This is a genomic window from Streptomyces sp. NPDC052496, from assembly GCF_040679095.1.
Taxonomy (GTDB): Bacteria; Actinomycetota; Actinomycetes; order Streptomycetales; family Streptomycetaceae; genus Streptomyces.
Map to the genome: position 1 here is coordinate 1 of NZ_JBFAUH010000048.1, position 42,223 is coordinate 42,223.

Here is a 42,223-nt window from a genome sequence, read left to right on the forward strand (position 1 = left end):
CCGGCCGTACGAGTCGTCTGCTGTCATCGAACCTCTCTCATGGAACGCGTCGAGGGGCCCGGATGCCGTACCGGCACCCGGGCCCCGAAGGAACTACTACACCATCTGCCGACCGTGACACTGCGTCGGCCTGCTGTATCCGCCGCCCCGGCCCAAAGGCTGCCGGGACCGCGGGGATCGCGGTTGCTTGACCGGAGACCACCTCACTGTCGATGTCCTGCGGTACCCGGACTCAGACAGCCGCCCGGGCGATCCTGATGGCGCTCGCTCCTCCGTTCTTCCCTCAGTGATCAACTGCTGTACTGCTGGTCATGCGAACTACTGGTCACGCAAACAGCTCAGCGGCCTGTGACAGCACCGCTTTCCGGCAGCCGGCCCCGTCACCCATCCTGCGGCGTGAGGCTCACTGCCCTACACCCCGGTGCGCGCGCCTGCAGCCGACGCCTTCACCGGGGTACTGCTCGTGGCGGCCCCTGATCACTGCGGGCCACCCGGTGCGGCCGTCAGCCCCGTCGCCGTCCTGCACCAGCCATGGCTTCGAAACTCCACCGCCGCACCGTCCTGCGTGCTGCATGTGCGGGTCCTGCTGCCCGGCAGTTCGTCTCTGCCGGGCCCTACGGTCTCTCTGGGTTACGAGAGAAACCATAACCACACCACCACCCGATGTCTACTCCGGCCGACATAGATTTTTGCGTGTTGGACGGGGAGGTAATCGGCTTCGTGCAGTGACGGGGCAGGCGCGCCGCCTCTGCGTCGCCGCCGCCCGCTCCGGGAACTCCGCCGCCGACGCCCGCCGGGACACTGGCACCTTCCTGGACCGGTAGCCCTACCTCGGGCCCCCGGGACAAGTAACCCGTCGGTAGGTGCCGCGTCGTACGGCCTGGCTCGCGTCGAGCGTTGCCCGCTCGTTGTCGGCCCGCTCGTCGTCGGCCGGCTCGGCGGTGCGGAGGGGCGGTGACGGACCGGCGGTCGCCGCCCGTTGTCGGCGACGGATGGCGACCGCCGGCGGGTGCGAGGAGCGCGGCTCCCCTCCACGTACTCCTCGCGCCCGGGCCCGGCGGGGTCTGAGCAGGAACGGACAGAGAAGTCGCCGGTACTGGCGCCCGGGGCCTGGGCTACGAGGAAGCGGGCGTGGCCGCGACCGGCGCGACCCAGCAGCGCCGGGGGAAACCGGCCGAAGCCGGCGATGGGAGGCCGCGCCCTTGGGACCGGGTCCGGCAGGTGCGGGTGCGCGGCAGGTGTGGGTGCGCTCATGGACACTGCGTCCGTTGCTGAGGTGCGTCGGTGTCGTTCGACGCCACAGAGGCCGCCGGACGTTCATCAACATTCTTCAGGGAGGGAATCAGTATGCTCGCTACCGTTATTGGGTATTCCTATACCCCACGCCAGCGGTCGTGACAATCTGCGGGGAAAACGGCTTCTCGTCAAGATCAGGTGCCCCCGTTCACCTGTTCCGACCGTATTCCGCCTGGCCCTCTGCAGGGAGCAGGCAGAGGAGAAGGATTAGGCCCCCTCCGGTCAGCAGTAGACCTCTACTCCGCTGGCCCTGTCCCCGCCTTGGCCGATGGGGCGCTCCCTCCCCGGCTCCACGTAGTCCCACTGATTCAGGTTGTCGTTGTAGTAGACGCGGAACGCGTTCCCATGCGCCTTGGCATAGGTGAAATAGTCGTTGAGAGGGGTGTAGCCGCAGTGCTCGATGTTCCACCAACTGCGTCCTTCGGGGCCATGCGTCTTGTAGACGCAGGCTCTGCCGTAGTTGCACTTGGTGTCCCAGAACTTCACGCTGGCGTCCGCTGCGGCCGGAGCAGATGCAGTAGCCACCGCCGCCGACCCGAGAGCAGCCGCCATAGCTGCGGTTTTGAACCAGTTGTTGATACGCATACACCAGTCCCTTTCTGGAGAAGGCAGTAGACACTGACACATCCTGGTCACACTCAGAAGGGGGCGGTCACAAGTTGGCCAGTTATTACCCCTGACCGATTCCATTGGGCCGCCATGCTGATGTGATCTCGGCGGGGCTGCTGTTCGCGAGGAACGTGGTGACGTCAGCAGGCGTGCGGAACCTGGCGAACCTGACGGCCTTGCGGTGAGAGGTGACCGTACCCGCCCCCCGCCTCGATATTTCCACCCAGTTGGCCTGAACGAACAGACCAATGAGGGGGTGGCCTGTCCGGTGGGAACGGCCCTCCCGTCGCGGGAATCATCTGTGGATGCTTCGCTACGAGGGAACGACGTACTCGCCGGACTCCGGACTCGTAAGGAGAGTCATGCGTACCCGAATCTCTGCCACAGCCGCGGCACTCGCCACCCTGATCACGTTGGGAACCGCGGGGGTAGCGGTTGCCGCAGGCGATGCCGCGACGCCCGATAGCCACGTCTCCCGAAACCTTCGCATGGACGATGACCCGGCTTCCCCGGACGAATCCGAGTGGAAGGAAGGTTCGTACAGCACCAGATACGCTTGCGTGAAGCGTGGGGACTGGGGCGTGCAGAACGGGAAATGGAAGAAGTACAAGTGCGTGAACCATCCCCACTGGGCGTACACCGAACTGTGGGTTCGGGTGTAGCGGCCTCGGGGCGCCTTTGCATTGCGTCCTTCCGCCGTAGCTGCGCTTCCTCTGCCTGCTGGCAGCGGGCAGCAGGCCTGTCACTGGCTTTGGGCGGACCGGCCGTAACCGGATCGCGGGTGTTTCGGGGGCTTTCCCGGTGGCTCGCGGCGCGGTTACGGCTCTGGCTGAAGGCCGTTCGCCGTGTTCAGGCGCTGTCGGCGGTGCGGGGTTCGCGTCGCATGGACCACAGCAGCGGTCCGCCGCCCGGGAGTTGCAGCTCCTCGCGCACGGCGAAGCCGAAGTGCTCGTAGACGGGGAGGTTGGCCGACTTGGACGACTCCAAGTAGACGGGCAGGCCTGCCGCGTCAGCCTTGGCCAGCCCCGAGCGCAGGAGCGCGGCGCCGTGTCCCTGGCCCTGGGCCGCCGGGTCGGCGCCGATCACCGCGAGGTACCAGTGCGGTTCTTGGGGGGCGTGCTCGGCCGCCGCCATGACGGTGTCGCGGAACAGCGGTGCCCGGTCGCCGAGGATGTCCTGGAGCTCCTGGACGGTCTCGGCGTCGGGGACGGCCTTCTCCTGTCCCTCCGGCGGTACCCAGAAGGCGGCCGCCGCTTCGGTGCGTTCGCACACGCCGTGGTGGGCGTACTGCCGGGTGAACAGGGTGGTGAAGTAACGGGCCAGCCCGGATTCACGGGTGGATTCGTCGGGGAAGAACCAGCGCATCATCGGGTCGTCGTCGAATGCGCGGGCCAGCGTACTGCTGACCGGACGGGCGTCGTCGACCGTCGCCCTCTGCGGGGTGTTGGATATCAGCACATCGGTCATTCTGCACCCTTGGTGATCTTCCCCGGTCGGCGGGTGGCGTACTTACGATCTTGCCCGGTCGGCGGGTGGCGTGCTTATGAGGGCGGCGTTGCCGGAACGGCCGCGGGCCGGTACGTCCGGGCCGGAACGGCCGGGCCGGCGTGCGCCGCCGGCGAGTTTCGCCGGGAAAGCTTCCTGCGCCGGCAGCCCCCTGGCGGCGTTCGGCCCGTACTCACCCGGCGCCCAGGGTGGCCCGGATCGTCTTGCCGCCGAACGGGCCGTCGAGGACGTCGAGGGTGTGCGTGAGGGCGTACACGATCAGCAGGCCACGGCCGCACTCGTCGCCGTCGCCGGCCGGGCGCAGTTGCGGCCGGGCCGGGCTGTCGTCGCTCACCTCGACCGTCAGGGTGCCGTCCTGGACGTACAGGCGCAGCCGGCAGCTGCTGCGGGTGTGGCGGGTGACGTTGGCGACCAGTTCGGTGACGACCAGGAAGGCGTCCGCCGGGTCGGCGGGGCAGGCTCCGGGGCCGGTGGTGCCGTCGCGGGACAGGAAGGCGGCGGTCAGCCGGCGGGCCCAGAAGACGGTTTCGTGGGCGTGGGGTAAGAGGTATTCGGCCCGCGTCGTCCGGACGCGGGCGCGATGGGTTCGCAACGTTCGGCTCACTCCCCCCAAGGGCCTGCCGGCTCCCTCGGGTTACACCTCGGTGGCCGGATCGCGGTGGCTGGTCTGTACCACCCATGCCCCGTTCGAGTGACGGCCACGCACGGTCCCGCCGTAGTACGGGTCGTACGGCCGCGTGAACGCCGTCCACGGGCACCGTCCGCCGCCCCGCGCCACCGCTCCCACGGATCCGGCCGGTGGCCTGCCTCGCACAGTGACGGAGCGGCCGTTCAGGTGTCCGGGTGCCGCGTGCCTCCGGTGGGACTCTGCGGTGACGCGTGCTTGTCCGTACGGAATCGGGGGCATCACACCGGATGAGGCCGACGGGCGGGTCGGCGAACGCCCTGGAAACAGCATCGGACCGCCCCCACACTCGGCCACGAATGCCCGGCCACCTCCCTGCGGGCCGGGACTCGTCCACCGACGGAGGAGACGCCTGTGTCCGGACTCTCCCGCTGCTTCCGCGGCCGCGGCGCCACCCGTCGCGCCGTCCGTGCCGGCGCCCGCTGGTGGCGGCCGGACGGCGCGCCCCGCAGGCGGCCGGCCAGCTCGTACCGCGAGAGCGACGGACCGTGCTGGCGTGCCCGGCGCGACGGGGAGACGCTGCTGCTGTCGGTCCGCGGCGACCTGGACCTGGAGCTCTCCCGGCGTCTGCGCCCGGCCCTGACCCAGGTGTCCTCGCCGTCGGTACGCACGGTGGTGCTGGACCTGAGCCAGGTCACGTTCTTCGACTGCAGCGGATTGCAGTGGCTGTGCGAGGTGCGGTCCCGAGTGGCCGCGCACGGCGGGCAGACCTATCTGTGCCAGCCGCCGCGCTGTGTGTACCGCGTACTGCAACTCGTTCCGCTGGCCCGGCCGTTCGCCTTACTGCCGGCCGCCGGCGCCGGCTTCACCCGCCCGATGGAAACGGTGGGAAGCAGCCGTCCGCCGGGCAGCGGTTCCCGTCGCCTCGCCGTGCGCCGCCGGAGGACCGCGTACGGGTCCACGCGGCCGCACGGCAGCTGACGGGCCCCGCTCGGGAACCGGCCGGGCGGGCGACGGACTGCCCGCGCCCGGCAGCCGGGCCGGAGCCGGGCCGCAGGCCCTTCTCAGGGGTGGCGCAAGACGCCGCCTCCGGGCCGGACACGCCTGGTCCCCGTGCCCGCCTACGGATAGCGTGGTGCGCCCGGCCCATGGGTGTTGTGCGAACGCGCTCGGAGGTGCGACATGCCGCACGCTGACGGGTTGCTGGTCAACATGGTCGCCGACTGTGACGCGTGTGCGGTGGTACGCGTCAGCGGAGCTCTCGACCACACCGGGGAACAGTTCTTCCGTACGACGATGGGCGGCCATGTCGACGCCGGTTACCGCTACGTGGTCCTGGACTGCTCGGCGCTGGTCTACTGCAACTCCCGCGGCCTGAACTGCCTGCTGGGGCTGCACTGGCTGCTCAGCCGGCGGCGCGGCCGTCTCCTGCTCGCCGGTGTGGGGCGCCGCGTGCTGTGGATGCTGGAGAACACCGGCAGCAAGGAGGTACTGGCCGTCTTCCCCACCGTGACCCGGGCGCTCGCCAGCCTGCCCGTGCACCACCGCCCCGCCTGGCCGCCCCCGCACCCGCTGAGCGCCGATCCCGGCGCCTGAGAGCCGGTGTCGTGACCCCGGCCGGTCGAGGGGCGTACGGCCGTCGGCCCGCCTGTCACGCGTCGGCCCGTCTCAGGGAACCGCCGGGTGACCGCGCCGGGCGTCCTCGACGTCGGCGTAGCGGGGGAACTGGTCCGCGTAGCCGGTCAGCCGGAACAGCAGGGCGATGGCCTCGTGGGCGTAGACCAGCCGTACCCAGCCGCCCATCGCCTCGCACCGCGCCTGGGCCCTCATCAGCTCCTGGAGTCCGCTGCTGTCGATGAAGGTCACCTGGCGCAGATCGACCACCACGCAGGCCGGGAGTGCAGCATCGTTCCAGCTGAGCTGGTCCCGGAACGCCTGCGCCGTCGCCAGGTCGATCTCGCCCACCGGGCAGACCACCCGACAGCCCTCCCTCAGCTCGGGGCACCGGGTGTTCATGGCGGCCAACTCCTCGGGGACTGCACGGCGCGGCCCGCACCACCGGGTGTGCGGCGGGGCTGTCCGGCAGCTTACGGACAGCACACGCACAGACGAAGCCGAAGGTTCAGGAATCAATGAAACTTTCGCGAAAGACTTGTATTGATCGCCCAGGGATCGCTTTCGCTCGTCCAGCTCCGCGAATCGACCGTATACCGTGCACCGATCATCCAATAATCCGTGCAGCGGTTCGAGAGGCGATATGGGGGACGGCGGCGCAGAACGCATACGGCCGTCGATCCGGCGGTCACCCGCGGACGGTTTCGACGACCGCGGTCCCGCCCGGTGGCACCCGTACGTTCACACAGGTGTGCACGTTTCCGTGGAGGGTCTGCCGTCGGGACTCGTACGGCCTGCCGTCGGTCGCGACGGCGTGGTGCACGCCCGGGAACCGGGCCTGCCATGCGTACGTCTTCGAGGTGCCGTTGGTGAGCTCGGACCTGTGGGTGCCGTCGTGCCGCAGGTCGAAGAAGCCGTCGCCGACGGGGACGCGGTCGACGCGTACCCAGTCGACGTCCCGGGGCAGGTGCGAGCGGGTGGCCACCCTCGCGCGGGGTGCGTCCGGCCGGAATCCCATCAGCCCCTCGACGGTCTGCGAGACGAGGGTGAATGCGACTTCCGGATAATCGCCGTTCAGTCCTTGCGCCGTGACGGGATGGCGGTCGTCGCGGTGGTCGTAGACATAGCGCATCCACGTCCACGCCTGCCGGTCGCGGTCATTGGCGAAAAAGGTGTCGGGCAGATAGGTGATGGCCTCGATGTTCACCGGTTTTCCCGCTCCCCCGGCCATGTCGTCGATGAAGTCGAGATAGGCGTCGTTGCGCGGTCCGGGCAGCAGGAGGCGCTTCATGGGCATGAACCAGCTGTTCTCCCTGCCCCATCCGGACAGCGGAGCGCCGGAGAGGGCGTAGGCGCGGGTCATCGCGGCGCCCTGGTGCGCGACCCAGCCGTGATGGAAATACCTGCGCAGTTCCGCGGCACGGGCGGCATACCGGGCCGCCTGGCTCTCCTCGCGCCGGGCCGACGCCAGCGCCGCGGCGGCCAGACAGGCCCGGTACTGGGAAGCGATCCCGTCACCCGCCTCGATCAGCTGCTCGCCGCTGTTCTCGTTGTAGCTGGCCGATCCCTGGAAAATGCCCTGCCCCGTGCCCTCGGCGACGCCGTTGGGTTTGCGCCGGTCGTGTTCCTCGATGAATTCCGTGGTGGCATGGCGGCAGAAGTCCCACATCGTGTCGCCGAGGTAGAAGGCGTCACCGCTCCACCGGTGGGCCTGTTCCGTCTTCTCCACCAGTTCGAAGGGCGCGGGCACCTCGCGCACGAACGAGTCGGCACCGCGGTAATCGATGCTCAGATACGTGCGGGCGTCGAAGTTGTACGACCACACGGGGTAATACACGTGGGCGGCGGTCGCCGAGACGGCGAAGGAGCCCAGCATGGTCTTGTTCTCTTCGGTCAGTCCCAGGATCTGGGCTCCGGCGACCTGATGCGCGGTGTCGCGCGCGTAGTAGCCGCTCCGGTGTGCGTAACCGGCCCAGTACGAGGGGGCGTAGGCGGCGGTGCCGGTCCCGCTGGGGTTTCTCTCGTCCACGTTGAGGGGCCCGACGGTGCCGGGCAGCTGGACCCAGCTGTTGGCCTTGCGCTTGGCCCACTCGAACATCTCCGCCGGCGCGGGGTCCGAGGAGGTGACCCGTGGGTCGGCCGGGGCCGCGGGTGACAGCATGACGTCGTCGACGTCGATCCAGGCGTCACCGGACGCGAAGACGATCTCCATCCGGTCCCCTCTTCCCAGGGTGACCCGTGAGACGGTGTGGCGCGTGAAGAAGGGGCGGTTCGCCACGGCGGTGTCGCCGGCCGGCGCGCCGTTGACCCGTACCAGGAAGACGCCGCGCGGACCGCCCGCGGCGATCCACGCGGACACGTCGTACGAGCCCGCCCCGGTCGCCGTCACCACCTGCCTCACCTGCCGTCCCCTTCCGGCGTCGAGGTAGGCGTTGCAGCGGCCGGTGTGCGGGTTACGGGTGGTGATGCCGGTGCCGGCGTCCCAGGTCCATCCCTCCTCGCCCAGCTCGAACCCGGGGTTGGTCACCGCCAGGAACGACGGGCCGGTGCAGGAACCATGCGCTGGTGTCACGAGTGGGCCGTCCTCTCGTTCAACTGGCGTGCAGCGGGCCGTCGCACCAGGGTCGTGGCTGCGTGGGGCGCGGGCAAGACGTGGCATGGCGGTTGCCCCTTCACCCGCCCGGGTTCTTCCGTCGCGCTCATCCCGTACTCACCTACGTGCCGCCTGTGGCCGGGCGTTGGCCCCGCCCCTCGCCGCGCACCCGCCCCCGCGCCGCTGAACTGTGCGACCGCCGACGAACGTTGACCAGCACCAAGGGGGCGCACATCAGAGGCCGCGCGCCCCTCATTGCCAACTCCCGAGTGTTTACGCCTCCCGAACGCGAAGGCGCCCCCCTTCGCGCCGTACCGGCGGCACACTTCCGCCTGTTTCGCTTATTGCTGCACACGGCCCTCTTGCTCATCAACGGCCGTTCGCCTCACTCCTGTTCACCTCTGGGAGGAAATGTGCCCGTACCGGACCGCGCTCCCGGACGTGTTCCCGGTTCCGCCGTCGAAGCGAGCGCGCTCGACCCGCCTGCGGGCGGTGCACTCACCAGCCTCGGCACCCGGGCGGCCCGCCAGCTCGCGACCACCACCAAGACCCCGCCCCAGATGCAGGCCATCACCTCCCGGTGGCTGCTGAAAGCACTGCCGTGGGTGGACGTCAAGGGCGGCACCTACCGGGTCAACCGGCGCCTCCAGCTCCGTGTCGGGCAGGACCGTGTCCAGTTCGAGCACAACGGCGCGGACGACATCAGGGGGATCCCGCAGACGCTCACCGAGCTGCCCGCCGCCCCGCGCGGGTACGCCGACAGCGAGGTCCTGAAGGAGCTCGCCGGGCGCTTCCGGGTCCGCGAGGTCCGGGCCGGCCAGATCCGCTGCGAGGCGGGGCAGCCCGCCACCGACGCGTACCTCGTCGTGCACGGCCGGTTCGCCCGCTACGCGCCCGGCAAGTACGGCGGGGAGGAGGCCGTCGGCGTCGTCACGGACGGCGACCAGGTGGGGGACGAGGCGATCGGCCGGCCCGACCCGCGGTGGCGGACGTCGGTCCGGGCCGAGGCCGCGGGTGTCCTGCTGACGCTGCCCTGGGACGTGCTCAGGGAGTTCACCGACCGTGTGCCCTCTCTGGCCGCGCACCTGAGCGCGTACGCGGAGCGGCGGCGGCGTCCGATGAACCGCCGGGGCGAGGCGGACGTACCGGTGCGGGCGGGACACGTAGGCGAACCGATACTGCCCGGCGGCTACGTCGATGACGACCTCAGCCCGCGCGCGTACGCACTCTCCCTGACCCAGGCCGTACTGCGCGTCCACTCCCGGGTCGCCGGCCTCCACAACGACCCGATGGACCAGACACAGCAGCAACTCCGGCTCACGGTCGAGGAGATCCGTGAGCGCCAGGAGGCGGACGTCGCCGGGCATCAGGTCCCCGCCTGGCGCGGCGTCCCGATCTTCCCGTGCGGCAAGAACCCGGTCAGCGACACGTACACCAGCAGCATCATCGCGCTGCGGACCGGCGAGGACGACCAAGGAGTCGTCGGCCTGTACCGGACCGGCCTGCCCGAGGAGCACCAACCCGGCCTGAACGTCCGGTTCATGGGCATCGACCGGACCGCCGTCATCAACTACCTCGTCACCGCCTACTACTCGCTGGCCGTCCTCGTACCGGACGCAGCCGGTGTCCTGGAGCACGTCCAGCTCGGCCGGACCGCCGAATGACCAGTGGAGTAACGACCATGAGCACACCACCCGCCACCGCCACCGCCCCGTTCCGGCTGCCCGGGCCGCCGAGCCTCGCCCGCGCCCGGCCGGCCCCGCGCGGCGGCGCCGTACCCGGGCTGCGGTACCGGCCCGTCGCCCCGGCCGACCCGGAGAAGGCCGCGGAGATCGACCGCCGGCTGGAGGACTGGGCCCGGCAGCTGGCCCTGTTCCCCGCGACGTGGTCCGGCGACTTCACCGGCTTCCAGTTCGGCCGGGCCGTCGTCCTGCAGCATCCCGCCGCGTCCGACCTCGAACGCCTCACGGCCGCCGGCAAGTTGCTGCTGGCCGAGAACATCGTCGACACCTGCTACTGCGAGGAGGACGAGGGCAAGGGCGGCGCCCGCCGCGGCCTGGGCGGGCGCCTGATCGTCGCCCAGTCGGCCCTCGACCCGTTCCACGGCCCCCCGGGGGCGGAGCAGGAGTGGCGCCAAGGGGTGCAGGCCGACGGACCGCTGCGCTCGTACTACTGGGCCTTGAAGGACTACGCGGCGCTGGCGACGCCCAGCCAGACCGGCCGGTTCGTCCATGACATGGCCCGGCTGCACCTCGGCTATCTCGCCGAGGCCTCCTGGGCGGAGACCCGGCATGTGCCGCGCGTGTGGGAGTACCTGGTCATGCGGCAGTTCAACAACTTCCGTCCCTGCCTTTCGATCGTCGACGCCGTGGACGGTTACGAGCTGCCCGAGGCGGTGTACGCCCGTCCGGAGATCCAGCGGATCACCGCCCTGGCCTGCAACGCCACGACCATCGTCAACGACCTGTACTCCTTCACCAAGGAGCTGGCGAGCGACCCGGACCACCTGAACCTGCCCCAGGTGGTCGCCGCCAACGACCGGCGTGGTCTGAAGGCCGCCTACCTCAAGAGCGTCGACATCCACAACCAGATCATGGCGGCGTACGAGACGGAGGCGGCCGAGCTGGCCGCGACCTCCCCCCTCGTGGAGCGGTACACCCGGAGCCTGTCCGACTGGGTGGCCGGCAACCACGAGTGGCACGCCACCAATTCCGACCGCTACCACCTGCCCAACTACTGGTAGACCGACCCGCGCACCACAGCAAGGAGCCACCGTTGACCACTGCGCACGTCCCCACCGCGCGTCCCGTCATGCCGACCCAGTCCACGTACCAGGACCGCGTCGCGGAGTACTGGAACACCGAGGAAAACCCGGTCAATCTGGAACTCGGCAAGATCGACGATCTCTATCACCACCACTACGGCATCGGGGCCGCCGACCGGTCCGTGCTGGACGAGCCGGACCCCGTCCGGCGCCGTGAACGCATCACCGGCGAACTGCACCGCCTCGAACACGCCCAGGCCGAACTCCTCGCCTCGCACCTCGGCACGCTGTCGCCCACCGACCGCGTCTTCGACGCCGGGTGCGGACGCGGCGGCGGCAGCGTGGTCGCGCACCTGCGTCACGGCTGCCACGCCGACGGGGCCACCATCTCCGCCAAGCAGGCCGACTTCGCCAACGAGCAGGCCCGCAAGCGCGGCATCGACGGCAAGGTGCGCTACCACCACCGCAACATGCTCGACACCGGCTTCGCCACCGGCGCGTACGCGGCGTCCTGGAACAACGAGTCGACCATGTACGTCGAGCTGGACCTGCTCTTCGCCGAGCACGCCCGGCTGCTGCGGCGCGGCGGGCGCTATGTGGTGATCACCGGCTGCTACAACGACTCCTACGGGCGCGCCTCCCGCGAGGTGTCCCTGATCAACGCCCACTACATCTGCGACATCCACCCGCGGTCGGCGTACTTCCGCGCGATGGCCCGCCACCGGCTGGTCCCGGTGCACGTGGAGGACCTCACCGCGGCCACGCTGCCGTACTGGGAACTGCGCAGCCAGGCCGACCACCTGGTCACGGGCATTGAGGAAACCTTTCTGACCGCGTACCGCAACGGCAGCTTCCAGTACCTGCTGATCGCCGCCGACCGGGTCTGACCGTGCGGCCGGGCCTGCGGATCCCACCGGATCCGGGGGCCCGGCCGCCCCGCGGGGACCAGACCAGGCACACTCAGGCGCGGGCCCGTGGTGGCGGTGGGCCCGCGCCTGAGGTCGTGCGGGTGATGCGGGTGATGCGTCAGATCAGCACTTGTTGTCCGGGTGCACGGAACCGCCGTCGTCGAGGTTCTTGTTGTAGACCCAGCCGTCGACGTTGAGGCCGTCGATCCGTACGTGCGTCCACTTGTTGCCGGCGGAGTTCTTCACCCAGCAGTGGTAGAACAGCACACGGGCGGTGCCGACCGTGGCGACCACTCCGCACTCCTTGTTGGGGCCGGTGCGGACCTTGACGGAGTCGCCCTTCGCGGTGCCCTTGCCGGAGGACTTGTTCGACCAGCCGGGGTGGGTACACGCGTCCGCACCGGAGGGCGCGGCGCTGGCGGCCGGCGCCACGACGGTGAGGGTGGCACCTGACAGGAGAAGCGGCGCGGCGAGAGCGGCGACGAATCTCGCGCGCTTCTTCAGTGTGCTCATGGACTTTCCCCCTTGCTCGGCGGGCGCCCCGTACGGTCGGCCCGGTTGGTGCTGAGCATGGCGCGCCGGAGCGTGATGCGCGGGACGCATGAGTCCTTTGTCCAAAAACCGCACTGGAGGGGCTAGTTCCTGAATGCTCCCGGTCTCCTGGTCTTCCGGTCTTCCGGTCTCCCGGCGCATCGGACGCTCGCCTTCCGGCGAGCCGGCGAGGCGGCCCCGCCCCTCTCTGGAGCAGGACCGCCTCTCTCCGAAGCGGGGCCGCCACTGTCCGAAGCGGGGCCGTCTCTGCCCGCCGGCCGCTACGGCGCCATCTCGTACGCCCCCGACAGGGCCTCGACGCGCTCCCAGACGCGCGCGGAGCGGGCCTCGTCGACGACCGGGCGGCGGACCGCCGACAGGGCCCAGTCCTGCTGGGCTCCGGTGGCCGAGTCCTTGCCGTGCAGTTCGACGGCGTGCGCGGAGAAGTCCCGGACGAGGACGGCGAAGAGTTCGTCCAGGACGTCCGTGTCGAGGTCCGTCAGGCGGGCCTGTTCCAGGATCAGCTGGCCGTGGACGACCAGCGCGAACAGCTGGCCGACGGCGAGCAGCAGATCGAGGTCGCGGCTCTGCTCCTCGTCGGGTGCCGCGGTGGTGACGAACTCGCACAGGGCGTCCGCCTGCTCCCGGAACCGGGCGACGTTGGACACCTCGGCGTACGCGTCGTAGGCCGCGCGCCAGTCGTGGAACCGTACGGCGCCCAGGCCGCGGGCCGGGCCCTGACGGAAGAGGAAGGCGTCGTCGGCCGCGTCGAGGCGGGTGGGCACGGGCGCGTACTCGGCCGGGTTCAGCAGGTGGTTGCCCATGAACTTCAGGATCAGCGCGAGGTTGACGTGGACGGTGCCCTCCAGCTTCGGCAGGCCGCGGATCTCGGTGGCGGCCTGCGCGAAGTAGGTGTCCTTCTCGAAGCCCTTGGCGGCGATGACGTCCCACATCAGGTCGATGACCTTCTCGCCCTCGGTGGTGACCTTCATCTTCGTCATCGGGTTGAAGAGCAGGTAGCGGCGGTCGTCCGGCCCGGCGGAGCGGAAGTAGTCCACGGCGCGATCGCTGAACAGCTTCATGCCGACCAGGCGTACGTAGGCATCGGTCAGCTCGCGGCGCACGTGCGGGAAGGCGGTGACGGGCCGGCCGTACAGGATGCGGTGGTGCGCGTGGGTGACGGCCTCGTACATCGCGTGCTCGCAGATGCCGATCGAGGCGGTGCAGAGGTTGAACTTGCCGACGTTGACGGTGTTGAGCGCGGCGTCGAAGGCGGCGCGGCCGGTGTGCAGGATGTCGTCCAGCCCGACCGGGTAGTTCTCCAGGCGGAACTCGCTGACGTACTTCGAGGAGTCGACGACGTTCTTGACCAGGTGGTACGCCGGGTGGCGGCTGTCGGCGGCGAAGAAGACGTAGCCGTCGGGGCCCTCGATGTCGGTGCGGCGGCCGAAGACGGAGACGAGTCCGGCGGCGTTGCCGTTGCCGATGTAGTACTTGGCGCCGCTCGCGAGGAAGCCGCCGTTGCCGTCGGGCTCCAGCAGCATGTCGGTGTTGTAGATGTCCGCGCCGTGCGTCTTCTCCGAGAGGCCGAAGGCGAACACCTCGCCGTCCGCGAGGAGCTGGGCCGCGCGGGCGCGGGCGGTGGCGTTGTCGCTCTGCCAGACGGGGCCGAGGCCGAGGATGGTGACCTGCCACGCGTACCAGTAGTCGAGCCCGTAGAAGCCGAAGATCTCGTTGAGGGCGGCGATCCGGGCGGTGTCCCAGCGCTTGTCCGGCACGCCGTCCGACGGCCCGTCCGCCTGCTCACCGGCGGCGGAGGCCGGGGTGAGGAAGGTGGCGAACAGTCCCTCCTTGGCCGCGAAGGCGAGGAAGTCGGCCAGCCAGGCGCGGGAGCGGTAATCCTCGATCAGCCGGCGCTTGCCGCGGTCCTCGAACCAGTCGACGGTGGCGCGCAGCAGCCGGCGGGTCTCCGGGTCGAAGTGCGCCGGGTCGTAGGTGCGCGGGTTGAAGAGCAGCGGGTCGGCCATGGGGTCCGCCTTTCGGGGGTCGGGTGGGGTCGGGGATCGGGGTACGGGTGGGGGCGTGCGGGGCCGCTCCCGCTCAGCTCTCGGCTCGTACGAGGCCGTGGAGCGTGGCGAGCACGTCCTCCAGCCAGGCGATCGTCATCCGCTCGTACGCGATGCCGCCGCGCAGGACGACGTGCTGGAGCTGCTGCCCGGCGTCCAGGGCGGCGGGCGCTTCGGGGCCGGTGAAGTCGCGCCGCTCCCCCGCCAGGTAGTGCGCGAGCCGGTCGGTGTGCGCCTGGTGGTGCCGTTCGACCTCGCGGATCAGCGCGGACGGGTCGTCGAAGGCCGCGCCGCGGATCTTGACGGCGAGGTCGTGCCGTACGCTCTCGGGCTCGATCGGCTCGTGCAGCCATGAGGAGAGGGCGGTGCGCCCGAGGGCGGCGACGGAGTACTCCTTCTTGTCCGGCCGCCCCTGCTGCGGCACCTCGCGGACGTCGACCCAGCCGTCGGTCTCCATGCGTTTGAGGACGCGGTAGATCTGCTGGTGGGTGGCGGTCCAGAAGTAGCCGATGGACCGCTCGAACCGGCGGGCCAGCTCATAGCCGGAGCCCGGCTTCTCCAGCAGGGAGACGAGGATCGCGTGGTCGAGCGCCATGCCCCGATCCTGCTATGCAACGAGTTGCATAGACAAGCGGCTCCGTGCAGGTGAGACGCGGGTCACCCGCCCGGCGCCACGCCCCGCCGCTCCTTGCGGTACGGACGGAGGGGGTCGTACGAGACCCGGCCGGCCGGGACGGCCCGCCCCCGCGCCCCGGACGCGCCCCGGCCGTCCTGCGCGGGCGCCGCCGGGCAGGACTCGACCAGGATGAACGCCACGTCGTCGGCGAGGTCGCCGTCCGTGTGACGGAGCAGGGCCTCCTGGACCGCGTCGGCGGCCTCGTCGAGCGCCGCCCGTGAGCAGGCGGACCGCAGGCCGGCGAGGTCGACCATGTCGCCCTGCGGGCTGCGGGCCTCGGCCAGACCGTCGGTGTAGAAGAGCAGGCGGTCGCCGGGGCCGAGCACGGCGTTCTGGACGACCGGCGTGGGGTGCAGCCCCAGCGGGGTGGTCGGCTCGGCCGGGGCGAGCAGGCGGGGCGGGGCGCCGGCGGGCAGGAGCAAGGGCGGGTGGTGGCCGCAGTTGGCCAGGCCGACCCAGGTGGCGGCGGGCCGGCCGGTGGTACGGAACTCGGCGGCCAGGGCGGTGACGAAATCCTCCGCGCCGAGCAGGGGCGCCAGGCGCCGGTCGGTGGCGTCCAGGACGGCGGGCAGATCGGGGTGCGTATAGGCACTGTCCCGGAAGAAGCCGATCGCGGCGGCCGACAGCCGCACCGCCTCCAGACCGCTGCCGCGCACGTCACCGATGAGCAGGCGCAGACCGGCGGCGGTGTGCGCGAAGGCGTACAGGTCTCCGCCGAGCAGGGCCTGCGGCGAAGCGGAATGGTAACGCGCGCACACGGCCACGCCACCGAGCCGGAAGGAGGTGGGCTGGAGAATGGCACGCTGGGCCACTGACGACGCCTCGACCAACTGCCGCTCTCGCGCGCTCCGTCGGCCGGCGCTCCAGGTGGCATACGCGCCCCCCAGCACCAGCACGGTCAGCCGCACCAGCACGTCCCGCTCACCAAGAGCGCCCTCCCACACCGCGACCCCGGCGGCCAGCAGCACCACATACAGGGCGACGGAGCCGGTACGGGGACCGTCGAGCCGCGTGGCGGCCAACAGCGTACAAACCAGGAGCAACCCCACCAGACTGCGCCCCGCACCCAGAACAAGATCACCGACCGCGATGGGCACGCCCACAACCAGCGCGAACAACAGCCACCTGCGCTCGCGGTCCAGCCGCATCCACCCGCCTCCTGCCCAACGGTGCGAAGGGAGATATGCCCGTTGGCCAGTCCGCTTGCACATGCCGTGGGAGGCGCGTCGGCGGGCTGCGGGGCACGGCTTCACCCCCTCCCCCGCGGAGGGTGAGAAGCCGTGCGGTGAGCGGGAGGAGAGGGGGTGGTTCCGCTCGTAGGGGACCGATCTTGCGCGGGTCTGGGGGGTGTGTCAACCAATAGGCGGAGGCTGTTCGGAATGGGCTGGTCAGCGGGGGGATTATTCTTGGGGCGGCTTCTACTGGCGTTTACTGCACGGGAGTTGGAGGGGTACTGGTGTCCGGATGTGCGGGCTAGGATGCCGCCATGTCATGTACTCCCGAGCCGGCCGCGGAGCTGTTCGCCCGGCGTCTGCGGCGTCTGATCGAGGTGAGTTTCCCGGCTGCCCAGGGGCGGCCGTACACGGACATCGAGATCGGCAGGCACACCGGCCTGTCCAACCAGTACGTGGGCAAGCTCCGCAAGGGGCAGTCCGTGCCGAGCCTGGTCAACGCCGGGCGGCTGGCCCGGCTGTTCGGGGTGTCCACGGACTACTTCCTCAGTCCGCCCGACCACCCCGCCGTGCGGTCCGTCGAGCGCGATCTGCGGATGGTGGAGGCGCGCCGGGCCGCCGGGGGCGCGGTGGACGCCCGGAACGCCGGGCTGCTCGACGACGAGGAGGTGCGGCGGATCGCCGAGGGGGCCGCGGAGTTGCCGCCGGCGATGCGGGGGCCGGTGCGGGTCGTCATCGAGCAGTTGCGTAAGGCTGTCGGGCTGGGCGGCGGTGACGAGAGCGTACGTGGCTGAGTGGGGCGGGTGTGGGGGTGGGGGTGCCGGCTGACTTCGGGTGCGGCGGACGTCCGGTAGGAGCCGATGGTGAGCCCGGGGTGGAGGTCCTCGCTGAAATCGTGTCGGTCAGCCGGGCGGTAGATGCTTTCCGCGGTGCTGAACTCGTGGTCTCCATCGGCAAGATGGCCTGGAAGGGTGGAGGTCCGCGCCAGGGTTACTGGGGTGATGTTGCACCCACTGTTCGCGGGCGGGGTGGGCAGTGTGCGGGATGGACAGTGCGCGGGGTGTCGAGGTCGTGGTCGCCCTCAATCGTCTGCTTTTCCGCCGGCGGATCAGTGACGACACCTTCCGGTGTGTGCTTTCCTGTTTCGGTGTCGCGCCTATGCGCTGGTGCGACGCCTATACGTGGTGTGCCACGACCGCGGCGGAGAAAGCCGCTACCCATACGTGCTGATCCAGCGTTTCTTCCCGGCCCCGCTCGGCCCGTTCGTCGGGGCCGCGGCCGACGCGTTCCTGGACGAGGCGCTGCGCCGGGCCGTCGGCGCGCCCACGCCGCCCCCCGGATACCGGCCGGGCCTGCCGGCTGTCGTGCGCGATCTCGCCTGAGCCGGTCCGCGTTGTCCAACGCGGGCAAGAAGCCGGTTGGACACCTTCCTTCCTCGCGGGTCCGTCCAACTGGGTGCGGTTGACCGGCCACTCGGGTGACCGCAAAGTGAAGGCCATCGGTTGTCGAATTCGCAGGCACTTGTCACTTGCGGGCGGGTGCGGATGTTCGCGGTGCACGTCGCATTTCGAGGGGCAGGTGGAATGCGGCTGGTTACGGCGGAATACGGCACGGGCATGCGCGGAGCAGCGTGATACGGACGCGGCATGGGCGCGGAGCGGACGCGGAATGGGCGGACAGGAGGGCCGGACCCGGCGCCGGTCACCGGCCACCCCTCTTCGGGGGCCGGCGCCGACTTCATGGTGAGCGATCGAATTTCTCTTCTTGGCTCGCCTTCATTCATCGGCTCGCCGTCACGTCTTTCCTCGCGCCGTCACGTCTTTTCTCTCTCCGTCGCGCCTTTTCTCTCTCCGCCCGTCTCAGCTCCTCCGCCGTCCGTGTGCTCCGCGGCCACGATCCGCGCCGCCCGACGGAGAAGGGACGTCAGGATGACCCAGCCGCACGAGGTACCCGTACACCTTCGCCGGCACCGTTTCGACCCGGACCCCGAGCTGCGCCGGCAGGTGAAGGAGGCGCCGCTGGTGGAGGCCGACATCGAGTTCGGGGCTTTCGGCCGGGTGAAGTGGCTCGCCACCGGCGAGGCCGAGATACGGGAGGTGCTGGGTGATCCCCAGCGGTTCAGCTCCGCGCTGCCCGACGCCGGCGAGGACGGCACGGGCACGCCGGCCCTGCCGGGCAACCTGCTGACGTGCGACCCGCCCGACCACACCCGCCTGCGCAAGCTGGTGGCCCCGGAGTTCACGGCGCGGCGGACCCGCAGGCTCGCGCCGCGGATCCACGAGGTCGTGGCGGAGTGTCTGGGCACCATGGAACGCGTCGGGCAGCCGGCCGACTTCATGCGGCAGTTCGCGTGGCCCATGGCCGGTCTGCTCACCTGCGAGCTGCTGGGCATCCCCCGGGACGACCGGGCCGAGCTGGCGCGTTACCTGGGCCTCTCCCAGAACGACACGGTGCCCCGGGAGCAGCAGACGGCCGTCGGGAAGGCGTACTGGGCGTACATGGTGAAGCTCGCGCACCGGCAGCGGCGGACGCCGGGCGACGGTCTGTTCGGCGCGGTGGTGCGCGAGCACGGCGACGACATCAGCGACGAGGAGCTGGCGGGTATCGGGGCGACCTTCGTCTCCGACGGGTTCCTGCAGGTCTCCAGCATGCTGGGGCTGGGCCTGCTGGCGCTGCTGGACCATCCGGACCAGCTCGCGCTGCTGCGGGAGCGGCCGGAGCTGATCGACCGGGCGGTGGAGGAACTGCTGCGCTACGTCACCGTCATCCACACCGTGACGCCCCGGACCGCCGTGGCGGACGTGACCGTCGGAGGGCAGGTGATCAAGGCCGGTGAGAGGGTGGCCTGCTCCGTGTTCGCCGTCAACCGCGCGCAGGGCGGGGAGGTGCCGGACGGGTTCGACATCACCCGGGAGTCGGGGCCGCACATGGCCTTCGGGTACGGCCTCCATCACTGCGTCGCCGCGCCGCTGGTCAAGATGGAGATGGCTGCCACCTACCCGGCGCTGCTGGACCGGTTTCCCGGCCTGCGGCTCGCGGTGCCGCCGGACGAGATCCGCTTCCGGTCCGCGCAGACCCGGCAGTTCAGCCTGGAGTCGCTGCCCGTCACCTGGTGAAGGTCAGCCGTCCCCCGCCCCGCCCGTCAGCGCCCCACGTACTCCCGCAGGTGCCGGGCCGTCAGCGTGTCCCCGCGGGCGACCAGCTCGGCGGGCGTGCCCGTGAAGACCACCTGGCCGCCGTCGTGCCCGCCGCCCGGGCCGAGGTCCACGATCCAGTCGGCGTGGGCCATCACCGCCTGGTGGTGTTCGATGACGATCACCGAGTTGCCGTCGTCCACCAGCCGGTCGAGCAGGGCGAGGAGCTGGTCGACGTCGGCCATGTGCAGTCCGGTGGTGGGTTCGTCCAGGACGTACGTCGTGGCCTTCTCGGTCATGTGGATGGCCAGTTTGAGGCGCTGCCGCTCGCCGCCGGAGAGGGTGTTGAGCGGCTGGCCCAGCCGGAGGTAGCCCAGCCCCACGTCGGCGAGCCGCCCGAGGAGGGCGTGGGCCTGGCCGGACGGGAAGAAGTCGTACGCCTGTGCCACGGACATCGCCAGCACCTGACTGATGTCCTTGCCGCGCAGCGTGTACGTGAGCACCTTCGGCGTGAACCGCTTGCCCTCGCACTCCTCGCACACCGACGCCACCCCCGCCATCATCGCGAGGTCGGTGTAGACCAGCCCGATGCCGTTGCAGTGCGGGCAGGCACCCTCGGAGTTGGCGCTGAACAGGGCCGCCTTGACGCCGTTGGCCTTGGCGAAGGCGGTACGGATCGGGTGCAGCAGGCCGGTGTAGGTGGCCGGGTTGGAGCGGCGGGAGCCGCGGATCGGCGACTGGTCGGCGACGGCGACGCCTTCGCGCCCGGCGACGTACCCGTGGATCAGTGAGCTCTTGCCGGAGCCCGCGACACCGGTGACGACGGTCAGCACGCCCAGCGGTATCTCCACGCTGACGTTGCGCAGGTTGTGCCGGTCCGCGCCTTCCACCAGCAGGGCGCCGCGCGGCGTGCGCACCGTCTCGCGCAGCCGGGCCCGGTGCTCCAGGTACCGCCCGGTCAGCGTCCCGGAGGCGCGCAGCCCTGGCACGTCCCCGGCGTAGCAGAGCCGCCCGCCCTCCGTGCCGGCGCCCGGGCCGAGGTCCACGACGTGGTCGGCGATGGTGATGACCTCCGGTTTGTGCTCGACGACGAGCACCGTGTTGCCCTTGTCCCGCAGGCGCAGCAGCAGATCGTTCATGCGCTGGATGTCGTGCGGATGGAGGCCGACGGTGGGTTCGTCGAAGACGTACGTGACGTCGCTGAGGCTGGAGCCGAGGTGCCGCACCATCTTCACGCGCTGCGCCTCGCCGCCGGAGAGGGTGCCGGCGGGCCGGTCCAGGCTCAGGTAGCCGAGGCCGATCTCCACGAGGGAGTCGAGCAGGTGCCGCAGGTTGGCGAGGAGCGGCGCCACGGAGGGGTCGTCGACCGTGCGCAGGAACGCGGCGAGGTCGCTGATCTGCATGGCCGAGCACTGGGCGATGGTGACGCCGTCGATGGTGGAGGAGAGCGCGGCGGGGCTCAGCCGGGTGCCCTCGCAGGCGGGGCAGTCGGCGAAGGCGACGGCCCGGTCCACGAAGGCGCGGATGTGCGGTTGCAGCGCGTCGCGGTCCTTGGCCAGGAACAGCCGCCGGACCTTGGTGACGAGCCCTTCGTACGTCGTGTTGACGGTGGCGGCCTTCACCTTGGTCGCGGGCTTGTGGAGGAAGTCCTGCCACTCCCGCTCGGTGTAGTCCTTGAGCTTCTTGTCCGGCGGGAAGAGTCCGGAGCCCGCCATGACCTGCCAGTACCAGGAGCCCACGGTGAAGTTGGGCACCGTGATCGCGCCCTCGTCGAGGGAGAGTTCGCGGTCCACGAGCTGGTCGAGGTCGATCGTCGACACCTGGCCGATGCCCTCGCACTCGGGGCACATGCCGTCGGCGCTGTTGAAGCTGAAGGCGCTGGAGGTGCCGATGTGCGGGGTGCCGAGGCGGCTGAAGACGATCCGCAGCATGGTGTACGCGTCGGTCGCGGTGCCCACCGTGGAGCGGGAGTTGGCGCCCATCCGCTCCTGGTCGACGATGATCGCGGCGCTCAGGTTGCGCAGCGCGTCCACGTCCGGGCGCCCCAGGCTCGGCATGAACGACTGGATGAACGCGGTGTACGTCTCGTTGATCAGCCGCTGTGCCTCGGCGGCGATGGTCCCGAAGACGAGCGAGGACTTGCCCGACCCGGAGACGCCGGTGAAGACGGTGAGCCGCCGTTTGGGCAGGTCCAGGGAGAGGTCGGCCAGGTTGTTCTCGCGTGCTCCGCGCACCTCGATGACGTGGTGCAGGTCCGCGGCGGCCGGCCGGGGGCTGGAGGGGGCAGCGGGCATGTCGGTTCCTTCTCCTCGGTACGGCGGTACGGCGGTACGGCGGCCGGGCGGTGGCGCCTTGGGCGGCCGGGCAGCAGCGGGCGGGCGCCCGGGCCGCCGGTCCCGTCGGGGTACTGGCCACCGGTCCCGTCGGGGTACCAGGTACTCTCGCACACTTTCCGCGTACGGTGTACGGAGTTTTTGCGCGCGGGCCGCCGCACCGCAGCCCGAGCAACCGCAGCCCGGTCACTGTGGTCGGTCTACGGTCCGGCCGTAGAGACGTGCGTCGCGGGCGGTGATGACACTCGGGGGCGATCCGCCGACCCCGAGGACAGACGATGCGACCGAAACTCAAGCCCGACGTGCTGTACGTGCCCACCGCGGACGGGGTGCACCTGTTCGGCGCCGGCGCCAACCTCGAACTGCGGGGCGGCGCCATCTACCAGTGGGTGGACCGGCTGGCGCCGCACCTGAACGGCACCACCACCCTGGAAGGCCTGCTGCGCGGCCTGCCGGACGACAAGCGGTCCGTGGTCACGGCCCTGCTGCGGCGCCTGGAGGAAGGCGGCTGCCTGACCGACGCGGAGGAGGACGAGCCGCACGGCCTGACGGACCGCGAACTGGAGACGTACGCGCCGGAGATCGCCTTCGTCGAGTATTACCGCGGTTCGGCGGCCCGGCGCTTCGAGGCGTACCGCAACAGCTCGGTGGTGGTGCTGGGCGCCGGCCCCGCGTTCACGGCGCTGACCGCGTCGGCGCTGCACTCGGGCGTCCGCCGGCTGCGCGCGGTGTGCACCCCGGAGTGCCCCACCGACGCGGACCGGCTGACCGAGCTGACCGGTGGGTCCGAACGGCGCGACCCGGACCAGGAGCTGATCCGGACGGTCCTGTCCGGCGACTCCGACGCGGAACTCGCCGCGGCGCTGGAGGGGGCCGACGCCGTCGTGCACGTGTCCTCGGCGCCGGTGGCGGAGCGGGCCGTACGGCTGCACCGGCTGTGCGAGCAGGCCGGACAGCTGCTGGTGCAGGGCGTCGTGCTGGACGATGTGGCGTGGCTGGGGCCGTCCGGCGCCGCCTGGGCGTCGGCCTGGCAGCGCCTGTCCGCGCCCGAGGCGTCGCGGCCCAGCACCTTCCTCACCGGACCGGCCGCGGCCGTGGTCGCGGGTCACCTGGGCCTGGCCTGCTTCACCGCGCTGACGGGCGCCCGGGACGACGAACAGCCGGTGCTGACCCGCATCGACCTGGAGACCCTGCGCACCTCGACGCACTCTTTCCTGCCGCACCCGTCCGCCCTGGACGCGCCGCAGGAGAGTGCCGAGGAGTTCGGGCAGCGCGTCGAACGGCTGGGCGCGGCCGCTCCGCTGACCGGCGAGGAGTTCTCCGCACGCGCCGCGACCTGCTTCGACCGGTACGCGGGGGTGCTGCGGGCGCTGGAGGAGGGCGACTGTACGCAGCTGCCGCTGAACGTGACCGAGGCGGTACGGGCCGAGGAGGCCGGTGAGCGCGTCTTCGGCTGGGGCACCGGCTTCGCCGAGGCCCGGCAGCGGGCGGCGCTGCGCGGGCTGGCCCGGTACGCGGTCACGGCGCCCGACCCGCGGCGGTTCACCGGTGACGGTTCGGTACGGGGCTGGGACCTGGCTCGCAAGGAGGTCACGACGGTGCCGGCCGGGGACGTGTTCACACCGGGGCCCGGTGTGGCGGCCGCGCTCGACTGGGCCGGGGCGGTCACCGCGGCGGTCGCGCAGCAGGGTGCGCGGCTGGCGGTGGAGGACGTACGCTCCGGTGCCGTCGAGCCGGTCCGGCTGGACGTGGCGGGCGCGCAGCTGAGCGAGGCGGGCCGCCGCAGCCTGGACATGCTGCGTCCGGCGGGCGGCGTGGCCGTGGCCGCCGACATCGGTACGGCGCTCGGTGTGCCGGTGCTGGCCTGGTGGCAGGGCGACCGGCCGGTCGGGGTGACCTGCGGCCCCGGCGCGCTGTCCGAGGGGCTCGAACTGGTGCTGCTGGACCGGCAGTCGGAGCTGACCGGCGAGTCCGCGTACGCTCCGCGGCCCGTCCCGGAACTCGGCGCACCGCCGCGCGGGCCGGGCGGCGCGGCCGTACCGGCGGACGCGGACCTGCCCGCGCTGGTGGAGGCGCTGGCGTCGCGGGGGCGGCGCCCGGTCGTGGTGCCGCTCGACCACGACCCGGCCGTGCACGAGGTGCTGCCGAACATCGTGCGGGTGGTGCTCGCCGGATGACCGGGGCCACCGTCGGCCGGGCCGGGTCGCTGGGGCTGCGGTTCTGGTACGACACGTTCGAGGGCGTACGGGAGCTGTTCGCCGAGGGGCACGGTGCCGAGGGCGGGGCGGACGATCCGCTGCCGAGCAAGACCTACCGCGGGCTGCCCCGCCACGTGCTGCCCGCGCCGCCCCGCCGCGTCGGTGACGCGCGCTGGTCCTTCGCCGGCTTCCGCGACCGGCACCCCGGCCCGCCGCGCAGGGCCTGGGACGGGAGCACGCTGTCCGCGCTGCTGCACCACACCTACGGTCTGGGCCGCATGGAGCTGGGCCCGCAGGCCGCCTGGCCGTACCACCGGCTGGTGGCCTCGGCCCGCTGCTTCTACCCGGTGGAGCTGTACGTGTGGCTGGGCGGCGCCACCGGGGGCGTACCGGCGGGGTGTTACCACTACGATCCGCTGCACCACGCCCTGACCGCGCTGCGGCCCGGCGGCATCCCGGACGAACTGCGGGAGGCCGTCGCCGGCCGGAGCCGGGACACGTCCGCGCTGCTGCTGCTCTCCGCGTACTTCCGCAAGACCGCGTTCCGGTACCGCGACTACGCCTACCGGCTGTGCGCGCAGGAGTCCGGCATGGTCATCGGCAACGCACTCATGGTCGCCGGCGCGCTCGGCCTGGACGCCCGTGTCCACCACCGGTTCCTGGACGAGCCGGTGAACCGGGCGCTGGGCCTGGACAGTACGGAGGAGACCGCGTTCGCCGTACTGGAGATCGGGGCGCGGGACGGGGTGCCCGCGGCCCCGGCGCCCGGCCTGCCGCCCCTCGTGACGGACCACGTCCGTACCAACCGGGAGGACCCGGCGCTCTGGACGCGGCTGACCACGCTGGACGCCGGCAGCCGGCTCACCGGTGACGCCCGCTTCGAGCCGGTCGACCCGGCACCGTTCCACCGGCCCGCCGGCGGCCCCGCCGAACCGTTCGCCGACGACGACCGGCCGCCGGGGAGCGTGGAGCTGGGCGACGCGCTGCGCCGCCGGGACTCGGGCGGACGGATGTTCCTGCCGGCCCGTACGGCGTTGCCGCGGCAGCAGCTCGCGGACCTCCTCCGGTACGTACTGGAACCGGTGCCCTCCGACCACGGTGACGCGCCGCTGCGGCCGCTGCTGGACTGCCACGTACTGACGCTCAACACCGACGGCCAGGCCGCCGGGCTGTACCGGCTGGACCCCTCCCCCGCTCTCGTCCCGGTGCCCGGACGCGACGGGCGGCCCACGGTGGCCATGCTGTGCGACCGCACACCGTCGGTGAACACCGCGCGCGCCAACGCGGTCGTCTTCCTCACCGTGGACCGCTACGAGGGCGACCGCGGGTTCGGCGACCGCGGCTACCGGATCCTGCACCACGAGGGCGGTATCGCGGCCCAGCGCCTGAGCGTGCTGGCCGCCGCGGCGGGCCTCTCGGCCCGGATCACCAACGGGTACGACGACCGGGTGGTGCGGGAGCTGCTCGGCGGCGGTGACGCGCACGTGCCCGTCTTCGCGATCGTGCTGGGCCGGCGGCAGCCGACTTCCCAGTACGAGCCCCCGCTGGACTGGTGACCACAGGCACCGTAGGGCCCGGCACCCGGGCGAACCCTACGGGCCCTCCCGTAGAGACCCGGGGCCCCCGCGGACCGAAGAATCAGCTCGGACAGCGGGCGACCGCCGTCCGCAACCGTCACCCACATAGGAAGGAGGGACACGACATGGACGCGAACCTGGTGCTGGACCTCGACGACCTGAGCGTGGACCAGCTCGACATCCTGCCGACCGCCCCCGGCTCCTCCCTGGAGTCGATCAACGTCGGCCACGCCATGGTCGAGATCGGCGCATCCAACTGCACCTCGAAGGGCTCGCCCGCGAGCTGCTGCTCTTGTTGCTGCTGCTGATCAGGCTGCACGGCAGGGCCGTGTCCGGCGCGTTCCGCGCGTCGGGCACGGCCCGGTGTCACTGACGGGACCGGAAAGACGGGACGTACGAAGGATGCAGGAGGGGAACGTGGCGGACCGGCCGGCCGGACTCGCGGTGCGGGGCGAGGGGCTGCTCGCCCAGGCGGTCCGCGACGCGGTCTCCCGCCGGCAGCCCACGGCCGCCGAGGACAGCGACCGGTGTGCCGGACTGCTCACCGTGGCCGACGGCTGGCACCATGCCGACACGGCCGGCCGCCCGGACCTGCCGTGGCTGCCCGTCCGGGTGGAGCTGGGCAACGTCGTCGTGGGGCCGCTGGTGCTGCCGGGGCGGCCAGGGTGCGCGCAGTGCGCCCGTACCCGCAGGCAACGTGCCCTGGGACCGGACAGCCCGCGGGCCGAGCTGCTGCGCCGCCACGGTGACCAGCTCGCCGAACGGCCGTCGCCGCTGCTGTCCGCGTGGGCGCGTGACACGGTCGCGGCCGTCGTGGAGGCGGAGGCCGCCGCCATGCTCGACGACCCGGAGCGCGCCGGCACCCGCAACGCGATCACCATCATCGGTCTGGCCGGCCTCACCGCCGATTCCCACCCGTTCCTGCCCGACCCCTGCTGCCCCCGGTGCGGCAACCTCCCCGACGACGAGCCGCCGGTCCTGATGGACGCCCCGCGGCCCAAGCTCGACCGGGACACCTACCGCGTGCGCAGCCTGGACGCCGACTGGGACGGCCTGCTGCGGACGTACGTGGACGGGCACACCGGCATCGTCCGGCAGCTGGACGTACGCACCGATTACGCCTACCCGATGGTCTCCGCGCCGCTGCGGCTGCCCGACGGCATCCAGGAGGCGGGCTTCGGCCGCGGCCTGGACTACAGCGGGTGTGAACGCACCGCGCTCGCCGAGGCGCTGGAGCGGCTGGGCGGCGCGCGGCCGGGCGGCCGGCGCACGACCGTGCGCGCGGGATACGAGCAGGTCGCCGACCGTGCGGTCTGCCCGACCGATCTGGGGCTGTACCCGCCGGACCGGTACGCGGACCCGGAGTTCCCCTACCCGCCCTTCACGCCCGACCTGGAGATCAACTGGGTCCGGGGGCACTCCTTCGGCCGCGGCGGCCCCGTGCTGGTGCCCGAGGACTACGCGTACTACCGCACCCGGCACGGCAACGACACGGCCCGCCCGCTGGCCTACGAGGTCTCCAACGGCTGTGCCCTCGGCGGCTGTCTGGAGGAGGCCGCGCTGCACGGCATCCTGGAACTGGCCGAGCGGGACGCGTTCCTGCTCACCTGGTACGCCCGGCTGCCGGTGCCGCGCGTGGACCTGGACACGGTGGCCGATCCGGCGGTCCGGCTGCTGGTGGAACGCATCCGGCAGGACACCGGGCACCGGGTCGCCGCGTTCGCCACCACGCCCGAGCACGGCATCGCCACGTCCTGGGTGATGGCCGTCCATCCCGGGGACGGGCTGGAGCCCGCCGCGATCTGTGCCGCCGGAGCCCATTTCGACCCCGAGAAGGCGCTGCTCAACGGCCTGTTGGAGCTGACCGCGAACCTGGGCTGGAACCGCGCCGCCTACCGCGAGGAACTGCGCCGGATCGAGGCGATGGTCGCCGACCCGTACCAGGTGCGGGAGATGCGCGACCACGCGCTGCTGTACTGCCACCCGGACGCCTTCGACCGGTTCGGCTTCCTGCCCGGGGAGGACGCGGCGCTGCCGGTGGCCGAGGCGTTCTCCCGTGCGACGTGCCGGCCGCGCCACGCGGACCTGCGCGACGACCTCGCCGAGGTGGTCGAGCGCTTCACCGGGCGCGGCCTGGACGTGATCGTCGTCGACCAGAGCACCGACGAGCACCGCGCCGCCGGCTTCGCCTGCGCGAAGGTGATCATTCCGGGGCTGCTGCCGATGACCTTCGGACACCGGATGAGCCGTACGCACGGCCTGCCGCGGCTGTACGAACTGCCGGCCCGGCTCGGCCTCCGGGACGGGCCGCTGGAGCCGGAGGACGTCAACCCGCACCCGCACCCGTTCCCGTGACGCTCCGGCCGCCCCTCCCCCGGACGGCCGGGCACCCCCGCACGCAGCACGGCCGGGTCCGCCCGTCCGCACGACCAGAACCGACCCGCACGCGAAGGCAGGGACAACGATGAGTGGCTTCCACGTCGCGGACACGTTCGGCGTACGCATCGGCGGTCTGCCGGTGTCGGTGCTGGACGGTTTGCGGTCGGAAGAGGTGTGGCGGCGGACCGGCGCGCTACTCGACGGCGCGCGCGAACTGGCCGAGCGGGGCGCGCGCCTGTCCGACGCGCTGTACGAGCTGATCGGCCAGGACCCCGCCGTCAAGCCGGCGCTGGTCGCGCTGCGCCGGGCGGTGCACAACCAGCGGACACCGGGCGAGCGCTGCTGGAACGACGAGGTACGCGCCGCCCTGCCCGCCGAGGTGACGGCGGAGGTCGAACGGTGGTCGCAGCTCCTGGCGGCCCACCGGCAGGACACCGCCCGCCTGGACCGGCTGCTCCCCCAGGACGCGGCCGACCGCCGGGCCGCCCTGCGCGAGGCGGCCGCGCAGCCGGTGTTCCGGCACGGTCTGATCCAGGGCAGCCCGGTGCTCCACGAGCAGCTGCGCAAGTGGCTGGCGCGCCCCGAAGGCACCGCGCCGGACCGGAAGCTGGCGCTCCGGCTGGCCAAGTACCTGTCCCGGGTGGCGGCCAAGACCAGCCCGTTCAGCACCTTCACCGTCAGCGGGCTGGGCCGGTGGGACGGCCCGCGCGAGGACGCGGCCGGGCTCGCGGTGCGCGACACCGTCGAGGTCAACCTGTGGGTCGTCCAGCAGCTCGTCCGGCAGCTGCGCGAGCATCCGGCGCTGGCGCCCGGCATGCGGCTGCGGGTCAACCCGAGCGCCCTCCTGGCGGACGGCCACTGGGAGTTCCTGGGGCCGGGCGAGGAGGAGCCGCTGCGCACCCTGCCGGTGTCCGCGCCGGTGCAGGCCTGCCTGGACTTCGCCGCCGACGGCGCCCGGACGCGCCGCGAGATCGCCGCCCACCTGGCCGAGCGCAGCGGCGCCGCACCGGAACAGGCCGAGCGCTACCTCGCGCGGCTGACCGAACTCGGTGTGCTGGAGGTCGTGGCCCCGTTCTCCGAGCAGGCTGCGGACCCGCTCGCCGAGCTGCGGGCCTGGGTGGACACCGGGGGCCCTGGCCTGGCCGAGGTGTCGGCGCGGCTCAAGGAGGTGGCCGCGCTGCTGGACGGCTATCCGGAGCTGACCGGTCCGGACGACCGCCACCGCCGCAACCACGAGATCCACCAGGCACTGGAGCGGGTCGCCGAACTCGTCGGACCGGAGCGGGTCATCGTGCCGCCCAAGAACCACATCATCGAGAACGCCCTGCTCGTCGGGCCACCTCCGGCCCAGGACCGGCAGCAGTGGGAACCGGTGCTGGACGACCTGGACACCGTGCGCCGCTGCTACGCGGCGCTCGACCCGGCGCTGCCCGGCCGGGTGGCGCTGGCCCGGCTGTTCACCGCCCGCTTCAGGTGCGGCGCCGGTGTGCCGTTCCTCGCGTTCCACCGCGCCGTACAGGAAGAGCTGCGCACCGACCCGCAGTTGCCCGGCCTGCTGTCGGTCTCGCAGCACGGCTACGCGCCGCTCGCCGACAGCCCGCTGCCCCGGATCAAGGAGCTGCTGCGGGTACGGGCCGCCCTCACCGGCGCGGTCCTGAACGCGCGGCCGGACGCCGACGGGGTGCTGCACGTCGACCCCGCCCGGCTGGCGGCGCTGGCCGACAACTGGCCGGCGTGGATGCGGCCGCCCGGCTCGGTGGCGTTCTACGGCCAGCTGACCGGTGGTACGGAAGGTCCGGCCGGGTTCGTGGTGAACGCCGTCAACGCGGGGCACGGGCGGGGCCGGGACCGGATCCGCCGGCTGCTCGGCCAGGCCGGTGTCACCGTGGCGGGCGAGCCGTCCGGCCCGCCCGGTGAGGTGATCCTGGCGGACACCTGCCGCCACTACGGCAGCAATGTGGGCCTGCGTGACCTGATGGTGACCGACGAGATCGACTACCCCGGTGCGGCGGGCCCCCGCCCGGCGGAGCGGCGTATCCCGCTGCGTGATCTGGAGGTCCGCCACGACCCCGTACTGGACCTCCTCGTCCTGTGGTCGCGCACCCGCGACCGCGAGGTGCGGCCGGTGCACCCCAGTCTGATCGCGGAGTTCTGGCTGCCGCCGGCGATGCGGCTGCTGATCCAGGCGTTCGGTGACACCCCGACCCTGCTGATCCCCGGCCGGCGGATGTTCGGCGACATCTCCCCCGCCACCGCGCAGGGCGTGCTGCGCGAGCCCAGGATCACGATCGGTACGGTCACGGTCAGCCGCCGCCAGTGGGTGTTCCGCACCGACGAGGCGCCGGTACGCGCCAAGGGCGAGGCGGACCGCCCGTATCTGCTGCGGCTGGCCGGCTGGCTGCGCGAACACGGCATCCCGGAGCGCTGTTTCGTCCGTGCGCTGGACCCGTCGTCGCTGTCCGGCGGCAACGTCTGGCAGCTCAAGTCGCGCAAACCGCTGTACATCGACTTCGCGAACCTGCTGCTGACCGGGTTGTTCGAGCGGATGCTGGCGGAGGAGGGCCATCTGCTGTTCCTCCAGGAGGCACTGCCCGACCCGTCCGACGCGCCGCACTACGGGGACGCCGGAACCCGCGTCACCGAACACCTCGTGGAGGTCGGTCACCATGCCCGCCGCTGACCGCCCGCTGGACCCCGGCACCGCCGGCGCGTCCGACTGGGTGTGCGCCCACGTCTTCCAGGACACCGGCCACGACACCCTGCTCACCGACTGCGTACGGCCCCTGGTCAGCGGCCTGTCCGCGGACGGGCTGCTGCACCGGTACTTCTTCCTGCGGTACTGGGAGGGCGGCCCGCACGTACGGCTGCGGCTGCTGCCCACCGGGGAGGCGGCCTCCCACGAGGTACGGCAGCGGGCCGCCACCGCGATCGGCGCCTTCCTGCGGGACCACCCGGCTCCCGACACGGTGGACCGCACGCGGTACCGCGGACTCGCCGACGAACTGGCCGCCCTGGAGGACCTTCCGGAGCACGACCGGGACCTGCGCCCGAACAACACGGTCGCGTTCCTGCCGTACCGGCGCGAGCACGCGGTGTACGGGCACGGCGCGGCCATGGCCGCCACCGAGGAGCACTTCCAGGAGTCCAGCGAACTGGCCCTGGCGCTGGTCGCGGCCGGCGCGTCCGGTCAGCAGCGGGCGGCGATCGCCCTGGACCTCATGCTGGCCGTACTGGCCCTGTGCGACGAGCTGCGCGCGCAGTGGGTGGCGAGCGGGCAGCCGCTCATCCCGTACGCGAACGGCGCCGAACCCGCCGCCGCCGAGGAGCACTACCAGGCCCGGCGCCGGCACCTGCGGGAACGCGCGCTCCGGGTGTGGCAGCTCGCCCCCGACCCCACCGGAGCGACCCCACAGGCGCACTGGCTGCGATCGCTGCGCCGGCTGCGGGAGCGGCTCAGCGGCTGGGAGGACTCCGGCACGTTCACCTCCGAGTGGGCGCGCTCACCGCTGAACCAGGGCCCCGACCTGGCCGCGCTGCCGCACCCGGCCACCACGCTGATCCTGCTGCGCTGCGCGCACCTGGCCAACAACCGGCTCGGCCTGACCCTGGACCAGGAGAACCACCTGCGCTTCCTGGCCGGGCGGATCGTCAGCGACCTGGCGTCGCTGCCGGTCCGCTGATCGGGGCGGCCGGGGCCGCTGATCCGGGCGGCACGGTCCGCCAGGATCGCGGGACGACCGGGCCCGCCCGTCACCTCGTCGGGCTGGGCCGCAGCTCCCCGGGCCGGGAGTCGTCGTGCCACCGGGAAGGCCGGACCGGGGTGTCCGGGCACGGCGGCTCGGGCTGGCCGGTGCGGGAGCAGGAGCACGGTTCCGGCCCGGTGCGGCGGGTGCGGCCGTCGGCAGGCTGGGCCGTCGGGCGGGCCCGGTCGTCCGGCGGTACGGCGGACGGCTCCGCCGGGATCGCCGCGGCCAGTTCCTGGCGCCCCGAGATGCCCAGCTTCCGGTAGACACCGGACAGGTGGAACTCCACCGTACGCATGGTCAGGAACAGCATCTGGGAGATCTGCCGGTTGGTGTGGCCGCCCCGCGCCAGCCCGGCGATCTTCAGTTCCTGCGGTGTCAGCAGCGGATGCGTACGCACCGGTTTGTCGTGGGCCGGGGCGGGCTCCGCCGCCGTACGCAGCCGGCGGACCAGCGGCGCGGCACCGCACTCCCCGGCCAGGGCCAGCGCCGCGGCACCCTCCCGGTCCGCCTCGGCCGTCCGGCCCGCGGCGCGCAACGCCGCGGCCAGGTCGGCCCTGGCCACCGCGAGCTCCAGGCGGGCGGGCGACGCTTCGAGGTGGCGCACCGCCTCGGCCAGCAGCGTGCGCCGGCGCTCGCCCGACCGGGTCATCGCCAGCGCGTGCCGGGCCACGCCGATCGTGCGGGCCGTGCCCCACCGGCGGGCGGCCTCCAGCTCCTCGCGCGCCAGCGTCTCGGCCCGGTCGGCGGCCCCGTCGGCGGCCAGCGCGAGCGCCGCGCGGGAACGCCACGGTACGACCGCCGGGTTGACGGCGCCCCGGCGCACCAGCTGCCGCCCGGCCGCCAGCAGGTCGTCGGCCGCGCGGCCCGGTTCGCCGCGCAGCCGCCACAGGGCCGCCCGTGCGGCGAGCAGGTACGGGCCCTCGTAGCGGCCGTGCAGGCCGTCGTCCGGCCCGTGTTCCGCGGGGCCGTGCGTGGCCAGCAGGGCGGCGGCCTCGTCCTGGTCGCCGGCCAGCGCCAGCGCCTCCACCAGGCCGGCCACCGCGAAGCCGGTGATGATCGGCAGGGCGGTGCTGCTGGGGCCGATCTCCTCGACCACCGGCCGCAGGATCGCCACGGCGCCCGGCAGGTCCCCGGCGATCCGGCAGATCCGGGCGCGGAAGATGTCCGCCGTCAGGCAGGCCCGGCGGCCGGACATGGCGCGGCTGAGCCGGCCGGTGCGCCAGCAGTGGGCCCGGGCCTCGACGAGTTCGTCGGCGCGGATCAGGGCGGCGCAGCTCTGCCAGATGCGGGCGAGGTCGCCGTCCTCGACACCGGCCAGCGCCTGCCGGGCCGGGGCGAGGGCCGCCTGCCGGTCCGTTCCCCGGTCGGCGGCGATCGCGGCGCGCAGGTTGGCCAGTTCCCGGCTCCGTCCGCCGCCGGCCGGCTCGGGGGCGTCCGCCAGCCGGCGGGCCTCCGCCGAGGGGCCCGCCGGGTCGAGCAGGGAGACGGTCGCCTTGCGGAGCGTGAGCCTGCGCACCGCCGCCGGGTGGCCGGTGCCGATCCGGCCGGCCGTCTCGTCCAGTACGGAGGCGGCGTCCGCCGGCCTGGCCCGGTCGATCAGCATCCCGGCGACGTCCAGCGCCAGTTCGGCGCAGACTTCGGGGTCCTCGGACTCGCGCAGCAGGGTGTCCAGTTCACTGAACGCGAGGTCGGGGTCGACGAAGGTCTCGGCCTCGGCCAGTTCGCGCCGTACGGCCGAGCGGACGTCCGCGGGCAGCCGGTCCCGCAGCACGCACCGCAGGTAGCGGCTGGCCTCCTCGGCCCGTCCCTCGTGCAGCAGTTTGCGGGCGGCGCTGCGCAGCGGCTCGACGGCCCAGTCCAGGCCGGTCGGGCCGGCCGCGGCGAGCTGCTGGGCGATCCGTTCCGCGCCCCACTGCTCGTCACGCATGATCCGGGCCACCTTCAGGTGCGCGGCTATCCGGGAGCCGACGGGCATTCCGGCGAGCACCGCGGCACCCAGCAGCGGGTGGCGGAACGCCGGCGGCACCCGGTTGGCGAGCACCTGGCGTGCCACGAGCGTGTCGATCGCGTGCAGCGCCTCGGACACCGGCAGTTCGGCGAGCGTGGCGGCGTGGGCGACCTCCGCACTGTCCCCCAGAACCGCGACAGCCCTGGCCATGGCCAGGGCTGGTCGGGGCAGGTCGTCGAGCCACGGCCGGGTACATCGCAGGGCTTCGGGGCCGACCGGGCCGCGCAGTTCACGGGCCGTGACGGCCGTGCCCGGGCGGCCCGCGAGGTGGGCCAGCAGCAGTCCGGGGTTGCCGCCGGTCAGTTCGTGGCACACGGCGGCCGCGGCGGCGTCGAGGGTGAGGCCGCACCGCAGCGCGGCGAAGCCGGCGATCGCGTCCGCCGGCAGGCCGGCCAGTTCGATGTGCTCGGCGCGGGCGAGGAGTTCGGCCACTCCGGCCGGCCGGCCGCATCCCGCGTCGTCGCCGACCGCGCCGACGACCAGCAGGGGTACGGGCCGGTCGAGCGAGGCCAGGGCCACCAGCCAGCGCGCCGACGAGGCGTCCACGTCCAGGAGGTCGTCGACGCACACCGCGAGGGGCGCGCGTGCCATCAGGTCCCGGCCCAGGCCGACGTAGCCGTCCAGGGACTGCGGTCCGTCGTCGTCCGGGCGGCCGAGGGCCTGGCGGGCCGCGGCGAACAGGGAGTCCCGTACGGCCGGGCCGCCCGCGGCGGTCCTCACCTGGAAGCCCGCGTCCGCGGCGCGGGCTGCGGCTTCCTCCAGCAGCGCGCTCTTGCCGGCGCCCCGCTCCCCCCGCACCGCGACGATCACCGGTACGCCGCCGCCGGCCCGCCCGATCAGCCCGTCCAGCCGGGCCAGCTCCGCTTCACGACCGGTTAACGGCATCGACAGCCCTCCCCATAGACATGAATATGTCGGGACGTCCATACACCCGACAGGTTCGTCTATCTTTCATCCTGATACGCGCCCTGCCCGGACGGCTACGGCCGACCGGGCCAAGAACGGCCGGTTCAGCTCCCCTGACGGCTGGTTCCGGACTGCCGAGGGCCGGGTTCCAGGAGGCCGACGGCGGGATTCCGGGAGGCCGGGCCGCGGTCCGGCCCTGGGCTCCGGACCGTGCCCGACACCTCGTCAGCCGCCGTTCCCGAAAGGCATCCGCACCGTCCCCCCGGAGCATGCGGGCGCTGCACCCCCGTCTAAGGTGCGGCAATGACCTCGAACACCTACCTCACCGACCTGTTCTCGCTGGACGGCATGGTTGCCGTGGTGACCGGCGGCAGCTCCGGAATCGGGCGTTCCCTCACCGGCGCCCTCGCCCGGTCCGGCGCGAGCGTCGTAGCCGTGGCGCGCAAGGAGGCGGAGCTCAGGGCCACCGTCGAGGAGCTGACGGCCGAGGGCTGCCGGGCCGGGTGGGTCAGCGCCGACCTCGGGACGCGGGCGGCCGTGCGCGCGGCGGCCGACGAGGCGGCCGGGGTCTTCGGCGAGCCCGACATCCTCGTCAACTGCGCCGGGATCAACCTGCGTCCGCCGATGAGCGAGCTGGACGACGAGGTGTGGGACCGCACGATGGCGGTCAACCTGGAGGCGCCCTACCTCCTGGGGCAGCGCTTCGGCCCCTGCATGGCCGAGCGGGGGTTCGGCAGGATCATCCACATCACGTCCCAGCAGGCGCACCGGGCGTTCGTCCAGAGCGGCGCGTACGGGGTGTCCAAGGGGGCGCTGGAGTCGCTGGCCCGCTCTCAGGCCGAGGCGTGGTCACCGTACGGCGTCACGTGCAACACGCTCGTACCGGGCTTCGTGATGACGCCGCTGAACGCCCGGCTGTCGTCCGACCCTGAGCAGGTGGCGGCGCTGGCCGCCCGCACCATGGCCGGCCGCAACGGCGTCGCCGAGGACTTCGCGGGCGCCGCGGTCTTCCTCGCGAGCCGCGCCTCGGCGTATGTCACCGGGCAGGCGCTCTTCGTGGACGGCGGCCTCTCCGTCCACTGAACGCCCGCCACTACACTGCTCGCAGCGTCGGCACCGCAGCGCGGACCGGCCGCCTCCGCGGCGGGCACCCGGAGGCGTACCGCACCTGATCCGGACGAACGGCGAAGGAGTGGCACATGAACCGCAGCAGGCCCAGGACACGGCTCGGGCCCCCGGAACGGCTCCGGTGGACGCCATGAGCGCCGGGACGGAGCGACGCGTCGAACGCATCGCGCTGACCCCGGCGGCCGAGGAGCTGATCCGGCGGCTGCGTGAGGCGCACGGACCGCTGATGTTCCATCAGTCGGGCGGGTGCTGCGACGGCAGCTCCCCGATGTGTTACCCGGCGGGCGAGTTCCGTACGGGCGCGGCGGACGTGCTGCTGGGGCGGCTGTGCGTGCCGGGCGTCGCCGAGGCGGTGGACTTCTGGATGGCGGCGGACCAGTTCGCCCGCTGGCGGCACACCCATCTGACGGTGGACGTCGTACCGGGGCGCGGCGGGGGTTTCTCCCTCGAAGCTCCCGAAGGGGTGCGCTTCCTGATCCGCTCGCGGCTGTTCAGTGAGGAGGAGCGGGCGCGGCTGGGCGACTGAGGCCGGCCGGGGCGCCCGCGTACGGAGCTGGTGAGGCCCCGCGCACGGGGGATGACGCGGGGCCTCACACGGGAGAACGACAGGATCACGGCCGGGGTTCCCCGCCGGGGCGGTCCTTTACCAAGTGTTTTCGCACCCGGCGCAGGAGCCAGGCCGCCGTGCTCACGCCTCGTCCTGCACCAGCCGCTCCAGCATGTCCTGGAAGTCGACGTCCACGACCACCCGCAGTCCGTCCCCGTCCGGCTCGCTCAGCCGCGTCATCGCACCGCGCCGCCACCAGTACACGTTGGGACTGATCGCGCCCGCCGCGTCCGCGTGGCCCGCCGCGGCGAACTGCGCCATGGCCTGGAGCGCCGGAACGACCTGCGCGTCATGGATGGGGTGGAAGGCCAGCTGATGGCGGAAGGGCAGCGCGACCAGCGCGCCGTCCTCGGTCAGCGGCGTCCCCATGACCCGTTCGACCAGGTCCTCCAGGACCAGCACCCGGCTGGCGGTGAAGAACGAGTCGCCCAGCACCACCTCGAAGGCCGAGCCGTCCCCGCGCCGTACCGTCTCGTGCCCCTCGACCGGCAGCGCGCGCAGGTTGTTCAGCGCCCTGATGCGCAGCTCGGGCACTTCGCCGAGGTCCGCCAGCGAGTCCTCGCTGAGCATCTGCACGGCCTCCGGCAGGTCCAGGGCCAGCACCTCGCGCAGCCCGGGCGCGGGCGCGTGCCCGTACCGGAAGGAGTCCGCGGGCGGCAGCGTGTCCTCGGCGACCACCCGCGGGAACAGCCGGGCCCGGATCTCGTCCTCCGACAGCGTCTCCATCGGCTGCGGCCCGTCCATCGTGCGCAGCACCTTGCCCACGTGGTCGCGGATCATCGCCGGCCACACCCGCTCGCCGCGCCGGTCGCGGTGGCAGACCGCGGCGAGGTTGCCCAGGCCGAACCGGCGGCCGCCGGAGTCGGCGACCACACCCGCGTACACCGTGACCTCCAGGCCGCGTTCGGCGAACGCCTGCCGGACCTGGGACCGGAAGACGCCGCCCTCCCGCTCCGAGAAGAACGCGAACTCCCCGTCGCGCGGGGCTTCGCGCGGATCCCGCTTCGGTCCACGGCGGAACAAGCCCATCTCTTCCTCCCGGCGACGGCCACGATGCCGCCGATCGTAACGGGTGCGCCGGAGCCCCTCGACCGGTCCCCGGTCCGGCCGCCCCCGGCTCCCCCGCCTCGCCGCCGCACACGGCCGGTCGGGGTTCCTCATGGTCATCCTGCCCAGGATCGGGGCCGGTCATGGCGCGCGCGAGCAGCGGAGAGGGGGGCCGGCTGCGGGGCGGGGCCGGGCCGCGGGGGCGGGTGGGCGCTGCCGGGAGCGCGATACGCTGCCGTGGCCTGCCCGGCGGGTGACCGCGCCGCTGCGGTGCCGGCCTCGTCCGCCCGCCCGCGTCCGTCCGTCTCGATGCTCCCGCCGCCTCCGTCCTGCCGTGACCGGCGGGAATGCGACGTCCGGATTCCGCCAGCCGTCGCGTCTGCGCGGCGGCACAGTGGAGGTGACGGACGAGCCGGTGAACGGCACGAGAGCACAGAGAAAGGGGCCGGACGATGACGGCCACGACGGTCCACACGACACTCGGCAGCCCGCTGGGTGACCTGCTGCTGGTGGGCGAGCGGTCCGCCACCGCGCCCGGCGGCACTGCGCTGGCCTCCCTGTCCGTACCGGACCAGAAGGGCGGCGCCACCGTCGACGGGGCCTGGAGCCACGACCCGGCCGCCTTCGCGGAGATCGCCGCGCAGCTCACCGCCTACTTCGAGGGCCGCCGCACCCGTTTCGACCTCGCGTACGTGCCCGGCGGCACCCCGTTCCAGCAGCGCGTCTGGCAGGCGCTGGAGGCCGTCCCGTACGGCGAGACGTACACCTATGGCGACATCGCCACCCGCATCGGCGCCCCGCGCGCCGCGGTCCGCGCGGTCGGCACCGCCATCGGCCGCAACCCACTGCTGATCGTCCGCCCCTGCCACCGCGTCATCGGCGCCGACGGCACGCTCACCGGCTACGCGGGCGGCCTGCACCGCAAGGAGCAGCTCCTCCGCCTGGAAGGCGCGGCGTGCGTGGCGGGCACGCGCACGGGCTGAGGATTCTTCCGGACTGCGGCAGGCACATTGCGGCAGGTAAGAGGAACGGCGCCAAGCCCCCCGCCCGGCGCCGTTCCGCCCGGCGCTCCTCCCTTCCCCCCACCACCCGCTGACGCGGGCCGGGAGGAGCGGCCGGGCTGCGGCTGGACCCGAGTCGGGCGATCCCCCGCATCACCCAACCCAGGCAGCCTCGATCGGAGCCCGTCCGTCGTGCGACAGGCGTCCGAAGCCATGCCGAGTATATTGGCTCCGGGCCAGTCAACGCAGCGGCTGCACCATGACCATTTTCGAGCGGCCTCCTCCGCGGCCCCGACGATCATGATTCGGAACGCCTCCGGCGTACTCCCGCGGCGCGGCAACCACAGCACCCTCACCCGCATTCGTACACTTGAGCGAACTGGCGGCGCTGGGCCGCGACAGCGGAAAAAGGGGCGGACGTGAGGGGTGCCGAGGGTCTTGCGGCGGTCGGCGAGGGGACGTATGTGCTGCGCAATGTGGGCAGCGGCCTGCTGCTGGAGGTCGAGGACGGCCGCAAGGGCAGCGGGGCGAACGTGCGGCAGGGCACGGAGGACGGTTCACCGGCCCAGCTGTGGCGGGTCACGGAGGTCCACCCCGGCAGCGGGCTGCGCCATCTGACCAACGTGAACAGCGGCAAGCGCCTGGACGTCACGGGCGCCTCCACCGAGAACGGCGCCAACGTCCAGCAGTGGAAGGCCAACCACTACGGCGCGCAGGAGTGGCTGCTGGAGCAGGACGTGGCCGCGCCCGGCACGTTCACGCTGGCCAATTACGCCAGCGGGCTGCTGCTGGAGGTCGCCGACGACAGTACGGAGCCGGGGGCCAACGTCCAGCAGTGGGAGGACCGGGACCGCCCGGGCCAGTGGTGGCGGCTGGAGGGCCGCTGACGCAGGGGCGGCCGGTCCGGTACCTCCAGGGGCTCCGGAAATGTCGCTCGTACGGGTGACCGAGTGGGCGAACCCGTATGCCGGTCGCCGCCGTCCGGCAAAGGCAGTGGGAAAAGACCACCGGCGTCGAGCCCTGACCCCGCCCCGGAGACTTCCTCATGACCGTCACCATCGTGGTGGCCGTGATCGCCCTGATCCTCGGCCTGATCGCCCACCATTTCCTGCGCCGCCGGGACGACGAAGCCGACGACGAGGGCCTGTCGGTCAAGGATCTGCTGGGCCCGGTGCAGACCCTGACCGTACTGATCCTCGCCTTCGTGCTGGCCACCGCCGCCGGCTCCTACAACCGGGCCGAGGAGGCCGTGCACAGCGAGGCCAACGCGGCCGACCACCTCGCGGAGACGGCGGAATACCTCCCCGACGCAGCACAGCGCCGCCGGGTCCAGGCCGATGTCATCTGCTACACCCGGGCGGTACGCCACTACGAATGGCCGACCATGGCGGACGGGCACAGCTCCTCGGTGCCCAGCGTCTGGACCGCCGATCTGCGCGCCGCCTTCAAGGACATCGGCCCGGACAAGAGCGCCTTCGGCATGCTCGTGGGGGCGGACGACTCCCGGGCCAAGGCCCGCCAGGCACGGCTGACGGAGTCGACCGCGGCGGTCCCCCCGGCGGTCTACTGGTTCATGCTCGTCCTGCTCTCCATCACCGTCATCTCCCTGAGCCTGTGCATCCCCAGACGCCGCAACCGGCCCCAGCTCGCCGCCCTGGCCATGGCGACCGCCCTGCTCACCGCCACCCTGCTGCTCGTCCACGACGCCGAACGGCCCTTCGGCGGCGCCATCTCCGTCGGCTCCACCGCCATCAGCGACGTCGAACACCAGACCGCCCGCGACTTCCACACCGACGCCCCCGGCGCCTCCCTGCCCTGCGACGACCGCGGCCACAAGGAGGCGGGCAGCGCCTGAGGCGCAGGCCCGGCCGAGCCGCCGGGCTCGCACGAGCCGCCGGGCCGGGCCGGCTCTCAGAAGCCGGCGGCGCGCTCGATGCGGTCGAGCAGGCGGTGGCTGCGTACGGCGTGGGCGAAGTCCGGGGCGTGGTGGGTGCCGTCCGTGAGGTCGGCCCGGATCTGTTCGTAGGCGTGCGCCACGGTGTACGCCATTTCCGTGGAGCGGCCGGCGAGCGCGGGGAGTGCCGCGTCGTACGAGTTCGGAACCGGCAGTTCCGCGAGCTCCGTTTCCTCGCCCCGTGCGCCGTGCACGGTGACCTGGCCGAACTGCAGATGACCCGAGTCGCCGGTGATGAGCAGGTCGCCGGCGGTTCCGTTGATCTCCCAGTGGAAGTTGGTGGCGCGGGACAGGCCGCCGCGGAAGTGGACCGAGGCCACCGCGCCCCCTTCGAGGACACCGTTGACGGCGATCTGGTCCGGCACGTCCATCCGCGCCGGCTCGCCGGTCGCCGCGTCCCGCACCTTCGGGCGGCGGGTCGCCATGGTGGCGTTGAGGTCGGTGAACTCGCCCAGGGTCATGGTCAGGGCGTCGACGGTGTGCCCGAAGGGGATGGTGAGCAGGGAGGCGCCGTTCCGGCGGTCGAGGAGGTAGGCGCCGCCCGGCTGGGACAGCGGCCCCCAGCCGCGGCCCGAGGCGATGAGGCTGGTGGACAGGACGTCCCCGACGTACCCGTCGGCGATCAGGTCCCGTACGTAGCGGACCGGTGGCGCCGAGCGGGCCTGGAGCCCGACGAACGTACGGAGGCCCCTGGCCTCGGCGACGGCGGCCAGTTCCTCGGTCTCCGCGAGGCCGTTGCCCAGCGGCCACTCGCTGAGCACCGCCTTGCCGGCTTCGAGGGCGGCCAGCACCAGTTCGCGGTGGTGCGGGACCTTCACGGAGACGACCACGAGGTCGACCTCGTCGCGGCGTACGAGTTCCGCGGCGCTGCCGAAGGCCAGCGGGACGCCGTACTTCTCGCCCGCCGCCCGCGCGGATTCGGGCGTACTGGCGGACAGGGCGCGCAGTTCGTACCCCGGTACGGCGGCGAGTGCGGGCAGGTGGGCGCGGGCGGCCCAGCCGCCGTTGGCGCTGAGGCCGATGATGCCGACGCCGATCGGGGCGGCGGAGGGGGCGTGCGCGGGCATGGTGGATTCCTTTCACCGGACACACGGTGCGGCGCTCGGTCGAGCGGTGATCACGACCGTAGCCCATGTTCGCGAATAAGTGAACATGAGGCCGGGGCGGTCACCCGGGCGGGACGGTGGGGGATACTGAGCACATGGCCAGCCGTACGTCCTCCCCGCTGCTCCACCCCGCCGAGCAGGACTTCGACCTGTTCGCCGTCATGAGCGCGCTCACCGACCCGGTCCGGCTGAGCATCGTCCTCAAGCTCGCCACCGAGTCGGCGGTGCCCTGCGGCACCTTCGACCTGCCCATCGCCAAGTCCGCGCTCAGCCGCCACCTGCGGGTGCTGCGCGAGGCGGGCGTCATCAGCCAGCGGGACGAAGGCACCCGCCGGGTCAACTCGCTGCGCGCGCAGGAACTGGACCGCCGCTTCCCGGGCCTGCTCTCCCTCGTACTCAAGGAAGGCGCCGAGCGGGGGGTGCCGCAGCCGGTGGCCGGCTGAGGCACGCGTGTGCCGGGCCGGCGTTCCGGACCGCGTGCGGGTGGGGCCGCGGAACTCTCGCGGAATCCTTGGCCCCGTCCGTCTCAGGGCTCGGTCGGCGGGTCCGGGCGTTCGGCGGCGCGGCGGTATTCGGCGTTGATCCGCTGGGCCTCTTCGAGCTGGTCTTCGAGGATGATGATGCGACAGGCAGCCTCGATAGGGGTGCCCTGGTCGACGAGCTCACGGGCACGGGCCGCGATACGCAGCTGATAACGGGAGTAGCGGCGGTGGCCACCGGCGGAGCGCAGCGGAGTCAC

33 protein-coding genes and 1 pseudogene are annotated in these 42,223 nt (G+C 72.5%); 20 read left to right on the forward strand and 14 right to left on the reverse strand.

What is annotated here, in order from left to right:
- Positions 1 to 1,518 precede the first annotated feature (1,518 nt).
- The 3 genes from AB0L45_RS37635 to AB0L45_RS37645 form a co-directional block, all read right to left on the reverse strand.
- Positions 1,519 to 1,881 carry a hypothetical protein gene (locus AB0L45_RS37635; protein ID WP_365848278.1) on the reverse strand — a complete coding sequence of 121 codons (363 nt, stop codon included), beginning with the start codon at positions 1,879 to 1,881 and terminating at the stop codon, positions 1,519 to 1,521.
- A gap of 873 nt (positions 1,882 to 2,754) precedes the next feature.
- The gene (locus AB0L45_RS37640) at positions 2,755 to 3,372 is read right to left on the reverse strand and encodes a GNAT family N-acetyltransferase (protein ID WP_365848279.1); all 618 of its coding nucleotides are present in this window, start codon (positions 3,370 to 3,372) and stop codon (positions 2,755 to 2,757) included.
- A gap of 211 nt (positions 3,373 to 3,583) precedes the next feature.
- A complete protein-coding gene (locus tag AB0L45_RS37645; RefSeq protein ID WP_365848280.1) occupies positions 3,584 to 4,003 on the reverse strand; it encodes an ATP-binding protein in 420 nt (139 codons plus the stop codon).
- Between the two features lie 447 nt (positions 4,004 to 4,450).
- On the opposite strand from AB0L45_RS37645, the gene AB0L45_RS37650 reads away from it, so the two are divergent.
- Both AB0L45_RS37650 and AB0L45_RS37655 read left to right on the forward strand, forming a co-directional pair.
- The gene (locus AB0L45_RS37650; protein ID WP_365848281.1) at positions 4,451 to 5,017 is read left to right on the forward strand and encodes an STAS domain-containing protein; all 567 of its coding nucleotides are present in this window, start codon (positions 4,451 to 4,453) and stop codon (positions 5,015 to 5,017) included.
- 201 nt (positions 5,018 to 5,218) lie between these two features.
- Positions 5,219 to 5,632 (forward strand): STAS domain-containing protein, encoded by a 414-nt coding sequence (locus AB0L45_RS37655; protein ID WP_365848282.1) that lies wholly within the window; start codon positions 5,219 to 5,221, stop codon positions 5,630 to 5,632.
- A gap of 72 nt (positions 5,633 to 5,704) precedes the next feature.
- Here the strand turns inward: AB0L45_RS37655 and AB0L45_RS37660 are convergent, their stop codons facing one another.
- Complete coding sequence (locus AB0L45_RS37660; protein WP_365848283.1) at positions 5,705 to 6,052, reverse strand: STAS domain-containing protein; 348 nt, start codon at positions 6,050 to 6,052, stop codon at positions 5,705 to 5,707.
- Positions 6,053 to 6,338: 286 nt separating this feature from the next.
- A complete protein-coding gene (locus AB0L45_RS37665; protein ID WP_365848284.1) occupies positions 6,339 to 8,222 on the reverse strand; it encodes a hypothetical protein in 1,884 nt (627 codons plus the stop codon).
- Positions 8,223 to 8,656: 434 nt separating this feature from the next.
- On the opposite strand from AB0L45_RS37665, the gene AB0L45_RS37670 reads away from it, so the two are divergent.
- From AB0L45_RS37670 to AB0L45_RS37680, 3 genes are all read left to right on the forward strand, one after another.
- A complete protein-coding gene (locus AB0L45_RS37670) occupies positions 8,657 to 9,907 on the forward strand; it encodes a cyclic nucleotide-binding domain-containing protein (protein ID WP_365848285.1) in 1,251 nt (416 codons plus the stop codon).
- A 17-nt stretch (positions 9,908 to 9,924) separates the two neighbouring features.
- Complete coding sequence (locus tag AB0L45_RS37675; RefSeq protein WP_365848286.1) at positions 9,925 to 10,986, forward strand: family 2 encapsulin nanocompartment cargo protein terpene cyclase; 1,062 nt, start codon at positions 9,925 to 9,927, stop codon at positions 10,984 to 10,986.
- Positions 10,987 to 11,054: 68 nt separating this feature from the next.
- Complete coding sequence (locus tag AB0L45_RS37680; RefSeq protein ID WP_365848310.1) at positions 11,055 to 11,894, forward strand: geranyl diphosphate 2-C-methyltransferase; 840 nt, start codon at positions 11,055 to 11,057, stop codon at positions 11,892 to 11,894.
- A 144-nt stretch (positions 11,895 to 12,038) separates the two neighbouring features.
- On the opposite strand, the gene AB0L45_RS37685 is transcribed toward AB0L45_RS37680, so the two are convergent.
- The 4 genes from AB0L45_RS37685 to AB0L45_RS37700 form a co-directional block, all read right to left on the reverse strand.
- On the reverse strand, positions 12,039 to 12,428 hold the full coding sequence (locus AB0L45_RS37685; protein ID WP_365848287.1) for an SH3 domain-containing protein: 390 nt from the start codon (positions 12,426 to 12,428) through the stop codon (positions 12,039 to 12,041).
- 299 nt (positions 12,429 to 12,727) lie between these two features.
- Positions 12,728 to 14,473: an acyl-CoA dehydrogenase family protein gene (locus AB0L45_RS37690; RefSeq protein WP_365848288.1), complete on the reverse strand. Its 1,746-nt coding sequence runs from the start codon at positions 14,471 to 14,473 to the stop codon at positions 12,728 to 12,730.
- 73 nt (positions 14,474 to 14,546) lie between these two features.
- Positions 14,547 to 15,107 carry a PadR family transcriptional regulator gene (locus AB0L45_RS37695; protein WP_365848289.1) on the reverse strand — a complete coding sequence of 187 codons (561 nt, stop codon included), beginning with the start codon at positions 15,105 to 15,107 and terminating at the stop codon, positions 14,547 to 14,549.
- Between the two features lie 62 nt (positions 15,108 to 15,169).
- Positions 15,170 to 16,336 (reverse strand): PP2C family protein-serine/threonine phosphatase, encoded by a 1,167-nt coding sequence (locus AB0L45_RS37700; RefSeq protein WP_365848290.1) that lies wholly within the window; start codon positions 16,334 to 16,336, stop codon positions 15,170 to 15,172.
- Positions 16,337 to 16,674: 338 nt separating this feature from the next.
- Here AB0L45_RS37700 and AB0L45_RS37705 point away from each other — a divergent pair, with 338 nt between their 5' ends.
- The 3 genes from AB0L45_RS37705 to AB0L45_RS37715 all read left to right on the forward strand — a co-directional run bounded on the left by AB0L45_RS37705 (position 16,675) and on the right by AB0L45_RS37715 (position 19,476).
- Complete coding sequence (locus AB0L45_RS37705; protein ID WP_365848291.1) at positions 16,675 to 17,154, forward strand: helix-turn-helix transcriptional regulator; 480 nt, start codon at positions 16,675 to 16,677, stop codon at positions 17,152 to 17,154.
- 429 nt (positions 17,155 to 17,583) lie between these two features.
- Positions 17,584 to 17,742 (forward strand): hypothetical protein, encoded by a 159-nt coding sequence (locus tag AB0L45_RS37710; RefSeq protein ID WP_365848292.1) that lies wholly within the window; start codon positions 17,584 to 17,586, stop codon positions 17,740 to 17,742.
- 546 nt (positions 17,743 to 18,288) lie between these two features.
- Entirely contained in the window at positions 18,289 to 19,476 is a 1,188-nt protein-coding gene (locus AB0L45_RS37715; RefSeq protein WP_365848293.1) for a cytochrome P450, read from the forward strand.
- Positions 19,477 to 19,502: 26 nt separating this feature from the next.
- Here AB0L45_RS37715 and AB0L45_RS37720 read toward each other — a convergent pair whose 3' ends face one another.
- Positions 19,503 to 21,788 (reverse strand): excinuclease ABC subunit UvrA, encoded by a 2,286-nt coding sequence (locus tag AB0L45_RS37720; RefSeq protein ID WP_365848294.1) that lies wholly within the window; start codon positions 21,786 to 21,788, stop codon positions 19,503 to 19,505.
- A 317-nt stretch (positions 21,789 to 22,105) separates the two neighbouring features.
- Here AB0L45_RS37720 and AB0L45_RS37725 point away from each other — a divergent pair, with 317 nt between their 5' ends.
- The 6 genes from AB0L45_RS37725 (at position 22,106) to AB0L45_RS37750 (ending at position 31,661) form a co-directional block, all read left to right on the forward strand.
- The gene (locus AB0L45_RS37725) at positions 22,106 to 24,004 is read left to right on the forward strand and encodes a hypothetical protein (protein ID WP_365848295.1); all 1,899 of its coding nucleotides are present in this window, start codon (positions 22,106 to 22,108) and stop codon (positions 24,002 to 24,004) included.
- Positions 24,001 to 25,581 carry a SagB family peptide dehydrogenase gene (locus tag AB0L45_RS37730; protein ID WP_365848296.1) on the forward strand — a complete coding sequence of 527 codons (1,581 nt, stop codon included), beginning with the start codon at positions 24,001 to 24,003 and terminating at the stop codon, positions 25,579 to 25,581. Before AB0L45_RS37725 ends, AB0L45_RS37730 begins: the two co-directional genes overlap by 4 nt.
- A 146-nt stretch (positions 25,582 to 25,727) precedes the next feature.
- Positions 25,728 to 25,910, forward strand: a complete 183-nt coding sequence (locus tag AB0L45_RS37735; protein ID WP_365848297.1) for a hypothetical protein — start codon at positions 25,728 to 25,730, stop codon at positions 25,908 to 25,910.
- 109 nt (positions 25,911 to 26,019) lie between these two features.
- Complete coding sequence (locus tag AB0L45_RS37740; RefSeq protein WP_365848298.1) at positions 26,020 to 27,957, forward strand: TOMM precursor leader peptide-binding protein; 1,938 nt, start codon at positions 26,020 to 26,022, stop codon at positions 27,955 to 27,957.
- A gap of 109 nt (positions 27,958 to 28,066) precedes the next feature.
- Positions 28,067 to 30,661: a lantibiotic dehydratase gene (locus AB0L45_RS37745; RefSeq protein WP_365848299.1), complete on the forward strand. Its 2,595-nt coding sequence runs from the start codon at positions 28,067 to 28,069 to the stop codon at positions 30,659 to 30,661.
- Positions 30,648 to 31,661 (forward strand): lantibiotic dehydratase C-terminal domain-containing protein, encoded by a 1,014-nt coding sequence (locus tag AB0L45_RS37750; protein WP_365848300.1) that lies wholly within the window; start codon positions 30,648 to 30,650, stop codon positions 31,659 to 31,661. The genes AB0L45_RS37745 and AB0L45_RS37750 overlap by 14 nt, the downstream gene beginning before the upstream one ends.
- A 70-nt stretch (positions 31,662 to 31,731) precedes the next feature.
- Here AB0L45_RS37750 and AB0L45_RS37755 read toward each other — a convergent pair whose 3' ends face one another.
- A complete protein-coding gene (locus AB0L45_RS37755; RefSeq protein WP_365848301.1) occupies positions 31,732 to 34,620 on the reverse strand; it encodes a LuxR C-terminal-related transcriptional regulator in 2,889 nt (962 codons plus the stop codon).
- Between the two features lie 324 nt (positions 34,621 to 34,944).
- Here AB0L45_RS37755 and AB0L45_RS37760 point away from each other — a divergent pair, with 324 nt between their 5' ends.
- On the forward strand, positions 34,945 to 35,724 hold the full coding sequence (locus tag AB0L45_RS37760; RefSeq protein WP_365848302.1) for an SDR family oxidoreductase: 780 nt from the start codon (positions 34,945 to 34,947) through the stop codon (positions 35,722 to 35,724).
- Positions 35,725 to 35,899: 175 nt separating this feature from the next.
- Entirely contained in the window at positions 35,900 to 36,295 is a 396-nt protein-coding gene (locus tag AB0L45_RS37765) for a DUF779 domain-containing protein (RefSeq protein ID WP_365848303.1), read from the forward strand.
- Between the two features lie 162 nt (positions 36,296 to 36,457).
- Here AB0L45_RS37765 and AB0L45_RS37770 read toward each other — a convergent pair whose 3' ends face one another.
- Complete coding sequence (locus AB0L45_RS37770) at positions 36,458 to 37,405, reverse strand: hypothetical protein (RefSeq protein ID WP_365848304.1); 948 nt, start codon at positions 37,403 to 37,405, stop codon at positions 36,458 to 36,460.
- A gap of 470 nt (positions 37,406 to 37,875) precedes the next feature.
- On the opposite strand from AB0L45_RS37770, the gene AB0L45_RS37775 reads away from it, so the two are divergent.
- From AB0L45_RS37775 to AB0L45_RS37785, 3 genes are all read left to right on the forward strand, one after another.
- The gene (locus AB0L45_RS37775; RefSeq protein WP_365848305.1) at positions 37,876 to 38,406 is read left to right on the forward strand and encodes a methylated-DNA--[protein]-cysteine S-methyltransferase; all 531 of its coding nucleotides are present in this window, start codon (positions 37,876 to 37,878) and stop codon (positions 38,404 to 38,406) included.
- Between the two features lie 437 nt (positions 38,407 to 38,843).
- Positions 38,844 to 39,311 (forward strand): RICIN domain-containing protein, encoded by a 468-nt coding sequence (locus tag AB0L45_RS37780; protein WP_365848306.1) that lies wholly within the window; start codon positions 38,844 to 38,846, stop codon positions 39,309 to 39,311.
- A 158-nt stretch (positions 39,312 to 39,469) separates the two neighbouring features.
- The gene (locus tag AB0L45_RS37785) at positions 39,470 to 40,279 is read left to right on the forward strand and encodes a hypothetical protein (protein ID WP_365848307.1); all 810 of its coding nucleotides are present in this window, start codon (positions 39,470 to 39,472) and stop codon (positions 40,277 to 40,279) included.
- Positions 40,280 to 40,335: 56 nt separating this feature from the next.
- Here AB0L45_RS37785 and AB0L45_RS37790 read toward each other — a convergent pair whose 3' ends face one another.
- Positions 40,336 to 41,445, reverse strand: coding sequence for a Gfo/Idh/MocA family oxidoreductase (locus AB0L45_RS37790; protein WP_365848308.1), 1,110 nt, complete (start codon positions 41,443 to 41,445; stop codon positions 40,336 to 40,338).
- 134 nt (positions 41,446 to 41,579) lie between these two features.
- Here AB0L45_RS37790 and AB0L45_RS37795 point away from each other — a divergent pair, with 134 nt between their 5' ends.
- On the forward strand, positions 41,580 to 41,927 hold the full coding sequence (locus AB0L45_RS37795; RefSeq protein ID WP_365848309.1) for an ArsR family transcriptional regulator: 348 nt from the start codon (positions 41,580 to 41,582) through the stop codon (positions 41,925 to 41,927).
- An 83-nt stretch (positions 41,928 to 42,010) separates the two neighbouring features.
- On the opposite strand, the pseudogene AB0L45_RS37800 reads toward AB0L45_RS37795, so the two are convergent.
- Positions 42,011 to 42,223 (reverse strand): annotated as a pseudogene (locus AB0L45_RS37800) (MerR family transcriptional regulator); the annotation flags it as partial.

What these genes read in the sequence shown, in the direction of transcription:
- AB0L45_RS37635 (WP_365848278.1), bottom strand. Translation starts at nt 1,881, where the DNA reads ATGCGTATCAACAACTGGTTCAAAACCGCAGCTATGGCGGCTGCTCTC.
- AB0L45_RS37640 (WP_365848279.1), bottom strand. Translation starts at nt 3,372, where the DNA reads ATGACCGATGTGCTGATATCCAACACCCCGCAGAGGGCGACGGTCGAC.
- AB0L45_RS37655 (WP_365848282.1), top strand. Translation starts at nt 5,219, where the DNA reads ATGCCGCACGCTGACGGGTTGCTGGTCAACATGGTCGCCGACTGTGAC.
- AB0L45_RS37660 (WP_365848283.1), bottom strand. Translation starts at nt 6,052, where the DNA reads ATGAACACCCGGTGCCCCGAGCTGAGGGAGGGCTGTCGGGTGGTCTGC.
- AB0L45_RS37675 (WP_365848286.1), top strand. Translation starts at nt 9,925, where the DNA reads ATGAGCACACCACCCGCCACCGCCACCGCCCCGTTCCGGCTGCCCGGG.
- AB0L45_RS37680 (WP_365848310.1), top strand. Translation starts at nt 11,055, where the DNA reads ATGCCGACCCAGTCCACGTACCAGGACCGCGTCGCGGAGTACTGGAAC.
- AB0L45_RS37685 (WP_365848287.1), bottom strand. Translation starts at nt 12,428, where the DNA reads ATGAGCACACTGAAGAAGCGCGCGAGATTCGTCGCCGCTCTCGCCGCG.
- AB0L45_RS37690 (WP_365848288.1), bottom strand. Translation starts at nt 14,473, where the DNA reads ATGGCCGACCCGCTGCTCTTCAACCCGCGCACCTACGACCCGGCGCAC.
- AB0L45_RS37695 (WP_365848289.1), bottom strand. Translation starts at nt 15,107, where the DNA reads ATGGCGCTCGACCACGCGATCCTCGTCTCCCTGCTGGAGAAGCCGGGC.
- AB0L45_RS37700 (WP_365848290.1), bottom strand. Translation starts at nt 16,336, where the DNA reads ATGCGGCTGGACCGCGAGCGCAGGTGGCTGTTGTTCGCGCTGGTTGTG.
- AB0L45_RS37705 (WP_365848291.1), top strand. Translation starts at nt 16,675, where the DNA reads ATGTCATGTACTCCCGAGCCGGCCGCGGAGCTGTTCGCCCGGCGTCTG.
- AB0L45_RS37715 (WP_365848293.1), top strand. Translation starts at nt 18,289, where the DNA reads ATGACCCAGCCGCACGAGGTACCCGTACACCTTCGCCGGCACCGTTTC.
- AB0L45_RS37720 (WP_365848294.1), bottom strand. Translation starts at nt 21,788, where the DNA reads ATGCCCGCTGCCCCCTCCAGCCCCCGGCCGGCCGCCGCGGACCTGCAC.
- AB0L45_RS37725 (WP_365848295.1), top strand. Translation starts at nt 22,106, where the DNA reads ATGCGACCGAAACTCAAGCCCGACGTGCTGTACGTGCCCACCGCGGAC.
- AB0L45_RS37730 (WP_365848296.1), top strand. Translation starts at nt 24,001, where the DNA reads ATGACCGGGGCCACCGTCGGCCGGGCCGGGTCGCTGGGGCTGCGGTTC.
- AB0L45_RS37735 (WP_365848297.1), top strand. Translation starts at nt 25,728, where the DNA reads ATGGACGCGAACCTGGTGCTGGACCTCGACGACCTGAGCGTGGACCAG.
- AB0L45_RS37745 (WP_365848299.1), top strand. Translation starts at nt 28,067, where the DNA reads ATGAGTGGCTTCCACGTCGCGGACACGTTCGGCGTACGCATCGGCGGT.
- AB0L45_RS37750 (WP_365848300.1), top strand. Translation starts at nt 30,648, where the DNA reads ATGCCCGCCGCTGACCGCCCGCTGGACCCCGGCACCGCCGGCGCGTCC.
- AB0L45_RS37755 (WP_365848301.1), bottom strand. Translation starts at nt 34,620, where the DNA reads ATGCCGTTAACCGGTCGTGAAGCGGAGCTGGCCCGGCTGGACGGGCTG.
- AB0L45_RS37760 (WP_365848302.1), top strand. Translation starts at nt 34,945, where the DNA reads ATGACCTCGAACACCTACCTCACCGACCTGTTCTCGCTGGACGGCATG.
- AB0L45_RS37765 (WP_365848303.1), top strand. Translation starts at nt 35,900, where the DNA reads ATGAGCGCCGGGACGGAGCGACGCGTCGAACGCATCGCGCTGACCCCG.
- AB0L45_RS37770 (WP_365848304.1), bottom strand. Translation starts at nt 37,405, where the DNA reads ATGGGCTTGTTCCGCCGTGGACCGAAGCGGGATCCGCGCGAAGCCCCG.
- AB0L45_RS37775 (WP_365848305.1), top strand. Translation starts at nt 37,876, where the DNA reads ATGACGGCCACGACGGTCCACACGACACTCGGCAGCCCGCTGGGTGAC.
- AB0L45_RS37785 (WP_365848307.1), top strand. Translation starts at nt 39,470, where the DNA reads ATGACCGTCACCATCGTGGTGGCCGTGATCGCCCTGATCCTCGGCCTG.
- AB0L45_RS37790 (WP_365848308.1), bottom strand. Translation starts at nt 41,445, where the DNA reads ATGCCCGCGCACGCCCCCTCCGCCGCCCCGATCGGCGTCGGCATCATC.
- AB0L45_RS37795 (WP_365848309.1), top strand. Translation starts at nt 41,580, where the DNA reads ATGGCCAGCCGTACGTCCTCCCCGCTGCTCCACCCCGCCGAGCAGGAC.